The organism is Marinobacter sp., from assembly GCF_039977835.1.
GTDB lineage: Bacteria > Pseudomonadota > Gammaproteobacteria > Pseudomonadales > Oleiphilaceae > Marinobacter.
Map to the genome: position 1 here is coordinate 1 of NZ_JBDWCL010000011.1, position 43,962 is coordinate 43,962.

The 43,962-nt window shown below is 58.3% G+C and carries 40 protein-coding genes, 1 tRNA gene and 1 pseudogene; 16 read left to right on the plus strand and 26 right to left on the minus strand.

Going from position 1 to position 43,962, the window contains the following annotated elements; translation table 11 throughout:
- Positions 1-246: 246 nt before the first annotated feature.
- Positions 247-864, plus strand: coding sequence for a hypothetical protein (locus ABJM11_RS04690; RefSeq protein ID WP_348293557.1), 618 nt, complete (start codon positions 247-249; stop codon positions 862-864).
- 252 nt (positions 865-1,116) lie between these two features.
- Here ABJM11_RS04690 and ABJM11_RS04695 read toward each other — a convergent pair.
- The 4 genes from ABJM11_RS04695 to rpsU form a co-directional block, all read right to left on the minus strand.
- Positions 1,117-1,193: transfer RNA gene (locus ABJM11_RS04695), tRNA-Ile, on the minus strand.
- 115 nt (positions 1,194-1,308) lie between these two features.
- Positions 1,309-3,156 (minus strand): RNA polymerase sigma factor RpoD, encoded by a 1,848-nt coding sequence (gene rpoD / locus ABJM11_RS04700; protein WP_348293558.1) that lies wholly within the window; start codon positions 3,154-3,156, stop codon positions 1,309-1,311.
- Between the two features lie 179 nt (positions 3,157-3,335).
- Entirely contained in the window at positions 3,336-5,069 is a 1,734-nt protein-coding gene (gene dnaG / locus ABJM11_RS04705) for a DNA primase (protein ID WP_348293559.1), read from the minus strand.
- Between the two features lie 152 nt (positions 5,070-5,221).
- The gene (gene rpsU / locus ABJM11_RS04710) at positions 5,222-5,437 is read right to left on the minus strand and encodes a 30S ribosomal protein S21 (RefSeq protein ID WP_007153483.1); all 216 of its coding nucleotides are present in this window, start codon (positions 5,435-5,437) and stop codon (positions 5,222-5,224) included.
- A gap of 239 nt (positions 5,438-5,676) precedes the next feature.
- On the opposite strand from rpsU, the gene tsaD reads away from it, so the two are divergent.
- Positions 5,677-6,732, plus strand: coding sequence for a tRNA (adenosine(37)-N6)-threonylcarbamoyltransferase complex transferase subunit TsaD (gene tsaD, locus ABJM11_RS04715; RefSeq protein WP_348293560.1), 1,056 nt, complete (start codon positions 5,677-5,679; stop codon positions 6,730-6,732).
- Here tsaD and plsY read toward each other — a convergent pair.
- Positions 6,729-7,322, minus strand: a complete 594-nt coding sequence (gene plsY, locus ABJM11_RS04720; RefSeq protein WP_348293561.1) for a glycerol-3-phosphate 1-O-acyltransferase PlsY — start codon at positions 7,320-7,322, stop codon at positions 6,729-6,731. The two genes, tsaD and plsY, sit on opposite strands and share 4 nt — an antisense overlap.
- 160 nt (positions 7,323-7,482) lie before the next feature.
- Between plsY and folB the strand changes: the two genes are divergently transcribed.
- Complete coding sequence (folB, locus tag ABJM11_RS04725) at positions 7,483-7,839, plus strand: dihydroneopterin aldolase (protein WP_348293562.1); 357 nt, start codon at positions 7,483-7,485, stop codon at positions 7,837-7,839.
- Positions 7,839-8,357, plus strand: a complete 519-nt coding sequence (gene folK, locus ABJM11_RS04730; protein WP_348293564.1) for a 2-amino-4-hydroxy-6-hydroxymethyldihydropteridine diphosphokinase — start codon at positions 7,839-7,841, stop codon at positions 8,355-8,357. Before folB ends, folK (ABJM11_RS04730) begins: the two co-directional genes overlap by 1 nt.
- A gap of 15 nt (positions 8,358-8,372) precedes the next feature.
- Here folK (ABJM11_RS04730) and pgi read toward each other — a convergent pair whose 3' ends face one another.
- The 10 genes from pgi to dksA all read right to left on the minus strand — a co-directional run bounded on the left by pgi (position 8,373) and on the right by dksA (position 20,388).
- The gene (gene pgi / locus ABJM11_RS04735; protein WP_348293565.1) at positions 8,373-10,037 is read right to left on the minus strand and encodes a glucose-6-phosphate isomerase; all 1,665 of its coding nucleotides are present in this window, start codon (positions 10,035-10,037) and stop codon (positions 8,373-8,375) included.
- Between the two features lie 28 nt (positions 10,038-10,065).
- Positions 10,066-10,914 carry a pantoate--beta-alanine ligase gene (gene panC, locus ABJM11_RS04740; protein ID WP_348293566.1) on the minus strand — a complete coding sequence of 283 codons (849 nt, stop codon included), beginning with the start codon at positions 10,912-10,914 and terminating at the stop codon, positions 10,066-10,068.
- On the minus strand, positions 10,911-11,705 hold the full coding sequence (gene panB / locus ABJM11_RS04745; protein WP_348293567.1) for a 3-methyl-2-oxobutanoate hydroxymethyltransferase: 795 nt from the start codon (positions 11,703-11,705) through the stop codon (positions 10,911-10,913). The genes panC and panB overlap by 4 nt, the downstream gene beginning before the upstream one ends.
- A gap of 118 nt (positions 11,706-11,823) precedes the next feature.
- Complete coding sequence (folK, locus tag ABJM11_RS04750) at positions 11,824-12,339, minus strand: 2-amino-4-hydroxy-6-hydroxymethyldihydropteridine diphosphokinase (protein WP_348293568.1); 516 nt, start codon at positions 12,337-12,339, stop codon at positions 11,824-11,826.
- A 2-nt stretch (positions 12,340-12,341) separates the two neighbouring features.
- Positions 12,342-13,688: a polynucleotide adenylyltransferase PcnB gene (pcnB, locus tag ABJM11_RS04755; RefSeq protein WP_348293570.1), complete on the minus strand. Its 1,347-nt coding sequence runs from the start codon at positions 13,686-13,688 to the stop codon at positions 12,342-12,344.
- Positions 13,689-14,429: 741 nt separating this feature from the next.
- Positions 14,430-15,836: a sigma-54 dependent transcriptional regulator gene (locus ABJM11_RS04760; RefSeq protein ID WP_348293571.1), complete on the minus strand. Its 1,407-nt coding sequence runs from the start codon at positions 15,834-15,836 to the stop codon at positions 14,430-14,432.
- A gap of 7 nt (positions 15,837-15,843) precedes the next feature.
- Complete coding sequence (locus ABJM11_RS04765; protein WP_348293572.1) at positions 15,844-18,804, minus strand: ATP-binding protein; 2,961 nt, start codon at positions 18,802-18,804, stop codon at positions 15,844-15,846.
- Complete coding sequence (locus tag ABJM11_RS04770; protein WP_191966977.1) at positions 18,794-18,970, minus strand: hypothetical protein; 177 nt, start codon at positions 18,968-18,970, stop codon at positions 18,794-18,796. Before ABJM11_RS04770 ends, ABJM11_RS04765 begins: the two co-directional genes overlap by 11 nt.
- 50 nt (positions 18,971-19,020) lie before the next feature.
- Entirely contained in the window at positions 19,021-19,893 is an 873-nt protein-coding gene (gluQRS, locus tag ABJM11_RS04775) for a tRNA glutamyl-Q(34) synthetase GluQRS (RefSeq protein WP_348293574.1), read from the minus strand.
- Between the two features lie 54 nt (positions 19,894-19,947).
- Positions 19,948-20,388: an RNA polymerase-binding protein DksA gene (dksA, locus tag ABJM11_RS04780; protein ID WP_348293576.1), complete on the minus strand. Its 441-nt coding sequence runs from the start codon at positions 20,386-20,388 to the stop codon at positions 19,948-19,950.
- A gap of 119 nt (positions 20,389-20,507) precedes the next feature.
- Here dksA and sfsA point away from each other — a divergent pair, with 119 nt between their 5' ends.
- On the plus strand, positions 20,508-21,236 hold the full coding sequence (gene sfsA, locus ABJM11_RS04785) for a DNA/RNA nuclease SfsA (RefSeq protein WP_348293578.1): 729 nt from the start codon (positions 20,508-20,510) through the stop codon (positions 21,234-21,236).
- On the opposite strand, the gene ABJM11_RS04790 is transcribed toward sfsA, so the two are convergent.
- On the minus strand, positions 21,220-21,576 hold the full coding sequence (locus ABJM11_RS04790; RefSeq protein ID WP_348293580.1) for a Rieske 2Fe-2S domain-containing protein: 357 nt from the start codon (positions 21,574-21,576) through the stop codon (positions 21,220-21,222). The two genes, sfsA and ABJM11_RS04790, sit on opposite strands and share 17 nt — an antisense overlap.
- A gap of 13 nt (positions 21,577-21,589) precedes the next feature.
- Complete coding sequence (locus ABJM11_RS04795) at positions 21,590-23,218, minus strand: AAA family ATPase (protein WP_407069962.1); 1,629 nt, start codon at positions 23,216-23,218, stop codon at positions 21,590-21,592.
- 71 nt (positions 23,219-23,289) lie between these two features.
- Between ABJM11_RS04795 and mrcB the strand changes: the two genes are divergently transcribed.
- Both mrcB and ABJM11_RS04805 read left to right on the plus strand, forming a co-directional pair.
- Complete coding sequence (gene mrcB / locus ABJM11_RS04800; RefSeq protein WP_407069963.1) at positions 23,290-25,614, plus strand: penicillin-binding protein 1B; 2,325 nt, start codon at positions 23,290-23,292, stop codon at positions 25,612-25,614.
- A complete protein-coding gene (locus ABJM11_RS04805; protein ID WP_348293584.1) occupies positions 25,611-26,183 on the plus strand; it encodes a tetratricopeptide repeat protein in 573 nt (190 codons plus the stop codon). Before mrcB ends, ABJM11_RS04805 begins: the two co-directional genes overlap by 4 nt.
- A 65-nt stretch (positions 26,184-26,248) precedes the next feature.
- On the opposite strand, the gene ABJM11_RS04810 is transcribed toward ABJM11_RS04805, so the two are convergent.
- Positions 26,249-27,160 (minus strand): DUF4382 domain-containing protein, encoded by a 912-nt coding sequence (locus ABJM11_RS04810; RefSeq protein WP_348293585.1) that lies wholly within the window; start codon positions 27,158-27,160, stop codon positions 26,249-26,251.
- Positions 27,161-27,377: 217 nt separating this feature from the next.
- On the opposite strand from ABJM11_RS04810, the gene ABJM11_RS04815 reads away from it, so the two are divergent.
- The 4 genes from ABJM11_RS04815 (at position 27,378) to ABJM11_RS04830 (ending at position 30,572) form a co-directional block, all read left to right on the plus strand.
- Positions 27,378-27,962 carry an RNA polymerase sigma factor gene (locus tag ABJM11_RS04815; protein ID WP_348293587.1) on the plus strand — a complete coding sequence of 195 codons (585 nt, stop codon included), beginning with the start codon at positions 27,378-27,380 and terminating at the stop codon, positions 27,960-27,962.
- A 10-nt stretch (positions 27,963-27,972) separates the two neighbouring features.
- Positions 27,973-28,677 carry a zf-HC2 domain-containing protein gene (locus tag ABJM11_RS04820; RefSeq protein WP_348293588.1) on the plus strand — a complete coding sequence of 235 codons (705 nt, stop codon included), beginning with the start codon at positions 27,973-27,975 and terminating at the stop codon, positions 28,675-28,677.
- The gene (locus tag ABJM11_RS04825) at positions 28,674-29,141 is read left to right on the plus strand and encodes a hypothetical protein (protein ID WP_348293589.1); all 468 of its coding nucleotides are present in this window, start codon (positions 28,674-28,676) and stop codon (positions 29,139-29,141) included. Before ABJM11_RS04820 ends, ABJM11_RS04825 begins: the two co-directional genes overlap by 4 nt.
- Positions 29,142-29,261: 120 nt before the next feature.
- Positions 29,262-30,572 carry a tetratricopeptide repeat protein gene (locus ABJM11_RS04830; RefSeq protein ID WP_348293590.1) on the plus strand — a complete coding sequence of 437 codons (1,311 nt, stop codon included), beginning with the start codon at positions 29,262-29,264 and terminating at the stop codon, positions 30,570-30,572.
- A gap of 41 nt (positions 30,573-30,613) precedes the next feature.
- Here ABJM11_RS04830 and ABJM11_RS04835 read toward each other — a convergent pair.
- The 6 genes and pseudogenes from ABJM11_RS04835 to ABJM11_RS04860 all read right to left on the minus strand — a co-directional run bounded on the left by ABJM11_RS04835 (position 30,614) and on the right by ABJM11_RS04860 (position 36,852).
- Positions 30,614-31,473, minus strand: a pseudogene (locus ABJM11_RS04835) (lipase family alpha/beta hydrolase).
- 401 nt (positions 31,474-31,874) lie between these two features.
- Entirely contained in the window at positions 31,875-33,155 is a 1,281-nt protein-coding gene (hemL, locus tag ABJM11_RS04840; RefSeq protein WP_348293592.1) for a glutamate-1-semialdehyde 2,1-aminomutase, read from the minus strand.
- Between the two features lie 3 nt (positions 33,156-33,158).
- Positions 33,159-33,854: a thiamine phosphate synthase gene (gene thiE, locus ABJM11_RS04845; RefSeq protein WP_348293595.1), complete on the minus strand. Its 696-nt coding sequence runs from the start codon at positions 33,852-33,854 to the stop codon at positions 33,159-33,161.
- Positions 33,842-34,600: a hydroxymethylpyrimidine/phosphomethylpyrimidine kinase gene (locus tag ABJM11_RS04850; protein ID WP_348293609.1), complete on the minus strand. Its 759-nt coding sequence runs from the start codon at positions 34,598-34,600 to the stop codon at positions 33,842-33,844. Before ABJM11_RS04850 ends, thiE begins: the two co-directional genes overlap by 13 nt.
- A 41-nt stretch (positions 34,601-34,641) precedes the next feature.
- Entirely contained in the window at positions 34,642-35,064 is a 423-nt protein-coding gene (gene hemJ, locus ABJM11_RS04855) for a protoporphyrinogen oxidase HemJ (protein WP_348293596.1), read from the minus strand.
- Between the two features lie 3 nt (positions 35,065-35,067).
- Complete coding sequence (locus ABJM11_RS04860; RefSeq protein WP_348293597.1) at positions 35,068-36,852, minus strand: chloride channel protein; 1,785 nt, start codon at positions 36,850-36,852, stop codon at positions 35,068-35,070.
- 134 nt (positions 36,853-36,986) lie between these two features.
- Between ABJM11_RS04860 and argC the strand changes: the two genes are divergently transcribed.
- The 4 genes from argC (at position 36,987) to erpA (ending at position 39,666) form a co-directional block, all read left to right on the plus strand.
- Positions 36,987-38,024 (plus strand): N-acetyl-gamma-glutamyl-phosphate reductase, encoded by a 1,038-nt coding sequence (gene argC / locus ABJM11_RS04865; protein WP_348293598.1) that lies wholly within the window; start codon positions 36,987-36,989, stop codon positions 38,022-38,024.
- 9 nt (positions 38,025-38,033) lie between these two features.
- Positions 38,034-38,774: a DUF6776 family protein gene (locus ABJM11_RS04870; RefSeq protein ID WP_348293600.1), complete on the plus strand. Its 741-nt coding sequence runs from the start codon at positions 38,034-38,036 to the stop codon at positions 38,772-38,774.
- A 1-nt stretch (position 38,775) separates the two neighbouring features.
- The gene (locus ABJM11_RS04875) at positions 38,776-39,249 is read left to right on the plus strand and encodes a polymer-forming cytoskeletal protein (protein ID WP_348293602.1); all 474 of its coding nucleotides are present in this window, start codon (positions 38,776-38,778) and stop codon (positions 39,247-39,249) included.
- A gap of 87 nt (positions 39,250-39,336) precedes the next feature.
- Positions 39,337-39,666, plus strand: coding sequence for an iron-sulfur cluster insertion protein ErpA (gene erpA / locus ABJM11_RS04880; protein ID WP_348293611.1), 330 nt, complete (start codon positions 39,337-39,339; stop codon positions 39,664-39,666).
- A 21-nt stretch (positions 39,667-39,687) separates the two neighbouring features.
- On the opposite strand, the gene ABJM11_RS04885 is transcribed toward erpA, so the two are convergent.
- A complete protein-coding gene (locus ABJM11_RS04885; RefSeq protein ID WP_348293604.1) occupies positions 39,688-40,785 on the minus strand; it encodes an anhydro-N-acetylmuramic acid kinase in 1,098 nt (365 codons plus the stop codon).
- Between the two features lie 3 nt (positions 40,786-40,788).
- A complete protein-coding gene (locus ABJM11_RS04890; RefSeq protein ID WP_348293606.1) occupies positions 40,789-42,207 on the minus strand; it encodes a peptidoglycan DD-metalloendopeptidase family protein in 1,419 nt (472 codons plus the stop codon).
- Between the two features lie 305 nt (positions 42,208-42,512).
- Here ABJM11_RS04890 and tyrS point away from each other — a divergent pair, with 305 nt between their 5' ends.
- A complete protein-coding gene (tyrS, locus tag ABJM11_RS04895; protein WP_348293607.1) occupies positions 42,513-43,715 on the plus strand; it encodes a tyrosine--tRNA ligase in 1,203 nt (400 codons plus the stop codon).
- Positions 43,716-43,962: the final 247 nt, after the last annotated feature.

The following is a 43,962-nucleotide window of genomic DNA, read 5'->3' on the forward strand; positions in this document are numbered from 1 at the left end:
ATTAAAGACTACCTGGCAAGATACAACGACGATCCCAAACCTTTTATCTGGCGCAAAACAGCGGATCAAATCATTGCATCAATCGCTCGTCTTTCCGATAAGCTGAATAATAAGACGAACTTTTGTTAAGGCACACTAGGAGTGCCCACTGCACCGGGGTAAATCCATTCCGGGCCTACGGCCCTCGACCGGACGCCCTTGTCAGAGTGCCGCTTATGGCTGGCGTTAGGCACTTAAGGAGCCTGTATGACTATCACAGCAGAACAATCTCAGAGATGGGTATGGTTTATTGATGTCGTATTTGGCGCAATCGTTGCTCTTGGCATACAAATCTACGAGCCGGTCGCTCGTGAAGCTTGGTCGCAAGGCGTCAGCGAGTTCCTGTTGACGATATTCGTCGGAATTTCCATATTCTCGTTTGTTGTATACGATATTGCTGTCTACCATGCGCTAACAAATAAATTCCCGTTTGATATGACTTCCCTTAGCTTCCTGAGGTTTTATCTCGACTTGGTGATGGCGTTCACCCTCTATCTACTTATGGCTAATGCGTTCCAGCTTCATCCGGACTGGGTTAGCATTATCGCAGCAGTGTCATTTTGGCACTGTGCAGCAGTGGCTTGGCACTTGCTGGCCCGACAGGAGCATGATGTGGTCGGAGGAATTTCTAGTGCAGTTCTCCCTCACGTTTCATTTATAGCTGTTTACTGGATAGTTGCTTTCGTAGCTGCCCAAATAGGGGAGGAGATAATTGGCCTGGATGGTACAGCGCTATCTTCATTAATACTGATCATTGTATCCACCACGATTCTGTTCATCTCTTTATTTCGATGGAACCAAATTATTAAAAAGGTTGCCGTGTAAAGCGGCCTAACCAATAGTTTCAGTTCGTTATGGGCCGGGAGGCCCTCCACCGGACAGCCTTGTCGCCGCTTCGCTCTGCCAAGGCGGCCGCTGAATGTTGGCGTTATTCCAAAATCTGAATGTTCGCTTTGCGACCTCGGCGCCCCTACACACTCAAAGCGGACATTTTTGGTTAACTAGTCAACCATAACTTGGCCAAAACGGACAATTTATGGTTTAACTACCATTAGATAGGTGTAAATCGCTGAAAAATGGTGGGCCCACCTGGACTCGAACCAGGGACCAAAGGATTATGAGTCCTCTGCTCTAACCAACTGAGCTATAGGCCCTTTTATCAGCGAATGCTGCTTAAAGGTTTGCTTTTCGGAGTGTTGCTCCCGGGCGGGAGCAACAAAGCGGGCGCCATTATACCGGTGAGGGATGGCGCCCGCTACTGTTGTGGTGTTATCCGTTGCCCTGATCGTCAATGAAGCCGCGCAGGTGGTCGGAGCGGGAAGGATGACGCAGTTTGCGCAGGGCCTTGGCTTCGATCTGGCGGATCCGCTCGCGGGTAACATCGAACTGTTTGCCCACTTCTTCCAGAGTGTGGTCGGTGTTCATCTCGATGCCGAAGCGCATGCGCAACACCTTGGACTCGCGCGCCGTCAGGCCGGAGAGCACGGAGCGGGTGGCTTCGCGCAGGCCCTCGGCAGTGGCCGAGTCGACGGGTGACAGGGCCTGGATGTCTTCAATGAAGTCGCCCAGATGGCTGTCTTCGTCATCGCCGATCGGGGTTTCCATGGAGATCGGTTCCTTGGCGATCTTCAATACCTTGCGGATCTTGTCCTCAGGCATTTCCATGCGCTCACCCAGCTCTTCCGGCGTGGGCTCGCGACCCATCTCCTGCAGCATCTGGCGGGAGATACGGTTGAGCTTGTTGATGGTCTCGATCATGTGCACCGGAATACGGATGGTGCGGGCCTGGTCCGCAATGGAGCGGGTGATGGCCTGACGAATCCACCAGGTGGCGTAGGTGGAAAACTTGTAGCCACGGCGATACTCGAACTTGTCGACGGCTTTCATCAGGCCAATGTTGCCTTCCTGGATCAGGTCCAGGAACTGCAGGCCACGGTTCGTGTACTTCTTGGCAATGGAAATAACCAGGCGCAGGTTGGCTTCCACCATTTCTTTCTTGGCACGGCGAGCCTTGGCCTCACCGATGGAGACGCGGCGGTTGATTTCCTTGATGTCGGAAACGTCCAGGTCCACTTCTGTCTGGATGTTGGCGATGCGCTTCTGCAGACGGACGATCTCGTCGATGCGTTCTGCAATCAGCGGCGCGTAGGGTTTCTTGCCTTTGGCAATCTTCTCGGCCCAGTCCAGACTGGTTTCGTTGCCCGGGAATGTCTTGATGAAATCCTTGCGTGGCATCTTGCACTCACGCACACAGATTTTCATGATCGCGCGCTCGTTTTCACGCACCAGATCGTTGGTGGAACGGACAACGTTCACCAGCTCGTCAAACGCCTTGTTGCCCAGCTTGAAGGGTGCGAACACCTGGCCGAGCTCGTTCAGGGCTTCCTGGGTTTTCTTGTGGGCACGGCCGTACTTGGCCAGGCACGCATCGGCGGCATCGAGCTTTTCTTTCAGTAGCTCGAAGCGCAGGCGGGTTTCTTCCGGATCCGGACCGCTTTCGGTTTCTTCTTCGCTGTCGTCATCATCGTCATCATCGGATGAGTCGTCAGAGCTGCTGGAAGTGTCCGGAGTGTTGTCTTCGTCCATGAACGGTTCGGCGCCGTCCGGATCGAGGAAACCGGATACGATGTCACTGAGGCGGCCTTCGTTCTCGATAATGCGGTCGTAGGCCTGGATAACGGTGCCAGTGATGCCCGGAAAATGCGCAACGGCTGCCATCACATCGCGGATGCCTTCCTCGATGCGCTTGGCAATGACGATTTCGCCTTCCCGGGTCAGTAGCTCCACGGTGCCCATTTCCCGCATGTACATGCGGACCGGGTCGGTGGTGCGGCCGGCGTCGGATTCAACAGCAGCGAGTGCGGCAGCGGCTTCTGCTGCAGCGGCTTCGTCGGCGGTGGAATCGCCGTCGGTCATCAGCAGCGTGTCTGCGTCCGGTGCAACTTCAGATACCTGGATGCCCATGTCGTTGATCATGCGAATGATGTCTTCGACCTGATCCGGGTCAGCAATGTCTTCCGGGAGGTGGTCATTTACCTCAGCGTAAGTCAGGTAACCTTGCTCTTTGCCTCGTGCAATGAGATCTTTTAAACGTGATTTCTGCGAATTGCCTGACATAGACACCCTGTGGACTCGCTGGTAAAAGTAAAAAAGTTAAACAGCCATTATAGCTGTCACGCTAATGCTCTGCCACCGGATGGTTAGATGGTGGTCAACACTGCAAGTTTCAAGTGCAGTACCGTCTCCGGCTGCAGTTTTTGCGTTTTCTGGCCCGCCGGCCCTGTTTCTGGTGCGGCTCAGTCGTCGCTCTGGCCGCTGAGTGCTTTCAGTTCCTGCCGTTCCTCGGCGGTGAGGTCGGCAAGGCTGCGTTTTTCCGACAGCAGGGACGCCAACCGTTGCTTTCGTGCTACTTCCCGGTTCGGGTTCAGCATCTCCCGGGCGCCTGCCAGGGTCTGTTCCCGAGCCGGCACGTGCTCAATACCATCGAACAGCCCGTAGAACCGCTCCCTGGCCTGCTTGTTCATTGCCAGTTGCCGTGTCAGTGAGCGCCGGTTGCCAATCTCATTCTCCAGGATCCAGCCGGCAAACTGGCCAGCCTGCCGGTATTGGCGGCTGCTTCTGCATAGCTCGGCAATTTCGCTGGCCATATCCGGAGCTTCCAGCAGGGCCAGGCAAAGCTGGGTGTCCTTGCTGAGCTTTACGTCAATCCGTTGTTCCTGCACACGGCGTTCGCCGTAGCCACCTTTACCGTTCGGTTGCCGGCGGTTCTGCCAGTCTCCCCGGTTGTTGCCGCACAGCCGCAACATCTCGTGCCACATGGCATCTCTGAGGGTGCTCCGGGGCATTTTCTTGAGCAGCGGTTCTACTCGTGCTTTGAGCTCGCCACGGTCTTCCGGCAGTGTCAGGTCCAGCCCCTCGCTCTGTCGGTTGAACAGGTAGCGGGACAGGGGGGTGGCGCCGTCGATGCGCTTCCGGAACGCGTCCGCGCCTTCCTTGCGTACGAGTGTGTCCGGGTCTTCGCCGTCCGGCATCATCAGAAACTGCAGATGCAGTCCGTCAGTCAGCAATTCCAGGGCGTTTTCCATCGCCTTGTCTGCGGCGCGATAACCTGCCTGGTCACCGTCGAAGCAGAACACCACGTGCCGCACCTGTTTCAGCAGGGCCGACAGGCTGTCCTGGTTAGTGGCGGTGCCCAGTGTAGCCACCGCAAAATGGATGCCGTTCTGCGCCAGCGCGATGACATCCATGTAGCCTTCCACCACCAGCAACCTGTCGAGCTGGCGGATCGACTGTTTGGCTTCATAAAGGCCATAGATTTCGCGGCTTTTATGGAACACATCAGACTCCGGAGAGTTGATGTACTTGGCCTTGTCGTCGCCCAGGGTGCGCCCGCCAAAGGCAATGGTCCGCCCGCGGCTGTTGCGGATCGGGAACATCACCCGGTTGCGGAACAGATCCCGTGGCCGGCCATACTTGTCGGAGACCGTGCCGGTTTCAATCAATGGCCCCTGCAGGTCCTTGCTGGCGCTGTCGAACAGGGCGGTGCCGGTGCCGGGCGCGTAGCCCAGCATGTACTGTTCGATAATGCTGTCGTCAAGGCCCCGTTGTTTCAGGTAGTCCCGGGCGAATTCGCCCTGTTGGCCCCTGAGAGCGCCCTGATAGAAGCGTGTGGCGTAATCCAGGGCGTCGGTCAGGGTTCGCGCCTGTTGCATTTCCTGGCGCGCGCTCTGGTCGTAAGGCACTTCCATGCCGGCGCGTCGTGCCAGCTCTTCCACCGCGTCGGTAAATCCCAGGCCGTCGAATTCGCGAACAAAACTGATGGCATCGCCATGGGCGCCACAGCCAAAGCAGTGATAAAAGCCCTTGTCCGGCCGAACGTTGAAAGACGGCGTTTTTTCATCATGGAAGGGGCAGCGGGCCTTGTAGTTGCCGCCGGCCTTTTTCAGGGTGATACGTGATCCGATCAGCTCGGCCAGGTCTATCCGGTCGAGCAGGTCTTCAACAAAACGTTGCGGGATCAGTCCACTCATGATGTCTCCGGTCGCGCGGAAAGTGCCGGGCCTGGAAGTACAGCCAAAAATGCCGCCGAAGCCAGGCCTCGGCGGCATTTTGGTATCGCTCTGTGCAACCTGTGGCTATACAGGCGATTATAGGCTTGCAGTCAAGCGGCGTCCGGTAAAGCTTAGTACAGACGCTCGAACTTGCGCTGTTCCCGCTGAAGCTTCTTGAGATGACGCTTGACGGCTGCAGCTGCCTTGCGCTTACGCACGGCTGTCGGCTTCTCGTAGTGCTCGCGGCGACGTACTTCCGACAGCACGCCTGCTTTTTCGCAGGAACGCTTGAAGCGACGAAGGGCTACGTCAAACGGTTCATTCTCTTTCACTTTAACAGCTGGCATTCGAAAATCACCTACCTGATTGATTCGGTTTCTGTTTTGTCTGATCGACCGGTCTGTCAGATCGACTCGATACCTGGTCAGATTGGCTAAAACTCGACCAGTGCGTATTTAAGGCCGGCAATGATAGCGCCTGGCCATGGGCGAGGTCAATGTTTGTTCGATGAAACTGACGGAGGGTTTCGGGTTTCTGCTAAAATGCTCCGCTGACGTTCACCAGCCCGGAGTTGTGGCCCTTATTTATGCTGATTCTCGGTATCGAAACCTCCTGCGATGAAACCGGCGTTGCCCTCTACCACAGCGAGCAGGGGCTGCTGGCGCACGCATTGTTCAGCCAGATAGACATGCACGCGGACTACGGCGGCGTGGTGCCGGAACTGGCCTCCCGCGACCACGTTCGCAAACTGCTACCTTTGTACGATCAGATACTGGCAGACGCCGGCAAGGGGCGCGCTGATATCGAGGGAATTGCTTACACCGCAGGCCCCGGCCTGGTGGGGGCTCTGATGGTGGGTGGTTCCGTGGCCCACGCGCTGGGATTTGCACTGGGGGTGCCAGTGCTGGGCATACATCATATGGAAGGCCATTTGCTGGCGCCGATGCTGGAGGACAATCCCCCGGCGTTTCCCTTTGTCGCCTTGCTGGTATCCGGCGGCCATACCCAACTGGTACTGGTGAAGGGCATTGGCGAGTATGAAATGCTCGGCGAATCCGTGGATGACGCCGCCGGCGAAGCCTTCGACAAAACCGCCAAGATGCTGGGACTGGACTATCCCGGCGGGCCGAGGGTAGCGGCACTTGCTGAAAAGGGGGTGCCAGACCGCTACCGGTTCCCGCGCCCGATGACGGATCGGCCGGGGCTGGATTTCAGTTTCAGCGGCCTGAAGACCTTCACCCTCAATACCGTCAATGCCGCGGAGAAAGCCGGCGGGCTGGACGACCAGACCCGCGCCGATATTGCTCTGGCCTTCGAAGCGGCGGTGGTGGATACCCTCACCATCAAGTGCCGCCGGGCCCTGGAGCAGACCGGTAGCAAGCGTTTGGTGATTGCTGGCGGCGTCAGTGCCAACAAGCGCCTGCGGGCGGGGCTTGAGAAGATGACCGAAAAGCTCCGCGCCGGCGTGTTCTACGCCCGGCCTGAATTCTGCACCGATAACGGGGCGATGATTGCCTACGCGGGTTGCCAGCGCATGAAGGCCGGGCAGCAGGATGGGGATCGCATCGTGGCGGTGCCGCGCTGGCCGATGAACATGTTGCCGCCGGTGGGCGAGCCACGGACGAATGGCCTTGTAGACTAGAAACCGGGCTCCCGACCCTGGGCCATACGGATCAGGTTGTTGCGGTGGCGCACTACGATCAGTATGGCCAGCAGGCCGAACAGGGGCAGGGTGTCCGGTTCGATCAGAGCGCTGATGATTGGGCCGCTGACAATCGCCACAATCGAAGCGAGCGCGGAAATCTTCCATCGCCACATCACCAGTGCCCAGATGGCTGCCAGCATCAACGTGGTGACCGGCGCCAGTGCCAGCCCGGCCCCCAATGCGGTCGCCACGCCTTTCCCGCCCTTGAACCGATAGAACAATGGAATCATATGCCCGGTCACTGCGCACAGTGCCACCATTGCCTGCGAGAGACTCGTCAGGTCTGCCTGGTGGGCCAGCCAAACTGGCAGCCATCCCTTTGCGGCATCCAGAAACAGCGTCACTGCCGCCGGAGGCCAACCGCCGGTGCGATAGACGTTGGTGGCGCCAGGATTGCCGGAGCCCAGGGCCCGTGGGTCTGGCAGTTGCCAGGCGCGGCATACCGGCAGGGCGAACAGCACTGAGCCTGCCAGGTAGGCCAGGGCGCAGAGCAGAACTGTCAGTACCGGGTCGCTCAGATAATTCATCGGCGGTGTTCATTGGCAAAGTGGCAAAAGACGCAAAGACGCGCACCGATCATTTATGAGAAAATGCCGGCCCCGCGACGAAGCAGGTCAGAAATTACACAGTATCCGCTGCCTGCGCGTTATTCAATCAGCAAAGAGTGTAAGCCCGGGAGTGCCTCCGTTGACAGATAGTGTACTGATCGAAGGTCTGGCCGTTGAGGCAATCATCGGCGTGTACGATTGGGAGCGGGAAGTGGGCCAGCGGCTGCTGGTGGATCTGGAGATGGCATGGGATAACCGGGTGCCCGCGGCCTCGGACTACGTCGGCGATGCGCTGGACTACGCGCTTGTGAGTGAGCGGGTCTCGGCTTTCCTGGTCCAGGCTCGCCCACAGCTGCTGGAAACCGCCGCCGAAGGCATTGCCAGGTTGCTCCAGGATGAGTTTGGCGTGCGGTGGCTGCGGCTGACCCTTCGCAAGCCGGGGGCTGTGCCAACTGCGGTGGGGGTTGGCGTGAAGATTGAGCGGGGGAGTCGGTGATGCCACGGGTGTATATCAGTATCGGCAGTAACATTGACCGTGAGCGGTATATCACTGCGGCGCTGGATGCGCTGGATCACTGGTTCGGGAGGTTACTGATTTCCTCGGTGTACGAAAGTGAATCGGTCGGCTTTGACGGCTCCCCCTTTTACAATCTGGTTGTCGGCGTCGATACGGAGTTGGCTGTGGCTGAACTGTCGGTCCGTTTCAAACAACTGGAGGCGGACAATGGCCGGCTCCGGGACGTGCCGAAATTCAGTGCCCGAACCCTGGATCTGGACATTCTCACCTACGACGACGAGGTCGGCACGGTTGATGGCGTGGAACTGCCGCGGGGCGAGATACTGAAGAACGCCTTTGTGCTGCTGCCACTGGCGGAAATTGCGCCAGCTGATATTCATCCGGTCTGCGGCCAGCGTTACCACGACCTATGGCAGGCCTATGACCGTGACCAGAAACTCTGGACGGTGGATTTCATCTGGCAGGGCCGGCTGATTTCCCGGGCCGCTGCCAGTTAGACCTGCAGCCTGCCCTCAGGACGAGTGGTGGGTGCGGTAGATCCGGATCAGGTTATCCGTTGAACTGTCGCTGGGCTCGACGCCTTCCGCCGTTTCACCGCTAAGGCGCTCCAGAATGCCCTTGCCCATCTGTTTGCCCAGTTCCACGCCCCACTGATCGAACGAGTCCACGTCCCAGATGATGCCCTGGACAAAGGTACGGTGCTCGTAGAGCGCAATCAGGGCGCCCACCGTCTCCGGCGTCGACTTGTCCATCAGCAGAGTATTGCTGGGTTTGTTGCCGGGGATCACCTTGTGGGGCGCCAGCTTGTCGATGTCTTCCGCGTTCATGCCTTCCGCCTTCAGTTCGGCTTTCGCCTCCTCCAGGGTTTTGCCGGACATCAGCGCCCGTGACTGGCTCAGGCAGTTGGCGAACAGGGTAACGTGGTGGCTGGCAACGTGATTGTGAGTTTCCAGGGGAATAATGAAATCCGCCGGAATCAAACGGGTGCCCTGGTGCAGCAGCTGGTGAAAGGCGTGTTGGCCATTGGCGCCGACGCCACCCCAGATCACTGGCCCGCTCTGGTAGCTCAGCGATTCACCGTTCTGGGTGACGCTCTTGCCGTTGCTCTCCATATCCAGTTGCTGCAGGTGTGCCGGCAGGCTGCGCAGGTAATGGTCGTAGGGCAGGATGGTGTAGGTTTCGGCACCCCAGAAATTGTTGTACCAGATCCCCAGCATGGCCATCACTACGGGCAGGTTTTGCTCAAGAGGGGTATTGCGGAAGTGCTGGTCCATCGCATTGGCGCCAGACAGCAGGGCACGGAAGTGGTCCATGCCAATAGTCAGTGCCACTGGCAGGCCGATGGCGGACCACAGCGAGTAACGCCCGCCCACCCAGTCCCACATCGGGAAGATATTGTTCTCGGAAATGCCAAAGTTCACCGCTTCCGGCGTGTTGGCGGTCACCGCTACGAAGTGCTTTGCGATCTGGTCCTCGGTGCCTCCGTTATCCAGGAACCAGGCCCGGGCCACCTTGCTGTTTTCCAGGGTTTCCTGGGTACGGAAGGATTTGGACTGGATCAGGAACAGGGTGGTTTCCGGGTTTACCCGGTTCAGCACTTCGGCAATCTGGGTGCCGTCGATATTGGCCACATAGTGGCCCTTCAGTTGCCCATGCCAATAAGGCCGCAAAGCTTCCGATACCAGTTTGGGGCCGAGGAAGGAGCCGCCAATGCCAATGCTCACCACATCGGTAAAGGCCTTTCCGGTATGACCCAGCCAGCGTTTGCTGAGCACGTCGTCCACGAACTGTGCCATGCGGTTCAGTGTGGTTTCCACTTCCGGGGTGATGTTGGTGCCATCGACAAGGAGAGGGGCGCCACTGGTATCCCGCAGGGCGACATGCAATGCCGGGCGCTTTTCCGTCACATTGATGTGGTCGCCGCGAAACATGGCTTCGGTGCGTTCAGGCACACCACAGCGTCTGGCCAGCGCCATAAGCCTGGTCATGGTGTCGTCGGTCATGCGATTGCGGGAGTAGTCCAGTGACAGGCCGGCGCCGCTTATAAAGAAGCGGCTGGCCCGGGCCGGGTCGTCGCGGAACATCTCCCTCATGTGGGTATTTTCCAGTTCCGTCTGATGCTTTGTCAGTGCCTGCCACTCTGGCCGGCTGGTGAGTGGAGCAGAGCCCTGAGACATAATGGAATCCTTTCGTCAGTCTGTTCGGTTAACGGGTGATGGACAGGTTGTCGATAAGCCGTGTGGTCCCGAGAAACGCCGCTACCAGTAACGTAAGCTCAGTATCGTCTGTGCTGGCCGGCTTGAGGGTCAGGCTGTTGGCGATATTGAAGTAATCCGGGCGCAGGCCGGCCTCGCTGAGGGCCTCGTTGGCTTCCTGCTCCAGCGTTACAAAATCGCTGCGTCCATTCTGGATCTGGTCTGCCGTGTTTTGCAGGGTGCGATAGATGATAGGGGCGATGGCCCGCTCCTCTTCCGTCAGGAAACCGTTGCGGGAGCTCTTCGCCAGCCCGTCCTCCTCACGCACTGTCGGGCTACCGATCACTTCCACCGGAATCATCAGGTCGCGGGCCAGTTTGCGGATGACCGCCAGCTGCTGGTAATCCTTCTCGCCGAAAACGGCGATGTCCGGTTGCACCATGTTGAACAGCATGGTGACCACCGTTGCCACACCCTCAAAGTGTCCCGGCCGGCTTGCGCCGCAATGGCCTTCACTGACTTCCGGAACAACAACGCGGGTGTGCCGTGCCAGCCCCTGGGGATATATTTCGTCATTAGAGGGGGCGAACACCAGTGTGCTGCCCGCCTCATCCAGTCGTTCCTGGTCTTCGATCAATGTGCGCGGGTAGGTGTCGAGATCTTCAGTGGCACCGAACTGCATGGGGTTCACGAAGATGGTGGTGACCACAATGTCTGCGGCCTCCCGTGCCTTTCTCACCAGCGAGATGTGGCCCTCGTGCAGGTTGCCCATGGTAGGCACCAGCCCGATGCGTTTGCCCTGCTGGCGGTAGCCGCGAAGCATGGCGCGAAGTTCTTTCAGAGTATGTACGGTTCTCATGCCTTGAACGTATGCTCCTCGGCGGGAAATGAGCGGTCGCGAACCGCGGCCACGTAAGCTTCAATGGCACCTTTGACAGATCCGGTCCCGGCCAGGAAATCCTTCACGAAGCGTGGCTTTCGGCCGGTGGTCATGCCCAGCATATCGTGTACAACCAGTACCTGCCCATCCGTGTCCGCGCCAGCGCCAATACCAATAACCGGAGCCTGAACGGCCTGGGTAATACGGGCGGCAAGCGGGGCGGGCACGCATTCCAGCAGGATCACATCCGCGCCGGCGGCAACCAGTTCGCAGGCATGCTCGATCATCAGTTCGGCATGCTTTTCATCCCGGCCCTGGACCTTGTAGCCGCCGAATTTGTTGACGAACTGCGGAGTCAGGCCCAGGTGTGCACATACCGGTACGCCACGTTCACTGAGAGCGTGAATGGTGTCTTTCATCCAGTCGGTGCCTTCCAGCTTGACCATGTGTGCACCCGCGCGCATCAGCTCCGCCGCGTTCTCAAGCGCTGCTTCAACAGTGCCATAGGTCATAAAGGGCATGTCGGCCATGATCAGCGAGCCACGGTTGCCCTTGGCCACGGAGGATACGTGATACACCATCTGGTCCATGGTCACTGGCAGCGTGCTGTCGTGCCCTTGCAGCACCATGCCGAGGGAGTCGCCGATGAGGATAACGTCAACGCCAGCCTCACTGACAATTTGTGCAAAGGTGGCGTCGTAGGATGTCAGTACGGAGAAGGCTTCGCCCTTCTGCTTGTAGTCCCGCAGGGTATTGATGGTAACAGCCATAGAATCCTTGCCTTGTGGGTGGATGGGCTAAAACCGCGCCGGGGTATGCCGGCAATCAGGTCTTAAGGGTAATCCGGGGGTGGATCTGAGGCAATAGCGGCACGCCGGGCTATTGGTGTCAGCCTGGCGGGAAAGGCTCTCGCGCCACCGGATTGAGTTTTTGCAAGTTGTTGTCCGGGCACTGTTGCCTCAGGCCCGCAAGGCTGCGACCGTCCGGCAGAACCCGTTCCGGGTCCAGGTCCAGCAAGGGCTGGAGCACAAAGTCCCTATTTGCCAGTTCGGCGTGGGGCACTGTCAGGCGTGCACTGGCGATGGTTTCGTTGCCGTACAGCAGCAGATCCAGGTCCAGTGTTCGCGGGCCCCAATGCTGAACCCGTTCACGGCCGTGGGCCTTTTCGATGGACTGAAGCTGGTCCAGCAGTTCCAGTGGTGTCAGTTCGGTGCGTAGCCAGAGAGCGCCGTTCACGAAATCGGGTTGGTTCTGGGGGCCGACTGGCTTGCTGCTGTAGAAGGCCGATTGCGCCAGCAGTTCGGTTTGCGGCAGCGCGGCCAGCCGGGCCACAGCGCCGGCCAGTTGGCTGGCGGGGTCTGCCATATTGCTGCCCAGTCCGATAAAGGCGTCTGTGGCCGTCATGCTCAGGTCTTCTTTGCAGGTTTCTTGCGGCGACGCTTCTTGGGGCCATCGCTACCCAGCTGGGTCAGCATGCGTTCCTGACCTCGCTCGTCCGCCTCCTGGAACTCTGTCCACCATTCGCCAAGTCCGGGCTCGATCTCGCCGGCCGCTTCACGCACCAGAAGGAAATCATAGGCGGCCCGGAAACGTGGGTGGGACATGGTCACAAAGGCCCGTTTGCCCTGGCGGCGAGGCAGGCGCATCTGCAGTTCCCAGATTTCTTTCATGGGGCCAGAAAAACGTTTGGGGATAGAGGTGGCCTGGACCTGGCGGCCAATAATCTTGGCAATAGCCTGGTGCAGGGCCGGCTGTACCGGTTCCCCGTTGTCCTGGCGTTTGCGCCATTCCGCCTGCAGGGCAGGCCAGAGCATGGCCGCGAACAGGAAGTAAGGGGTAACGGACTTGCCCTGGGCAATGCGGGCATCGGTGTTGCGCAATGCCTTGCGGATCAGCTCGTCCGGCTGGCCGTTGTCGATGGCTTGCACGGTTTCCGGGAAAAGCGGTGCCAGCAGGTTGTACTCGCTGAGCAGGTCATAGGTGGCCTCACCGTAGCCGGCGGAAAACAATTTCAGCACTTCTTCGAACAGCCGCGCTGGTGGGATGTGTGTCAGTAGCGGCGCCAGCTCCCGGATCGGCGCCTCGGTTTCCGGTTCAATGTCGAAGCCAAGCTTGGCTGCGAAGCGCACGGCGCGGAGCATGCGTACCGGGTCTTCACGGTAGCGGGTTTCCGGGTCGCCGATCAGTCTCATCTGGCGGTTGTTGAGGTCTTCGATGCCATTGGCGAAGTCCACTACGGTGAAGTCGCGAATGCAGTAATAAAGTGCATTGACGGTGAAGTCCCTGCGCAGGGCGTCTTCCTCCTGGTTGCCGTACACATTATCTCTTAACAGCAGACCGTGTTCGCTGGTTCTGCGGTCATCATCGTCGTCGCTGTCCTCTTCCGCATCCGCGGCGTTGCCCCGGAAAGTGGTGACTTCAATGACTTCGCGCCCGAACAGGACATGGACGATGCGAAAGCGCCGCCCAATCAGTCGGGAATTGCGAAACAGGTCATGAACCTCTTCCGGGGTCGCATTGGTTGCGATGTCAAAGTCTTTGGGCTTGCCGCCAAGAAGGATGTCACGAACACCACCGCCGACCAGATAGGCTTCATAGCCGGCATTGTTCAGGCGGTTGAGCACCTTTTTGGCGGGCTCGCTGATGGCGGAGCGGGAGACATTATGCTGGTCCCGGGGGATTTCCCGGCGCTGATAGGTGCGGGCTTTTTTCTTCCCGTTTCCTGACACGTATGACAATAGTCGTTTAAGCATTGAATTCCGTTATTGCGGTGAGCAAAAGCGAGAGTTTAACGGTTTGGGCGGGATTTGCACATGTCTGGCGCCATAAGCCTGCGAAAACTGCTGGTGGAGTGGGCAGATATGGCCAGGTCGGAAAACCGTTGGGCCAGATAATCAAAAGGCGGATCCGTTTTCACGAATCCGCCCTGAAAGCGTTGACGATCTGCATTGTTTTTGTTTTTACCGGGATTTTTCTTCGTTTTTCTGCCCCACTGTCAATCCCCAAATTCAGGGATCTCAGTAGTGCAAACGGAAAGCTTTGAATACACAGAGCAGTCAGAGACATCGGACGGGTTATCAGATAAATGCAGTGCCGTCTGGACGACGATTCTTCTCCACATCTACAACCCGCACGCGCCGTGGGACCACTAAAAAGCAAAGTACCCAAAACACTCAGTTCGCTCACGTTCTGTTTTTGTTTTTGTTACCGAACGTCTTCTACAGCTTTTTGTTCTTGTTGTTGGCGCTGCGTTGTCACTGTTGTTTTTGTTGTTGTGCGCCCTATAGAGTGCAGTCCGTGTGCCAGTTTTTGAAAAGTGTTTGTTAACAGTAAGTTAGTGTTTCGCAATCTATAAGGGAGGGTACGTATAAGTCCGAAGTGTTACTGTGCGCCCTTTTTTTAGATCGCGGGTGTTACCGTGAGGAACACGAGGTAACAACTGAGTGCCAGTTCACAGTTTTACGGTCGTCCCCGTTCGGCTCGGCAGTCTCCGATCAGTTGCCGGAGCTTTTCTTGCGGGGAATACCAAGACGCTGGCGCCTCTCCCACAACGACTTGCGGCTGATGCCGAGCTTTTGGGCAAGCTCTGTTTCACTCATTCGGTCCTGGTTTTCCAGCACAAAGTGCTGGAAATAGTCCTCGAGCGACAGGTCACTGGTTGATTCAGCTTCCCGTGAAAGGTTCTGTTCGTTATTGCCCTCTACCAGGGATTCGGGGATGTTTACGTCACCACCTTCGCCATCCAGGTCCAGCAGGGATGGGGTGATCAGGTCGTTATCGCAAAGGATGGTGGCTCGTTCAATGGCATTCTCCAGCTCCCTGACGTTACCTGGCCAGCGATGGCGCTCAAGTGCACGCATGGCCTCCGGGGTCAGGTTAAGGTCGGGTTTGCCCATTTTCTCGCCCTGACGCTTCAGAAAGCGCTGGGCCAGGCCCAGTATGTCTGCCTGGCGTTCCCTCAGGGGTGGGATGCGAACCTGCATAACGTTCAGGCGATAGAACAGGTCTTCCCGGAATTCGCCGGTGCGGGTCATGGCCTTGAGGTTACGGTGGGTGGCGGCGATCATGCGAACGTCCACCTGGCGGCTCTGCGTGGAGCCTACCTTGCGTATCTCTCCTTCCTGGAGAACCCGCAACAGTCGCGCCTGTGCCTCGGCGGGCAGTTCGCCGATTTCGTCCAGAAACAGGCTGCCGCCGTCTGCGGCTTCGATCAGGCCGGTGCGGGCGGACACAGCACCGGTAAACGAACCTTTTTCATGGCCGAAAAGCTCCGATTCGATCAGACTTTCCGGAATGGCTGCACAGTTAACCGAAATAAGGGGGCGGGCAGCGCGAGGGCTCATCAGATGCAGCGCCCTTGCCGCAAGCTCTTTACCGGTTCCCGATTCGCCCTGTATCAGTACCGTGGTTTCGGTGGGTGCCACTTTGCGGATTAACGTGAATACCTTCTGCATGGCCTCGCAGTGGCCAAACATAATGGCGGCAGGGTCACTGTCAGGATCACTGGCGGTGCCGCGATCGGTTCTCTCCTCACCGGCGCTGGCGGCCTGTGGCTGCCTGGCAAGGATGTTTTCCACGGCTTCCAGCATTTCATCGTGGTCGAACGGCTTGGCGATGTACTCCACCGCTCCCATTTTCATGGAGTCCACGGCAGAGCGCAGACTGGCATAGCTGGTCATGATCAGCACCGGTGTATCCGGAGCGCGCCTGATCAGCTCTGTGCCCGGCGCGCCGGGCAGACGCAGGTCGGAAATGATCAGGTCAAACTGGGCGGGGTCGTGGCTGTCCTCCGCTTCTTCTACCGATCCCGCATCCGCAACGTCGTAGCCTGCGTGTGTGAGTAGCTTGCGCACGGCTGAACGGATAATCTCTTCATCTTCTACGATAAGAATACGAGGCATAGCGGTTTTACGACCCTTGGTTCTGGCTGATGGTGGTTCCGGCGTCCGGTTCGTAGGCGGGCAATCTCATGCGCACGCACGTCCCCCGGGCCAGCTCGGCATTTACCGGGCTGTCCACCTGTATGTTGCCGTAGTGTTCTTCAATGATGCTGTACACCAGTGATAATCCAAGGCCGGTTCCCTTGTTGGGTGCCTTGGTGGTGTAAAAAGGCTCGAATATATGGTCCAGCTGTTCCGTCGGAATGCCGGACCCTTCATCGGTGACTTCGATAATAGCGGAGTAGCCGTCGAGGTTTCCACTGATGCGGACCTTTCCACCAACCGGTGAGGCGTCACGGGCATTGGCCAGCAGGTTGATAAATACCTGTACCAGCCTCTGCTCGTCGCCAAGAATAAACAGGTCTTCGGGGCACTCATTGACATAGTGAACCCCCATGCCTTTATCACTGAGAGAGAGAAGGTTGATGGACTCATCGACACACCGGCGAATGGCCACCGGCTCATAACGGTTGGCATGGGCATGGTTGCCGGTACGGGCAAAATTCATCAGCGACTGCAGAATGGTGGATATGCGCCGGGTCTGCTGCTGAATCTGGTCGGCGGTGGAGAGAATGTCCGGGTCATCCGTTTCCAGCTTCAGGTTCTGGGCCAGTGAGGAGATGCCGGTGACCGGGTTGCCGATCTCGTGGGCAACACCTGCAGCCAGCCGACCCACCGAGGCCAGTCGTTCGCTGTGCATAAGTTCGTCTTCCAGCAGGCGGGTTTCAGTCTGGTCTTCCACCAGAATAATGCTGCCGCCCTCGGTGTGGTCCGGGCCACTCAGCGCCGCCTTGTGAAGGTTCAGCCAGTGGGGGCGGCCTTTCAGGTCCAGCCTGTGCTTGTACCGGTGCAGATCTTCACCGCTGTTGAAGTCGTCAAGCAGCAGGTGCCAGTGCTCCGGCAATGCCATGAGCCGTGCCCCCACTACGTCATCGGCGGTAATGCCGGTGAGGGTTTCCATGGCGTTGTTCCACATCAGTATTTCGCCATCTTCCCCCACCGAGCACGCGGGGATGGGCAGGTTCTGAAGGGTCTGGCGGTAATGCCGGCGCAGGTTGTCCAGTTCACCGGCGAGCCCCGTCAGGCGGTTTTGGTATTCGCCAAGTGCGCGCTCCACGTAACGGATGTCCTGGGCCGTGCCCCCGCTCGCCATGGGTTTGTAGCCAAGATGCCGTTTGACAAGATCCCTTGCGACAGCAGGCCCGAGAAGGCCTGAGAGATTCACTTCTATCCGGTCACGAAGACGCCGGAGCTGGTAGGGGCGGTATTCCACGTTGGGCAGTTTGAGCTGGGCCAGCGCCCGTTCGACTTCCCGCCTGGCAACGCCAAGCCCCAGAGGTACCGCAAGTTGCCGCATGAAATCCGCCGAGGATGTTGCCAGTAACTCCCTGCGCTGGGGGCGTGATAGCGCGCCCAGTGAGCAGGCTTCGGCGGCGCCGGCTTCTTCGGCGGTGCTGGTACTCAGCACTGAAATCAGTGCGAAAACCACGACATTGACCGTCAGGCTGACGAACGTAAAAATATGCCAGTTGCTGTAGTCGGGCACCATGGGTGCGCCGAGGAATTCCAGCAGGTTGGCGGTGTGGGAGAACGGCAGCACCAGGGTGACAACCCAGATGGTCAGCCCCGATACCAGTCCGGCGATCAGCCCGCGGCGGTTTCCTTCCGGCCAGTAAATCACCCCCAGAGCCCCGGGTAACAGCTGAAGCATACCAGACAGTGATATTGCGCCGAGAATGGAGAGGTCCAGGTTCTTGCCCAGGGTTTCGTGAAACAGCAGGGCCGCAAAAATGATGGCGGCAATCAGCAATCGTTTGACCCACCTCAGCCAGTGATAGATGTCACCCTGGTCTTTCGGCGTACGAAGAGGGAGTACCGCGTGGTTCAGAACCATGCCCGCCAGCGCCAGGGTGCTGACAATCATCAGTCCGCTGGCAGCAGACAGCCCTGCGATATACATCAACAATGTCAATGCCGGACTGCCGAGCGCCTGGGCAGTACCAATAGCGTAAAAATCAGGGCCGGTAGTGGCCGCCAGAGCCTGACCGCCCCATAGAATCAGTGGCACCGGCAGGCCCAGCAACAGCAGATACAGGGGGAGACCCCAGCTGGCTTTTGCCAGTGCCTTGGGGGAAGGGTTCTCGCTGAAAGTCATGTGGTACATGTGGGGAAGTACCAGGGCAGCGGCAAACGACATCAGCATCAGTGCCCGCCAGCTGCCATCGTCAATGCTCATGGTCATGGAGCTGACCGGCGTGCTCTGGTCTGCGAGCCAGGTTTCCACTCCTGCCATGCCATCAAATACACCAAACAGGATGACTCCGCCCAGGGTGAGCAGGGCAAACAGCTTGACCAGGGAGTCGAACGCAATCGCCAGCACCAGGCCCTGGTGATTTTCCGAGCCCTGACTGCGCCGCGTACCGAACAGCATGGCGAACAGCACCACGATAATACTGAACAGCACACTGATAAGCCGGGGCGAGGTGTCGGGGGCCAGCAGGCTGGCAGAGGTGGAGACGGCCTGAATCTGCATACTCAGCAGGGCCAGGATGGCAGTGCCCGAACAGATGGTAACCAGAGTACCCGCCCACTGGCTGCGATAGCGGTAGGCAAACAGGTCGGCAAGGGAGGTTAGCTGATAGGCGCGGCCAATTCTCATGACCGGGTTCAGGAGCACCGGTGCCAGTAGAAAGGCCCCACTGATGCCAAGGTAGTAGGCCAGAAAGCCGAACCCGGCTTCCGCGGCCATGCCCACCGCGGCATAGACCGCCCAGATTCCGGCATAGACGCCGAGGCTCAGGGTATAGACCAACGGATGCCGGACCCAGCTGCGCGGCAGCACGCCCTTTTCCGTAATCCATGCGATGCCGAACAGCAGGATCAGATACAGTAGGCTGGCCAGTAGGAGGCCGGGAGCGCTAAAACTCATTGGGATCCCGGCGCCATTCCAGCCAGAAGCCGATAGCGATCAGGCCAGCCCAGATGACGTAGGGGCTGTACCAGGCATTCTCTGGTGAGGTCCACCAGTCAAGAATGTTGGGTGAGAATATGTAGATGGCCAGAACCAGAAGGAAGACCAGACGGTAGATATACATCAGGCATGATATCCGCACTGTCGTTTGTGAGAAGCTTTATAACATGTCGTTCACCGGGCTGTCAGGTGAATCCGCTCTGGTGCCCAGTTGGCCGCAGCCCGGTCGAGCAGGGTATCGATGTCGGGGGTGCCCGACAACTGTCTGGGGTCCTGGCCCAGAGCCGCGAGGGCCTGTTGCAGGTTGTCTTTGGCGTGCCGGTTGTCCAGGGCCGGGGCGTGGTTCTGTTTGCTGAGCTTCTGCCCTTCAGCATTGACGATGACCGGAATGTGCATCCAGTGCGGCGGTTGGGCGCCCAGGGCCCGGAAGATCTGCTGTTGCTGAGCGGTCATCTCGAGCAGGTCAGACCCTCTGACCACGTGAGTAATGCCCTGGTCAATGTCGTCGGCAACCACTGCCAGTTGGTAGGCGTAGAATCCTTCCTTGCGGAGAATAACCGGGTCGTCCAGTTCGGCGTGTACGGTCTGGGACTGAGGGCCCAGCAACTGGTCTTGCCATCGGCACTTTTCGTCGTGTAGTGCGAAGCGTACAGCGAACGGCCGTTCGCCCGGGTCGGCATGGCCCAGGCGGCAGTGTTCCGGGTGTCGGCCTCCGTTCTCGCTGAGCTGCTTGCGTGAGCACGCGCAGCGATAGGCCAGCCCCCGGTCCAGAAGCTGGTTGATCAGCGTGTGGTAATAGGCGTGGCGTTCAGACTGAAAACAAACCGGCTCGTCGGAGCGCATGCCATGGGCTTCAAGGCTCGCCAGTATGCGCTCAGTGGCTTCCGGTGATTCCCTCAGGGGGTCCAGGTCTTCAATGCGGACAAGCCACGTGCCGCCGCGTTTGCGGGCTTCGAGATAACTGGCAACGGCAGTAACCAGCGAACCAAAATGCAGCGGGCCGGTCGGGGAGGGCGCAAAGCGACCCCGGTAAGAGGATTCAGCCATGGTCAGTGCCTGCTGGCCCCGCTTCGGGAGCCAGCGTGCTCATGCGACGGGCAATTAAATACCGGTCTGGCGCTCGCGGATTTCGGCGAGGGTTTTGCAGTCGATGCACAGCGTTGCGGTAGGACGTGCCTCAAGGCGACGAATGCCGATCTCAACACCGCACTGGTCGCAGAAGCCGTAATCGTCCTTGTCGATGCGGTCGATGGTCTGGTCAATTTTCTTGATCAGTTTGCGCTCGCGGTCACGGGTGCGCAGTTCCAGGCTGAACTCCTCTTCCTGGGTTGCACGGTCGCTGGGATCCGCGTAATTTGCGGCGTCTTCCTGCATATGGTGCATGGTGCGATCCACTTCTTCCATTAGCTCCTGCTTCCATTGCAGAAGCAGGTGCTTGAAGTGCTCGAGCATATCGGCACTCATGTACTCTTCACCCTTTTTCAACTCATAGGGGGTGAAGTTGGTAATACGTTCGCGTGGTTGTGCTGCAGTATTTGCCATCGAATACGGCCTCTTATAATCCTGAAAAGCACTCGCCCTGAAACGGGAATTTGCGGAAAATAGCAGATTAGTCTCAGGGGCGCCAGCCTTGTGACAACAACTTTAGCATGGAGTCATCAATGAAGTTACCCGCTCCGCTCATCGAAGGCCGCCTGCTTCGCCGCTACAAACGTTTTCTTGCCGATGTATTGTTGCCGGATGGCAATGAAGTGATTGCGCATTGCCCGAATACAGGCTCCATGCTGGGCTGTCAGCCGACGGATGCGCGAGTCTGGCTTAGCGCCAGTGACAACCCGAAGCGCAAGCTGAAGTACACCTGGGAACTGGTTGAGACAGCCCCGGACGAAGTGGCCTGTATCAATACGTCGCGGCCCAATGGTCAGGCACGTGAGGCAATTGAACAGGGGGTTGTACCTGAGCTGGCGGGCTATGGGCAATGCCGGGCGGAGGTGCGGTACGGAGCAGAGAAAAGCCGGATTGATCTGCATCTGTCTGGTCACCACAGTCTTGCTGATGCCTGGGTGGAGGTCAAGAACGTCACGCTGTGTGAGAATGGCCGGGGCTACTTTCCGGATGCGGTAACAACCCGCGGTCAGAAACACCTGCGGGAGTTGATGGCTCAGGCCCGTGCAGGAGAGAGGGCAGTGCTCTTCTTCGTGGTCAACCATACCGGCATAAGCAGCGTACGCCCTGCGGACCATATCGACCAGGCCTATGGTGAACTTCTGCGCGCAGCGGAGGCGGCCGGTGTTGAGCTGTTGGCTTACAGGGCGGGGTTGTCGGGGCTCAAAGGGCCCGATGGGGATATATCGCTGGTGGAGTCTGTGCCGGTCATTCTGGAAGCCTGACCAGAATCGTGCCGCTGTCGTCCGTTACCTCGAGCGGGGTCAGCGCCTCCCCCTGGCAGGGGCCAGCGATGCACTCACCATTTTCGGGAATGAACAGCGCAGCGTGGTTGGCGCACTGGATAAAGCAGTTGTCCGGGTCCATGAATCGCCCGGGCATCCAGTTCAGCTCTATGCCAAGGTGAGGGCAGTGGTTCAGGTAGGCATAGAGGTTTCCTTCCCGCTCGAAGATAAAGCCGCTTCGTTCATTTTGCCTGTCGTGGCCGTTGCCGAGGGTGAATTCCACGAACTGCCCCCCGGAAAGTTCACTGCGTTGGCAGACCGCCTGCCGGCCGTGTGTCATCGTTCCTCCGGGTTCATGCGCCGGGCAGGCCGAAATGCTGGCGGATTCGGTCTGCTACGGCTTCCGCCACGTGTTCCTGGTCTGTATGCAGGTGGATGGTGTGGGTCTTCTCTTCGGTCGTCAGTGGCTCAAACCAGGTTTCCTGCACCTCAAGCAGCTCTTCGGTGGCCTCGGAGGCGTCACCGGCGCGATTGCGGATCCATTCACGGCGACTTTCCAGTGGCGTCTCGCAGTGAATGAGGGCGAATGGCATGCCACGGCTTTCGGCGACGTCAGCCAGCATTTCGCGTTCAGCCTGTTTCAGGCAGGCCGCGTCCACGATGACCGGCATGCCGCCTGCCAGCAACTTGCCGGCAAGGTCTGCAAGGCGCTGGTAGGTGCGATGGTTGGCCTCTTCGGTATAAAGGTTCTCGCCAGCGGGCGATTTGCTGTTATCAAGCGGCCCCAGGCCGAACAGGCGCTTACGTTCCACATCCGAGCGCAGCCGGATCAAACCGAGCTCTGCAGCCATGGAACCACTCACCAACGATTTCCCGCTGGCTGAAAGCCCTGTGGTGGCCAGCAGATAGGGGTTGGGGATGGCGCTGTAATCTTCCGCCAGCTGGGCGTAATCGCGATACCGCTGCATCAGTCCGTCGCGGTCTGCCTCGGTCAGGGAAGGATTGCCCATGGTAAACAGCGCGATCTTGGCCCGCACCATGGCGCGATAGGCCTTATACAGGGGAAGAAGCGGCAGCGCATCGTAATCGCCACGGTATTCCAGGTAGGTGTTCAGCACCAGGTTTGCCAGTTCCGGCTCGCGCCGGGATTCCAGGTCCATGAGCAGAAAGGCAAGATCATTGATGACATCAATCCAGCGGAAAGGTTCGCTGAATTCAATGCAGTCAAACACCGTGACTTCCCCCTCATACACGGTGATGTTGGCCAGGTGCAGGTCGCCATGGCATTCGCGAACAAAACCGCTTTCGTAGCGTTGCGCGACCAGGGGCGAATGGCGCTCGAAGGTGGTGCGGGCCCATTGCTCAAGGTTGTCCAGTTGCAGTAACAGCGCCTCGTCCTCAATCATTGGGCGGATCTGGTCGAAGTTTTCCTGCATGCCGGCGTAGACGGCGTCTGGCGTTCCCAGCGGTTTTCCTGGCGTGACCGGCGGCTGCTTCTCGTGGAACTCAGCTACCTGGCGGGCCAGGTTTGTGAGCAGGTCCGGTGTCAGTTTGCTGTTTTCCTGACACACGTCGAACAGGTCGTTCTGGTCGAACTGACGCATACGAATCGCGTATTCGAAGGCTTCGCCCTGGCCACCCAGTTCAGGTGAATTTGCCGAACCGGTAATGGGCAGAACGTCCAGGTAAAGGTTCTCGGCAAGGCGGCGGTTCAGGCGAAGTTCTTCTTCGCAGAAGTGTTTGCGCCGCTCCAGGGACGAGAAATCCAGAAAGCCGAAATCCATGGGTTTCTTGATCTTGTAGGCGAAGTCGCCGGTCAGGATGACCCAGGAGATATGCGTCTCGAGAACCTGAAATTCTTTCACCGGGTGGTCATACAGCGCCGGATTCTGCAGGGCCAGAATCAGGTTGTCGGAATTTGCGTCGCTCACGGCTCTCTCCTTGGGTTCCTCGAACTCGTTGATTTTGCTTGCGCCTATCATAACGGGCAGATTACAGAAATAACACACGGATGGCCTGCCTCACCGATGGCGGGATTCGTTATAATCCCGCCATGAAAAAATCTGCTTCTCCCAAAAAATCTCCGAAAAAAAACGGCCGCAAACGTAAAGACGCCCGCCGGCCGTGGTTCTGGAGGCTGTTTCTCCGTGTATTTTTTATTGGTGTGGTTCTGCTTGCCGGCTGGATGGTTTATCTCGACGCCGTGGTGACCTCCCGCTTCGAAGGCCGCCGCTTTGAGGTGCCGTCCCGGGTCTACGCCAGGCCACTGGAACTGTACGATGGTGCCAGTGTGAGCTCCGGCGCGCTGCAGCGGGAACTTGAACTGTCTGGCTACCGCGCGGGCGATGGCCGCAAGGCGGGTACCTATCGCCGCAGCGGTGGGCATTTTCAGATCAGCACCCGTGGCTTTCTGTTCACCGACGGGCTTGAGCCGCGTCGGCGGCTTTCGCTGACGATCTACGGGGACCGGGTGCAGGAATTCAGGGTACTATCGGGCGACGGTTCGCCCATTGTCCGTCTGGAGCCGGCCCAGATCGGGGGCATCTATCCGGCCCATAAAGAGGACCGGGTACTGGTTCAGCTTGACGACGTTCCGAACCTGTTCACCGATGCCTTGCTGGCCGTAGAAGACCGTAATTTTCATGATCATCACGGTATTGCGCCGCTGTCCATTGGCCGGGCTATGCTGGCAAACATTCGCGCCGGCGGGATTGTGCAGGGCGGCAGTACACTGACCCAGCAACTGGTGAAGAACTTCTTCCTGACCCGCGAACAGACGTTACTGCGCAAAGGGAATGAGGCGTTAATGTCGGTGCTGCTGGAACTGCATTACGAGAAAGACGACATACTGGAAACCTATCTTAATGAGGTTTATCTGGGCCAGGCGGGCACCCGTGCCATTCATGGTTTCGGGCTGGCGAGCCAGTTCTACTTTGGTGAGTCCATCCGTGAAATTGACGCCCACCAGATTGCGTTACTGGTAGGCATGGTCAAGGGGCCGAGTTACTACAATCCCAGGCGCCACCCGGAGCGAGCGCTCTCCCGTCGCAACCTGGTCATCGACGTTATGGCCGAAACCGGCCTCATTGGTGAAGAGCAAGCCGCCCGGGCCCGCGCCCAGCCACTTGGCGTCACCGACAAGGCCTCCTATTCCGAAAACCGTTACCCGGCCTACATCGACCTGGTGCGCCGCCACCTGGCGAGGGATTACAAACAGGAAGACCTGCAAAGTGAAGGCCTGCGTATCTTCACCACCCTGGACCCGGCCATTCAGTACGCAGCGGAGTTTTCCGTCAAGGACATGCTTTCCCGCATGGAGGGAGGCTCCGACACAGTGCTGGAGTCTGCGCTGGTGGTTACTTCCCGTGACAGCGGTGAGGTACTGGCGCTGGTCGGCGGCCGAGATCCGCAATACGCAGGCTTCAACCGCGCCCTGGACGCACGGCGGCCGATTGGCTCATTGATCAAGCCTTTCATCTACCTGACCGCTCTTCAGCAACCTGAACGCTACAACCTGATTACACCGGTGGAAGACAAGGGGTTTTCCCTGGTGTTCGACGACGGCAGGCGCTGGGAGCCCAAAAATTATGATGGCGAGGAGCGAGGACTGGTACCCCTGCATGAGGCTCTGTCACGCTCGTATAATTTCCCTGCCGTGCGTGTTGGCCTCGACGTAGGCATTGACGCGGTGAAGTCCACGCTGCAGAGCTTTGGGGTTACCAGCGGTATATCCGAGTATCCCTCGATGTTGCTGGGTTCCGTGGCCATGACGCCGGTAACCGTGGCCCAGATCTATCAGGGGCTGGCTACCTCGGGGTTCAACACGCCGTTGAGAACCATCCGGCAGGTAACCGATGCAGACGGTGAAGCACTTTCCCGCTACCGCCTGAAAGTGGACCAGGTGGCCGACCCGGCCGCTGTGCACCTCGTTCAGTATGTGATGCAGGAAACCATGCAGGAAGGCACCGGGCGCTCTGCTTACCGCACCGTGCCGCGTGAGCTTACCCTTGCAGGCAAGACCGGAACCACCGATGATGGCCGCGACTCCTGGTTTGCCGGTTTCAGCGGGGATCTGCTGGCGGTTAGCTGGGTCGGCCGTGACGATAACGGGCCCACATCGTTGACCGGTGCCACCGGAGCCTTGCCGGTATGGTCCCGGTTCATGAGCCAGGTGCCCCAGCACGGATTCTCTCCGGTAGTGCCGGATGGGGTGGAGTACCACTGGGTGAATGCGGCGGAAGGCGCCCTGACCGACGAACACTGTGAAAATGCACGCCTTGTACCGTTCATAACCGGCAGCGAACCCGAGGTAGAGGTTTCCTGCGGCGGTAATATAGAACGGCGTATACGGGGCTGGTTTGAAGGACTTTTCCAATGAAAGCGAACACATTCAGATATGCGGGTGTACTGGCTCTGGCGCTTGCAGTGGCTGGCTGCGCTTCTGGCCCGGGTGGCGGTTCCATCTATGTACCGGCCGGTGGTTCCTCGTCCAGGGATGAGGCCCCCGAGCCGCCACAGACCAGCGACAGGGACGAACCGAGGGTGGAGCGCAAGAGCGAGCAGCCCGAGGAGCCGGTGCGTCAGCAGGAGTACAGCTCACCGAGCTATCAGGACGAAGGCGATGCACTTTCGCCTGCCGCCAGAAGCCTGATCAAACGTGCTGACAGCCTGATGGCCGCTGGTGATACCCAGGCAGCAGTGGCGCAACTGGAGCGAGCGCAGCGGATTGCCCCGCGTTCCGCGGAGGTTTACTTCAAGCTTTCGGAGGCCTATGTAGCCCTGGACCAGTTGGGATCGGCTGAACAGTTCACCCTGAAAGGGCTGTCACTGGCGGGCAGTGATTCATCACTGCAGCGGGCAGGCTGGTTGCTGCTGGCGGATATTCGTCGTGCAAGGGGGAATGTGGCCGGGGCGGATCAGGCTGAGGCTAGGGCCTCGGCACTGTGAATTGCGATAACTGCTGGCTGGAGTAGCCGGACAGTTTCTGAACTGCCCGGCTATCTGCCAAGAACTTACGGCTGTGCCTGAAGTTCAAAATCAGCGGTAGACGTTTCGCCAGCAACAACGGTAACGTTTTGAGCGCCGTTGAAGTCGATGTCGTCGTTTGAGGGTTCTCCCTGATCGTTCTCGATCAGGTCATCCTCACAAGTGTAGCTCACGGTGTACTCGCCAGCCGGAATGAAGGCCGCTGTGTACGTGTAAGTTCCGTTTTCGTCGACCGGAACGACCACCAGTGGTTCATTGTCACTGCCGATGTCGTCCGGCACGGCATCCGCGCCTTCATGAACGTAGACGTTGCCTGCAAATTCCGGATTGAGTGCGTCGCCGCATTCCTGAGTGATCAGCTCGCCAGCTATGGTTCCCTCGATACTACCGACCTCTGAGTTGTCGACAAGCCTGAGTACTGGTTTGAGTCGATAACCTTCCTGACCGACAGGGTTAACCAGGGACTTTCGGACATCGAAGTCGATGGTAAGGCTGACTTCACCTCCGGCAGGGACGGTGAACCCTGAAGTCTGCACTCCCCTGGCCGACGGCGTGGTCAGCGGGTATTCACCGGAGCCGCTGTCATTATCGATGACTACAGTGTTGTTGTCGCCGAGCTCTAGTCGCATCCAGTTATAGGCACCCGCTGGCACTTCTTCATCGGAAATCAGAGTTTCAAACGCGCCGCCCTGCAGGTCCAGAAGATTGATCGGTTCCGGGAACTCCAGTTCAAATCTGCTGCGCTCGCCATCGGAGGGTTGAAGCACCAGCGCCGTCACCTCGATGTTTACTTCCTGAGCACTGTCAACCGGTGCGTCGGTCAGTCCGACACTTACACTGCCTGTTTCCCCGGCTCCGCTACTACTGCCGCCACCGCCACAGGCGGCCAAGGCCCCGGTAAAACCAACGACTGTCAGGTACTTGAGAGACTGATTCATTGCAAACCTCCGTTATGAAAATGCTGGCCGGGTTAAAAATGATTACCGACCGTAAGCGCTCAACGTTCGCGTTTCACCAAAAGTTCCATTACTTCTGTTAACCTTTGCTCATATTTCCGGTCATCCGGACTTGCAGAGCGATGGGCCAATACTTCTCCGTTGGTTGTGTTATAAACTGACACGCTTTTTTGGCGATTAATTCAGATGAGTACCGGTTTTGGCATTACTTCCGTTTAAACCCTCCCGGCCCAAACGATTCGAAAAGCTGGTGCAGCCCCATCTGGAGGCCATGTACCGTTTTGCCTTCCGTCTGGCAGGGCAGCAGGATGCCGAGGACCTTGTCCAGGATGTCGTCGTCAAACTCTATCCGCGCCTGGAAGAGCTCGAGAGCATCGAGCAACTGCGCCCCTGGCTGAACCGCGTGCTTTACCGGCATTTCATCGATCAGGTGCGACGCAAGGGGCGCCGTGCCGACCGGCCGGTGAGTGACGTGGCAGAGCCCGAACAGCAGGCCACGTTTCTTGACTCTTACGCAGCGGATATACCGGAGCTGACTGAACAGATCACTACCGAGCGTCTTAAGCCCGTTATGGATTCCGTCGTTCAGGAGCTGTCACCGGACCTGCGTACACTGATGCTGTTGCACGATGTGGATGGCTGGAGTCAGGAGGACATTGCACGGGTGCTTGAAATACCGGTTGGTACGGTAAAGTCGCGGGTTCATCGTTGCCGTGCAGCGCTCAGGGCAAAACTGCTGGAGAGACCGGAACTTTTTCAGCAGGCCGGGCGTGTGGAACAATGAGGTGATGGAAATGTCGTGTAACGAATGCAAACACAATCTGCGTGCCTGGGCCAGGAACGAACTTTCTGCGGCGCAGGTCAGCCGTATTGAGCGGCATATGGCCGAGTGTAAAGACTGCGCCATCGCCGCGTACAACGAACGGGCAATTTTCAAGTCGTTGCACGACAGCCAGGCAGTGCCTGCGCCATCGTCCGGTTTTGAGGAACGTGTTCTGGAAGCGGCCACTGGAAAGGGTGGGGCGGCACGCAAGGGTTCTCATGGCCATGGCTGGAGCACGCCCGTGGCCGGTGGCGCCATCGCCGCTGCGCTGGTCATCGGTATTGCGCTGGGTGTTGGCTGGCAGTCTTCCCCCGGCCCAGGCAGCGAGTTGGCGCACTCCGGCGCAGAGCAGGCTGGCAGCGACACGAGTCTTGTCGCCGAGCCTGTTGCCCGTAACGTCCGCCTTGCATTCAGCTCCAGGGAAGCGCTGGAAGGAGTGACCCTGACCGTGGAGCTACCTCCTCACGTAGAGGTTGCAAGCTACCCCGGGCATCAGAAGCTGAGCTGGAAAGTGGATCTGGACAAGGGCGAAAATGTGGTGAACCTGCCGCTCAATATCCTGTTTCCGGGTGAAGGCGAACTGGTTGCCCGTCTTGACGATGGGCGCAGAACAAAGACATTCCGCACCAGTCTTGATGGTGAGTCGGGGAATGGCGAACAGGAGCCTTCCTCATGACACCGGGTTTTTGGCGCAGCGCCGCTATTCTGGGCTGCCTGGGATGGTTGCTGGCAACACCCGCGGTGGTCGCCGCCAATGACGATCTGGATGTGACCATGCGAATGGTCAGGGACGATGACGATCTGACAGAATCTGTTGTTCGCGAGATTGAGCTAAGCGAGCCGGTTGCCCTTGAGCGTCGTAATGGCGAAGCGGGCAAACCCGCCGGAGCCCCCGGCGCGGCCCCGGGCGTTAACGCGCCAGGCATTGAAAGGTCCCGTGAGGCTCGGGATAAGGGGCGTGAGGCGGCACGGGCTGCGGCGGAAAGGGCAAAGGATGTCCGCGAACGCAGTGAGCAGCGCGGGCGCCCTGAGCGGCCAGGGCCACCAGGCGCTCCTGAGCGCCCCGAGCGTCCAGACCCTCCCGGCGCTTCTGAACGCCCTGAGCGGCCAGACCCCCCAGGTGCGTCCAACCGACCCTAGAAGCCCGGCTAACCCGGGCTTCTGTCATCATCGTAATGTGCCACCCCTGCGACGAATCACTGAGTCCCTTGCTATACTCCCGGTTTTGCTGACGTTACACCGTTATCTCCGGAGTCAGGCTTGCGGCCCTCAAAGTTTGTCACATGTTTTATTGCCCTGATGCTCCTTGTGCGTCTTTCAGTGGCAGAAGAATCCGGCGGTCATCCGGATTTTGAAGCCGGCGTGGCAGCATTTGGCGCGGGCGAACTGGCTGTTGCCCGTGCGCATTTCGAGAAGGCCAGAGCGGACGGCCTGAATACCCCCTTCCTGCTTTATAATCTTGGTGTTGTCTATTTCCGTCTCGGGCAGCAGGCTTCCGCTGAAGCCGTTTTCCTGGAACTCCTGGATACTCGCCATGCCCCTCTGGCCCGCTATAACCTGGGGCTTGTCATGCAAGCGCAGGGGCGTTACGACGACGCGCGCCACTGGTTCGATCGGGCTGCCGGCCCTGAATCGCCGGAGAAAGTGCGGGCTCTGGCCCTTCGCCAGCTTGATGAGAGCAAACCTGACCAGCCTGGTGATCTCAGGGGCAGTGGGTATCTCCTTGCTGCCGGAGGTTACGATGACAACATCGCCGGGACACCAGATGACGCTTCAAGTAATCAGGCCGGTGGTTTTGCCGATCTGCTGGCTGTGGGGAACGTTCACACAGGTAGCGAGGGTTTCGGCCTGCATGGTGTCGCCTATACACGTCAATATCCCGGTAACTCTGAGTTCGACAACAGTTACCTCAGTACCGGAGCGTCCTGGCTGAGTGGCGTTGGCGCCGGTGAATTAACGTCAACCCTGAGCCTGGCGGGCTCATGGTTCGGGGGCGATGTTCTTGAGCGGGAGGCGCGCCTCGAGGCGGTTTATCACCCTGACCGATGCATGCTGGCGCCACTGGTAGCCGGTGTCGACTGCCGTGTGAATGGGTCCGTTTCCACTATCCGGGGTGGTGATGATTTCAGCGCCTACGATGGGGAAATGGTCCGCCTGGGTGCCACCGCCAGCAAAAGTTCAGGGAGCTGGCTGTTCAGAGGGCGGTATCAGCTGGAGGTTAACGAGCGCAAGGATCTGGCAACCCAACAGGAATTTTTCAGCGTGTCACCGTTACGCAACCTGGTGTCTGCTGAAGCCCGCTATTATGTATCAGGCCGTTTATCCCTGGGTGCCCGCGGCGATATCCGTCATTCGCGCTACCAGGATGATCACCGGTTGGTATCCGATGGAGAGGTGGTGGCCGAGCGCCGGACGGACAATCGCCTCCGGGGAGTGTTGCTGGCCGAATACCGGATGGCTGGCCCATGGCTGGTGCTGACGGAGTGGAGCATGCTGAACAATCGCAGCACAATTGAACGATACGATTACAGTCGCCGTGAAGTGATGGTCGGTGTGGAACTGGGGTTCTGATATCATGGCCGGGCGTCCGTTCCCGGCCATGACATCCGGCATCAGAGGCCGGCGTTTCGGAGCCGGTTGGCCTGCTGCAGGTACACGGTTTTCGGATCGGTTTCGAACAGGCTGTGCAAGCCCAGCGCCTGGTTCACGTCGTCCAGGTGGTTCATGAAGTAGTTATCACGAATAACCTTGCCAAAATGGCTGCTGCAACGGCCGACCAGGCCGTCATTGGCGCTGAAGCTGAACGCCAGGCTCGTGGTGCCCAGTAGCGCATCTGACGGGTCAAGCACGTTGGTCAGAACGCCGGTCCCTCCCCAGGAATAGAAGCGCACTCCGTTTGACGAATAGGCGCCTTCACCGCACGCGGTGCCGGGAACGCCCGCCGGTGCAAAGTTGTTGAATTGCGCACTGCCATGGGTGGTCAGAGAGTACAGGCTGGAGCTCAGGTCCTGGTTATAACCGCCACCAGACAGCAGGTCGATCAGGCCACCCAGCGCATTGCCCAGTAATGCCGCAAGACTCTCGGCCGGCGAGCCGTAGATCAGGTCTGCAACCGGTGAACCCTTGTGAGGTGAGCCCACGGATGTGACCGACGCAACCAGGTCAGGCCGCACTCTGGCGATATACCTGCCGTTGGTCCGCCATGGCTGTGGCCGATCAGGTTTACCTTGCCGTGAATGGCCGCGATTGACGCAATCTGGGGAAGGAGGGCCTCGCCTCTGGCGATGGTGCTGTCCAGGGCGGGTACCTGGGTGGTGTAAACCTCAGCGCCGTATTTACGCAGATCTTCGGCAATGCCATACCAGTAATCCACGCCAGCGATTGAATCGAAGCCGAACATGCCGTGAACCAGCACCACGGGATAGCGGGTTTCGGTGTAGTTGGAAGGAGTGGAATCCCACCACCAGGCCATTGCTGGCGCTGACCATGCCAGCACAAGCAGCAGGGTGAATGCCTTCGTCCATTGTTTCATTGTTGCACCTACAGTTTGCTGTTGTATTTGTTGTCAAACTGCGGCTCGACCTAACAGGTTTTGCCGATACCCTTCTTGCGGGCGATCCGGGGCAATTGTGTGGTGCTTCCCTGCGCTGACTTCTTTTCTGATTGTTAGATGGTCGCAGTCAGTGCATCTCATTGCATGAGATCTGCACATAGTTCGATCAGGCGGAGGGGGAAGTCAACGGCAGGACGGGCCGTGTCACGAATGTTGCCGTTAAAGTGTGACAGGGTTCATGTGCGTGGCCCGGAAAGACATGGTTTTCGGGTTGCAGACTCCCGGGGCGCAGCCCGGGAGTCTCTGCTCAGGTACCTTGTTCAGAGTGTGGCCATGACTCTGCGTGCCGCTTCAATGGTGTGGTGAATGTCGTCGTCCGTCAGGGCAACGCTGGTGAAGCCGGCTTCAAAGGCCGACGGGGCAAGGTAGACCCCTTCCTGGAGCATGCCCTGGAAGAATTTTTTGAACCGTTCCACATCGCAGGCCATCACCTGGTCGAAGCGTGTGATGCTGGGCTCATCGGTGAAGAAGAAGCCGAACATGGCACCGGCGCTTTGTACGGCCAGGGGAATGCCAGTGCTGTCTGCGGCTTCTTTCAGCCCGTCACGCACGGCATTGGTTTTTTCAGTCAGCCGATCGTGAAAGCCTGGCTCGGAAATGGCGTTCAGCGTGGCCAGTCCGGCGCACATGGCAAGCGGGTTCCCGCTGAGTGTGCCAGCCTGGTAGACCGGGCCCAGAGGCGAGATGTGTTCCATGATTTCCCGCTTGCCTCCGAAGGCACCGACCGGCAGACCCCCACCGATCACCTTGCCCAGCGCGGTCAGATCCGGGGTGACGCCATAAAAGCCCTGGGCACCGCCCAGGGATACCCGGAAGCCGGTCATGACCTCGTCGAAAATCAGTACCGTACCATGCTCGTCACACACTTCCCGCAGACCTTCCAGGAAGCCCGGTACCGGAGGGATGCAGTTCATATTGCCGGCAACCGGTTCAACGATGATGGCGGCGATTTCATCGCCCATTTTTGCAAAGGTTTCCCGCACGCTGTCGATATCGTTGAATGTCAGTGTCAGCGTATGCTCCGCAAGGCTTGCAGGAATGCCGGGGGAATTGGGTACACCCAGAGTCAGGGCGCCGGAGCCTGCTTTCACCAACAGCGAATCCACGTGGCCGTGGTAGCAGCCTTCGAATTTCACGATCTTGTCGCGGCCGGTATAACCCCGCGCCAGGCGCACAGCACTCATGGTAGCTTCAGTCCCGGAGTTCACCATGCGCACCAGGTCTATGGACGGCACCAGCTCGCAGACTTTCTTTGCCATTTCTGTTTCGAGGGCGGTAGGGGCGCCGTAGCCGATGCCCTGATCGACCTGGGCGTGCAGGGCATCCTTGATCGTCTGATTGCCGTGGCCCAGGATCATGGGGCCCCAGGAGCCGATGTAGTCGATGTAGCGGCGGTCGTCTTCGTCGAACAGGTAAGCGCCTTCTGCATGCTTGAAAAACAGCGGTGTACCACCGACTCCCTTGAACGCCCTGACCGGGGAGTTGACTCCTCCGGGGATGTATTTCTGAGCCTCGGCGAATAGGGTTTCGGACTGGGTCATTGTTCAGAACTCCTGATGGTCGGAAAATGAAAAAAGCGGATGATGTGCCGCAAACAGCCGGGTAAACCGGCGTGCCCGTTCTTCGATGGTTGCCAGGTCGCCGTCGAACAGCCCGCCAACCACCGCCAGCAGATCGGCGCCGGCGCGAATCAGGACTTCGCCGTTGTCGGTGGTAATACCGCCGATAGCGGTCACCGGCTTACCGTATTGCCGGGCCCTGGCCAGTACCGACGTGTCTGCGGCGGGTGCGTCCGGCTTTGTGTTTGAATGGAAGAAACGGCCGAATGCCAGGTAATCGGCGCTGTCGCGGTCAGCGCTCATCGCAAGTGCCAGATCAGCATGGCACGTTGCCCCTATGATCGCATGTTCACCGAGCAGTTGTCTGGCAGTAGCGAGGGAACTGTCTGTTTGTCCCAGGTGTACACCAGCGGCACCGCAGCGGCGGGCCAGTTCCGGGTCGTCGTTGATAATCAGTGGTACCCGGGCATTGCGACACAGGGCCGCCAGAGCCGTGGCCTGTCGGAGTCGCTCTGGTTGAGGGGCGCTTTTTTCACGATACTGAACCAGTACGGCGCCTCCGCTCAGGGCAGCCTCCACCCCAGCGAGAAGCCTGTCAGCCGGTAACAGATGGCTGTCGGTGATGGCATAGAGGCCTGGCCGCAGCCCCTTGGAAGTGGCGCTCGCACTCAATTCTCCCATGGGATGCCCCGGTCAGGTACAGGTTGTCCCTTGCCGACTTTCAGGGCGTGCCGGATCGCCCTCAGCACATAATTCTGGGCCTGTGCGATAGACGCGCGGGCTGAGAGCCCGGATGCTCTACCTGCTGCAATGGAGGCCGCCAGCGTGCAGCCGGTACCATGGTATTCGCCGCCTATACGTTCGATGTAGAAGTGCAGCGGCTCCTGGTCGCGGTAATAAAGCGAGTTGATGATTTCATCGCCTTCACCGTGACCGCCGGTTGCCAATACCGACTGACAGCCGGTTTCCAGCAGGCTGTGGGCGGCCCGGGCAGGATCTTCGTCATTGCCAAGTAAAGCCAGCTCAATCCCGTTTGGCGTGATGATTTCTGCGTGCCGGAACAGGCGTTCCTTCATCCGGGCAATCAGGGCTTCATCCGCAAGGTCCCCACCACCGGCGGCCTTTATAACCGGGTCTGTAATCAGCGGGATCCCGGGATGGTCCACCAGAAAATCCACCAGCACATCCACCACAGCAGCATTGCCCAGTGCACCTGTTTTTATGGCATGAAGGGGGGTGTCGGCCGCCAGACACTCGAGCTGCTGGCGGACAATCTCCGGGTCCGTTGCGGTGGCATTGTAGACATTCCGGGTGTCCTGCACAGTCAGGCATGAGAGCACCGGCAAGGGGTGGCAGCCAAGTGCGGTAACGGCCTGGATGTCTGCCTGAACCCCGGCACCTCCTGAGGGGTCGAGGCCGGAAATTATGAGAACGTGAGGGCGGCTATGCAGTTTGATGGTCAGGCTCCTCAGAACGGTTTAACAACGGCAAGAATAACAACGGCAACCAGCACCAGAACCGGTATCTCGTTGAACCAGCGATAGAACACGTGGCTGCGGGTGTTGTTGTCATCGCGGAACACGTTCACCAGGTGGCCGCAGTAGAAGTGGTAGCCAATCAACAGAACCACCAGCAGTAATTTGGCATGCAGCCACCCCTGGCTCATGTAACCCTGCACATTGTAACCGATGAGCCAGAGCCCAAAAATGACCGTTGCCACCATGGAGGGTGTAGTGATGCCCCGATACAGTTTGCGCTCCATGATCTTGAAGCGCTCCCGGCCGGGCTCGTCTTCGCAGGCAGCGTGGTAGACAAACAGCCGTGGCAGGTAAAAAATGCCAGCGAACCAGCACACGATTGAAATGATATGCAGGGCTTTGACCCAAAGCATTGGTTAACTCCGTCGGTATTGGTAATAGCTTTCGATATCGGATTTCAGTACCACGCCGTAGACGCGTTGAATCATCGGAGCAACGTGGCGCTGAACATAAAGGGCTTCTACGCTGGTGTGCTCAAACTCGTTCAGTGCCTCTTCCAGTGTGGCCTGGTATTGCACCGGGGCAATGTCCCGACGATTCGCCGGAATATCCATGAGGTCAACCTGCTCCTGAACGGGCTCATCGTCGTCCTGCTCACGGCTGGCTGAGGGTTTGGTGTCTTCCAGGTAGCGCGCGAGATCCACCGCTGGCAGAAGGGCGGTGGGGCCATTACTGCCTTCCACTACCAGCCACTTGGGCTCGGACTTCAGAATCTTGCCAGCCTCCTCCCTGGACAGGAAGCGCTCGGTGCGAAGAATGCTCCGGTCCATAATGGCGCCCACGGAAACCCGCCTCAGCGCCTGGATCACCGGGGAGTTCTGGTAGCTCAGCCCCTGGCTTTTCAGAATGGTCAGGAACAGCGATTTCTTGCCAAAAGCCTCGCTGGTTACCAGGCTCGCGGTGGTAATCACCAGCATCCCAGGCAGGATGATGTTCGGGTTCCTGGTCAGTTCCATCAGCGCCATCAGTGCTGCAAGCGGCGCCTGTAACACAGCACCCATCATGGCCCCCATGCCCAGCATCGCATAGAAACCTACCGATGAGGCTGTATCCGGAAAAATCTGTGCGCCAATCAGGCCCATGGCGCCGCCCAGCGTTGCCCCCATAAACAGGGTCGGGCCAATCACCCCGCTGGGCATGCCGAGGCCGATCGTGACTGAGGTAATCATCAGCTTTGCGATGCCGGCACCGAGCAGAAGCCAGAACGGCAGTTGGTTATCGAGGGTGAACTGGACCGTATCGTACCCGATACCCATGACCTCCGGCACTACCACGGCAAATGGCACCATGAGAAGCCCTGCCACTGTCAGCCGCAGCAATACCGGACGATGATGGTGGCGCCCGGTCGTGTCCACCAGTTGTATGAACGCCGCCGCGGCAACCCCGATCATAACGGCTATCGCGATGATCCATGGGATCTCCAGCAGGGAGTTCATGGTCAGTGGTGGTACGCTGAAAGCGACTTCTGAACCGTACATCGCCTGACTGACCACGGCAGCCGATACGGAAGCGAGGATAATAGGTGTGAAGCCGGCGATGGTATATTCCATCATCACCACTTCCATGGCGAAAATAACACCGGAGATCGGCGTATTGAACGACGCGGATATGGCAGCAGCACAGCCGCAGGCAACCAGCGTACGAATGCTGTTGTTGGGCAGTCTCATCCACTGGCCCATGAGGCTCGAGAAGGCAGCGCCAAGATGGACTGCGGGCCCCTCCCGGCCGGCCGACTGGCCGGTGATCACGGTGCTGACCCCCGTTATAAACTGAACCAGGGCGCTGCGAACAGAGATATAACCCTGGTGGTAGTTCAGGCGTTCCATCACATGCACAATGCCGACCTTGCGGTCATGAGTGGCAAGATTGTGCATCAGTAGGCCTAACCCGACCGCGCCACCCAGGGGCAGAATTGCCCGGGTGAGAATGCCCAGTTCTTCAAAGGATTCAGATCCTTCGCCTGGCAGGAAGTATTCCAGCGGCCATTCGATGGCGAGCCGGAAGATCAGGATCACGCCACCGGTAAACAGCCCGGACAGCAGCCCAAGAACCGCCAGTTGTGGCAGCGCATCCACACCGGAAAGCCGGCGGCGGAAAACCGGTATCAGGTTCTCGGTAGTCTTGTGCCAGAATTTACGCATGAACGCCGGGTTTCCGGATGTGAATGATTTCCTGACGATATTGTAACCAGCGCCGATGAGGCTGCAATAAGTCATTGGTTTATCATGTTAGACTATAGGGCTTTCGGGAACCTGATTTGTAGGTGGAGTAGCTGGTGATAAAAGTAGGTATTGTAGGTGGAACCGGTTATACCGGTGTTGAGCTTCTGAGAATTCTGGCGGTTCATCCGGAAGTAACGGTGAGCTGTATTACATCGCGCTCCGAGGCGGGCATGCCGGTGGCCGACATGTATCCGAACCTGCGTGGCCATTACGACCTGGCGTTTTCAGAACCTGCTCTTGAAACCCTGACCGCCTGTGATCTGGTGTTCTTTGCGACCCCCCATGGCGTGGCAATGCGCATGATGCCGGAACTGATGGCCGCGGGTACCCGCGTTGTGGACCTGTCAGCCGATTTCCGTCTGAGAGACCTTGATGTCTGGGCCAACTGGTATGGCATGCCTCACGAGAGCCCCGAGTGGGCAGAAAAGGCGGTCTATGGCCTGCCGGAAGTGGTGAGGGAGGAGATTCGCACGGCGCAGCTGGTCGCCAATCCTGGCTGTTACCCGACCGCGGTTCAGTTGGGCTTTTTGCCCTTGCTGGAAAGCGGCCTGGTGGACCCATCACGACTGATTGCCGATGCCAAGTCGGGTGCCAGTGGCGCCGGGCGCCAGGGCAAGATCGGTATGCTGCATGGCGAGGTGGGCGAAAGCTTCAAGGCCTACGGTGCTTCTGGTCACCGACATCTTCCGGAAATCCGCCAGGGGCTGTCGCAGGCGGCCGGTGGCGATGTGGGTGTTACCTTCGTGCCCCACCTGATTCCCATGGTCCGCGGTATTGAGGCCACACTGTATGCGGAGCTGCGCAAGCCTGCGGATTTTGATCGTTTGCAGGCGCTTTACGAAAACCGCTTCCGGGATGAGCCGTTTGTGGATGTGATGCCTTTTGGCAGTCACCCCGAAACCCGGAGTGTTCGAGGTGCCAATCATTGCCGCATGGCGCTTCACCGGCAGGAGCAGAGCAATATTGTTATCGTTTCATCGGTTATTGATAACCTGGTGAAAGGCGCGGCGGGCCAGGCCATCCAGAACATGAATATCATGTTTGGCCTGCAGGAAACCATGGGGCTGGAAGCGCCCGCATTGCTGCCATAGGTCCGCCCGGTGAGTGAACCCAGAAAACCCGCTGAAGAATATGTCGTCATTCGCCATCGCCCGGGCTATCGGCTTCGCCGTACGCTGATTCTGCTGGCGTTCTCGATAACCGCCGCCGTGCTCGGGTACGTAACCGGTATGGCCCAGGGCGGGTTCCGGTTTTCAACGGCCGAGGAATCCCGCGATCGTCTCGAAGAACAGGTCGAGCAACTGCGGGATCAGAACAGGAAGGCCAGTCAGCAGCTGGTTAATCTTGAGCGGGGACGAACCATCGACGCCCAGGCTCTGAATCAGGCACGCAGAACCATTGTGGCGCTGGAAACGCAGATCGCATCACTGAAAGCCGACCTGACATTCTATAAAAACATTATGGCACCTTCGGAAACCAGCAAAGGGTTGCAGGTTGACCGTCTGGCTATGCAAAGGGCGAGGGAGGAGGGCGCCTACAACTTCAAGCTTGTGTTAACCCAGGTGGGTGATAACAAAAGCTACATTGCGGGTGTGGTTGCCGTGAATGTTATCGGCATACGAAATGAAGAGAAAGAAGTCGTCGCCCTGCGGGATCTATCCGACGATATTGACGATCTGGGGGTCAGATTCCGCTTCCGGTATTTCCAGGATATTGAGGGCCTGCTGCGGGTGCCGGACGGGTTTGAGCCCCTTGAGCTTCAGGTGGTTGCCCGCGCCGAAGGCAGTAAATCGTCCCAGGCGGAACGTACATTTGATTGGGATGAACTAACGGAGAACTGACATGCTTGGCAAGAAGAAACAGAAGCCCCGCCGCCCCAGCGGGCACTTTGACACCCTCGTTTCGTCCCGCACCACGGTGCAGGGGGATGTGCATTTCTCCGGCGGGCTCCACGTTGACGGCACGATACGTGGCCGGGTGGTCGCTGAAGAGGGCGGTGACGCCGTGCTCAGAGTGTCTGAAGTCGGATCCGTGGAAGGCGATATTGTCGCCCCTCACGTCATTGTTAATGGCACCGTGCATGGGGATGTCTACGCCTCCACGCATCTTGAACTGGCAGAGAAAGCCTCGATTCACGGCAACGTCTATTACAACCTGATCGAAATGGCCATGGGGGCTTCGGTGAATGGCAGTTTGGTTCACCAGAACGAGCCGGTTGGCCTGCTGGGTCGCGACAGGCAACAGTCCCGTTCCGGCGTGGCTGATGAAGAGAAAGCTGAAGACTCCGGGGATGCAGTTATACCCGACAACGAATAGTTGATTGTTTTAGTCAGGAATACGATAATCAGGTCAGATTTTTGTGGCAAACCGGAGGCGGACTTGAGTGTAGTTCAGCAACAGGCAATGACACCGGTATTCTTCAGTGACAGCGCGGTGGCTAAAGTGCGTGACCTTGTTGAGGAGGAGGGCAACTCTGACCTCAAGCTCCGCGTGTTTGTAACTGGCGGTGGCTGCTCTGGTTTTCAGTACGGGTTCTCGTTTGATGAGGCCCAGGACGACGAAGACACTGTCATTGAAAAGGATGGTGTGAGGTTGCTGGTGGACCCCATGAGCTACCAGTATCTGGTGGGGGCAACCGTGGATTATCAGGAAGGACTGCAGGGTTCACAGTTCGTGGTGCAGAACCCCAACGCGAGTTCAACGTGTGGCTGCGGCAGCTCCTTTTCCATCTGACCGCCCTTCGGGCGTAACGGCTCAGGCGTAGTAGACTGCGCCCAGAATTCTCTCCCCGCTTGCGCCTGTTACTTCTGGAAGGTTTCCCGGTTTTCCGGCCAGTGTCCGGCTTGCCAGCCAGGCAAATGCCACTGGTTCTACCCATTGCGGGTCCAGGCCCAGCTCCGTGGTAGAAGCAATACGTAAAGGGCTGCAGGTGCGTTGAAGTTCACGCATAAGGACCCTGTTCCTGGCTCCCCCGCCGCATACGAAGATGGTCATTCCCGGAGAAGGAGGTATCTGCTGCGCGACGGTGACGGCTGTCAGCTCCAGCAGGGTTCTCTGTACATCCGCGCCTGACAGGTCCGGGTGCCGGTTCAGAAGTATCTTTAGCCACTCCAGATTAAACCTTTCGGTACCGGTGCTTTTGGGTGGCTTCCGCGAGATATAGGCATCGGAAAGCATGTCCCCCAGCAGACCCTGGTCAACGATACCCTCGTCAGCCCAGGCACCATCCTTGTCGTAGGCGCGGCCAGTCTGATCCAGACACCAGGCATCCATCAGAGCGTTCGCTGGCCCGGTATCAAAGCCGGTAACAGGCGCATTATGGCGAGCGGGCAGGTGGGTGATATTGGCAATGCCGCCCAGATTAAGGATGCAGCGGTCCTCTTCTGCTGCGCTGAAGAATGCTTTGTGGAAAGCCGGTACCAGCGGTGCGCCCTGTCCTCCGGCTGCCAGATCGCGACGGCGGAAGTCAGCGACTGTGGTTATGCCGGTGCGTTCTGCAATGAGGGTGGGGTCGCCAATCTGGATTGAAAAGGGTTCCGAGCCGTCTGGACGATGCCGGAGGGTCTGCCCGTGGCTGCCGATTGCCGCAATTGATGATGGTGGCAAGCCGGCCTTTTCTATGACGCTGCTGGCCGCCAGGGCAAACAGGGAGCCGGTTATGTGGTCCAGTTCTCCAAGTTCGTCGGGGGTGCCATGGTTCTGGCTGAGGCTGGCAAGTCGCTGGCGGATGTCATTCGGGTAATCGGTGGTGTGAGTGGCGTGAATCCGGATGTGCCGATCCTCGAACGATACCAGTATGGCGTCGATGCCATCCATACTGGTGCCGGACATAAGTCCTATCCAGGCTTCCATGCCTTAATCTTCTGCGGCCAGTGCCAGCTGCTGATAATCCTGGCGGAACAGCTCGAACTTTGCCACCTGCTGTTCGGCGTGTTTTTTGAATCGGGCCATTTCGGACTGAGGTACCGGTTTGGCATCGGGAAGCTTCACCGTACGGGAATTTCTTGGTGATCCATTTACCCGGAACTCATAGTGAAGATGAGGGCCGGTTACCATGCCTGACGACCCGACGTGACCGATGGTATCGCCCTGTTTTACCCGTGTTCCGTTCTTTATACCTTTGCCAAGGCGGCTCATGTGGGCATAGAGGGTAGTGATGTTGTCACCGTGCTTGAGAATGACGGTGCGTCCATAACCACCTTTCCAGCCCGCAAACTGAACCCGGCCGTGACCGGCCGCCTTGATCGGAGTCCCCGGAGGAGCGGCGTAGTCCGTGCCTTCGTGAGGGCGAACCACATCCAGTACAGGGTGGCGGCGTTGCAGGTTAAAGGATGACGAGACCCGCGCGTTGATGGGCGTTCTCAGGAACGCCTTGCGCATACTGCTGCCGTCGGGGCTGTAATAATCGGTATCGCCGTTGCTGTCCGTGTACTGCAATGCAATAACGTCCTTGCCCTGATTAACGAATCGGGCCGAGATAATATTGCCGGTATCGAATTTTTCACCATCCAGGTAAAGCTCTTCGTAAACCACTTCAAATCGGTCGCCTTTGCGCACGTCATAGACGAAGTCGATGTTCCAGCCGAAAATGCCCACCATTTCCATGGCCAGTCGGTCAGAAATGCCCGCTTCCCGTGCAGCGACATAAAGTGAGCCATCAATAACGCCGGAGGCAAACGCCGGTTTCACGTCAGGTTCACGTACGACGGTTTCACCTTTAAAGCCATCTTCGGTCTTTTCGACACGGAGGGTTTCAAGCAGATTGCGCTGAAGGTCAACCGCTGCCAGTTCGCCGGCGTCATCGGTTGCGAAGGAGATGGTTTCGCCCGCATAAAGCCGTTGTAGCTTGTTGGCCTCGCCGTCGCCATGAATAACCGACAACATGATGCCATCATTGAATCCGGCCTTGCCGAAGAGGGCAGACAGAGTGTCGCCTGGCTTGATCTTGTACTCTTGCCATTGCAGCTCAGGCTCGCTTGCCTCTGCTATGGCAGCAGCAGTATCGAGTGCTTCAGGCTGTTCGGGCTTTTCTGTAACTGTGACTGCCGCAGAGGCCGTGGCTGCCCCGGAATCAGGAGCCGGTTTTTCGTTGTTCCTGGCCGATTTGGCAGGGCGGCTGCCTGATTCAGTGACGGTGCCGTCATCAAGATCCAGTGCATAAGCCATTCTGTTGGCTTCAACGTTGGCACTTGGGCTCATGAGGATCGCTGCGGCAACGACAACGCTGGTCGCGGCGGCGATAGTAATATGTGTTTTAGGAAACATTTTCAGCACGTGTCGCATCCGTTTTGATCGGCATTCCGGTAGGTTGTACTACCTAATTAAAGCTGTTGTTCAGTATATTCCAACAGATTACCGTATAAAATGGGCTCAGGACAGCGTCAAACATTACCGTTGCTGGCATTCAGGCCGGATTTCTAGGGTGAGGATTGTTATACTCCCCCGCCTTAAATACGCGGCCCTGTTTAAAAACTGAGCAGGAATACTTTAACAGGGAGGCCGGTAACGCACAGATTTCTTTTGTAGTGGTCTGTAACCGTCTTCCCGCCCAAACCATCAGAATTGAGGGTGTGTGGTTCATGGCATCGATTGATGAGGCACTGGCTGTCGTAAAGCGCGGCATGGATGAGCTGATTTCCGAGGAAGCGCTGGTTGAAAAACTCCGGGAGGGGCGTCCACTCAGGATCAAGGCAGGGTTCGACCCCACCGCGCCTGACCTGCACCTGGGGCATACCGTGCTGATCAACAAGCTGCGCCAGTTTCAGGATCTTGGTCACGAAGTCATTTTCCTTATTGGTGACTTCACTGGCATGATCGGCGATCCCACCGGTAAAAGCGCAACCCGGCCACCGTTGACGGAAGCGCAGGTAGGCGAGAATGCCATCAGCTATAAAGAGCAGGTGTTCAAGATCCTGGATCCAGGGAAAACCCGGGTAGTGTTCAATTCCGACTGGATGAACAAGCTCTCCGCCGCGGACATGATTCGTCTGGCCGGGCAGTACACGGTCGCTCGCATGCTGGAGCGAGACGACTTCACCAAGCGCTATCGTGCCGAGCAACCAATAGCTATCCACGAGTTTCTCTATCCGCTTGTACAGGGGTATGACTCCGTGGCTCTCGAGGCGGATGTGGAGTTGGGCGGAACGGACCAGAAGTTTAACCTTCTTATGGGGCGTATTCTCCAGCGGCATTACGGGCAGTCGCCACAGGTTGTTCTTACCATGCCGATACTGGAGGGGCTTGATGGCGTTCAGAAGATGTCGAAGTCTCTTGGTAACTATGTCGGGGTTAACGACTCCCCCGGTGAGATGTATACCAAGCTGCTCTCCATGCCGGACGATCTGCTGTGGCGCTATTTTGAACTGTTGAGTTTCCGGCCGCTGGCGGAAGTGGAGGAGTTCCACGCCTCGGTAGACAGTGGTGCCAATCCCCAGGAGTACAAGAAGCTGTTGGCGGAAGAGATTATTACCCGTTTCCACGACGCCGAAGCGGCGTCAACCGCTCACAAGTCGGCGGGCAACCGGGTAGGGCTCGGAGAGATACCCGAGAACGTACCTGTGGTTGAGGTTTCCCTGGCCGGTCGCGATGAGTTGCATATTGTGTCGTTGCTGAAGGAGGCAAATCTGGCCAGCAACGGTAAGGCCGCGAAAGACGTGTTCGCGCGTGGGGCTGTCTACATTAATGGTGAGCAGGTAACGGACGAGCGTATGTTTGCCGCCGGTGATGACAGTGTCATCCAGGCGGGTAAAAAGAAGATTGCCCGCGTTCTGGTTAAGGATTGAACGGAATGCAGGGTTTTTGAGAAAATATACAAAACCTCGTTGACACCTCAAGTGAGCTCTGTAGAATACGCATCTCTTTCGAGGGACGCGCCCCTGAGGCGGGTCGGAAATTGAAAGACAACCGTTTGAATTAATTGAAGATTTCGAGTTTTTAAATTCTTCAGAAAGCGGTTGACAAGGCGGTGATTCGATGTAGAATACGCGGCCTTGATCGGGGATTGCTGCAACGCTCCGAACGCTCTTTAAA

Bases quoted from the DNA above. Each gene is read 5' to 3' on its own strand.
- ABJM11_RS04690 (WP_348293557.1), top strand. From the start codon at position 247: ATGACTATCACAGCAGAACAATCTCAGAGATGGGTATGGTTTATTGAT.
- rpoD (WP_348293558.1), bottom strand. From the start codon at position 3,156: ATGTCAGGCAATTCGCAGAAATCACGTTTAAAAGATCTCATTGCACGA.
- dnaG (WP_348293559.1), bottom strand. From the start codon at position 5,069: ATGAGTGGACTGATCCCGCAACGTTTTGTTGAAGACCTGCTCGACCGG.
- rpsU (WP_007153483.1), bottom strand. From the start codon at position 5,437: ATGCCAGCTGTTAAAGTGAAAGAGAATGAACCGTTTGACGTAGCCCTT.
- tsaD (WP_348293560.1), top strand. From the start codon at position 5,677: ATGCTGATTCTCGGTATCGAAACCTCCTGCGATGAAACCGGCGTTGCC.
- plsY (WP_348293561.1), bottom strand. From the start codon at position 7,322: ATGAATTATCTGAGCGACCCGGTACTGACAGTTCTGCTCTGCGCCCTG.
- folK (WP_348293564.1), top strand. From the start codon at position 7,839: ATGCCACGGGTGTATATCAGTATCGGCAGTAACATTGACCGTGAGCGG.
- pgi (WP_348293565.1), bottom strand. From the start codon at position 10,037: ATGTCTCAGGGCTCTGCTCCACTCACCAGCCGGCCAGAGTGGCAGGCA.
- panC (WP_348293566.1), bottom strand. From the start codon at position 10,914: ATGAGAACCGTACATACTCTGAAAGAACTTCGCGCCATGCTTCGCGGC.
- panB (WP_348293567.1), bottom strand. From the start codon at position 11,705: ATGGCTGTTACCATCAATACCCTGCGGGACTACAAGCAGAAGGGCGAA.
- folK (WP_348293568.1), bottom strand. From the start codon at position 12,339: ATGACGGCCACAGACGCCTTTATCGGACTGGGCAGCAATATGGCAGAC.
- pcnB (WP_348293570.1), bottom strand. From the start codon at position 13,688: ATGCTTAAACGACTATTGTCATACGTGTCAGGAAACGGGAAGAAAAAA.
- ABJM11_RS04760 (WP_348293571.1), bottom strand. From the start codon at position 15,836: ATGCCTCGTATTCTTATCGTAGAAGATGAAGAGATTATCCGTTCAGCC.
- ABJM11_RS04765 (WP_348293572.1), bottom strand. From the start codon at position 18,804: ATGAGTTTTAGCGCTCCCGGCCTCCTACTGGCCAGCCTACTGTATCTG.
- ABJM11_RS04770 (WP_191966977.1), bottom strand. From the start codon at position 18,970: ATGTATATCTACCGTCTGGTCTTCCTTCTGGTTCTGGCCATCTACATA.
- gluQRS (WP_348293574.1), bottom strand. From the start codon at position 19,893: ATGGCTGAATCCTCTTACCGGGGTCGCTTTGCGCCCTCCCCGACCGGC.
- dksA (WP_348293576.1), bottom strand. From the start codon at position 20,388: ATGGCAAATACTGCAGCACAACCACGCGAACGTATTACCAACTTCACC.
- sfsA (WP_348293578.1), top strand. From the start codon at position 20,508: ATGAAGTTACCCGCTCCGCTCATCGAAGGCCGCCTGCTTCGCCGCTAC.
- ABJM11_RS04790 (WP_348293580.1), bottom strand. From the start codon at position 21,576: ATGACACACGGCCGGCAGGCGGTCTGCCAACGCAGTGAACTTTCCGGG.
- ABJM11_RS04795 (WP_407069962.1), bottom strand. From the start codon at position 23,218: ATGATAGGCGCAAGCAAAATCAACGAGTTCGAGGAACCCAAGGAGAGA.
- mrcB (WP_407069963.1), top strand. From the start codon at position 23,290: ATGAAAAAATCTGCTTCTCCCAAAAAATCTCCGAAAAAAAACGGCCGC.
- ABJM11_RS04805 (WP_348293584.1), top strand. From the start codon at position 25,611: ATGAAAGCGAACACATTCAGATATGCGGGTGTACTGGCTCTGGCGCTT.
- ABJM11_RS04810 (WP_348293585.1), bottom strand. From the start codon at position 27,160: ATGAATCAGTCTCTCAAGTACCTGACAGTCGTTGGTTTTACCGGGGCC.
- ABJM11_RS04820 (WP_348293588.1), top strand. From the start codon at position 27,973: ATGTCGTGTAACGAATGCAAACACAATCTGCGTGCCTGGGCCAGGAAC.
- ABJM11_RS04825 (WP_348293589.1), top strand. From the start codon at position 28,674: ATGACACCGGGTTTTTGGCGCAGCGCCGCTATTCTGGGCTGCCTGGGA.
- hemL (WP_348293592.1), bottom strand. From the start codon at position 33,155: ATGACCCAGTCCGAAACCCTATTCGCCGAGGCTCAGAAATACATCCCC.
- thiE (WP_348293595.1), bottom strand. From the start codon at position 33,854: ATGGGAGAATTGAGTGCGAGCGCCACTTCCAAGGGGCTGCGGCCAGGC.
- hemJ (WP_348293596.1), bottom strand. From the start codon at position 35,064: ATGCTTTGGGTCAAAGCCCTGCATATCATTTCAATCGTGTGCTGGTTC.
- ABJM11_RS04860 (WP_348293597.1), bottom strand. From the start codon at position 36,852: ATGCGTAAATTCTGGCACAAGACTACCGAGAACCTGATACCGGTTTTC.
- ABJM11_RS04875 (WP_348293602.1), top strand. From the start codon at position 38,776: ATGCTTGGCAAGAAGAAACAGAAGCCCCGCCGCCCCAGCGGGCACTTT.
- erpA (WP_348293611.1), top strand. From the start codon at position 39,337: ATGACACCGGTATTCTTCAGTGACAGCGCGGTGGCTAAAGTGCGTGAC.
- ABJM11_RS04885 (WP_348293604.1), bottom strand. From the start codon at position 40,785: ATGGAAGCCTGGATAGGACTTATGTCCGGCACCAGTATGGATGGCATC.
- tyrS (WP_348293607.1), top strand. From the start codon at position 42,513: ATGGCATCGATTGATGAGGCACTGGCTGTCGTAAAGCGCGGCATGGAT.